This window comes from Streptomyces sp. NPDC006733 (assembly GCF_040636125.1).
Lineage (GTDB): Bacteria > Actinomycetota > Actinomycetes > Streptomycetales > Streptomycetaceae > Actinacidiphila.
On record NZ_JBEYJD010000007.1, the window covers coordinates 168317 to 214268 of the forward strand.

Here is a 45952-nt window from a genome sequence, read left to right on the forward strand (position 1 = left end):
GGGGCTTTCGAGAACGAGGACGCGTCCGCGTACACGGCTCCGGGGATCGCTGTAGCCGTCCACTGACGCCCCGCATGGCCCACGACTGCCCCGTCCGTCTGCTGCCCCCCGTGGCAGACGGACAGGGCTTTGCGCTGCTGTGACCAGCAACTCCGCGCTTAGTCTTGGGGCATGGACGAGACGACTCCGGACGACCGCCAGGTGAGACGTGTAAGAGTCCTGCTCGCCGAGGACCAGGGCATGATGCGGGGCGCGCTGGCGCTCCTCCTGGATCTGGAGGACGACATCGAGGTCGTCGCCCAGGTGGCGGCCGGCGACCTGATCGTCGAGGCGGCGCTCGCCGCCCGGCCGGACATCGCGCTGCTCGACATCGAACTCCCCGGGCGCAGCGGGCTCGACGCCGCCGCGGATCTGCGCGAGCAGCTGCCCTCCTGCCAGGTGCTGATACTCACCACGTTCGGCCGGCCGGGCTACCTGCGCCGGGCGATGGAGGCGGGCGCGGCCGGCTTCCTGGTCAAGGACGGACCGGTCGAGGAGCTGGCGGGCGCGATCCGCCGCGTCCTGGCCGGGGAGCGCGTCGTCGACCCGGCCCTCGCGGCGGCCGCCCTGAGCGCCGGGCCCAGCCCGCTCACCGGGCGGGAGCAGGACGTGCTCAACGCGGCCGCCGACGGAGCCACCGTCTCCGACATCGCGGGCAAACTCCACCTCTCGGAGTCCACCGTCCGCAACTACCTCTCCTCGGCCATCGGCAAGACCGGCACCCGCAACCGCATGGAGGCCGTCCGCTCGGCCCGCCAGAACGGCTGGCTGTAGCGGGACGGACGCCGGCAGGAACCGGTGGTCACGGACGCCGCAGCAGCGTGACGACCGCCGCGCCGCCCAGCCCGATGTTGTGGGCCAGGCCGACGCCCGCCCCCTCGACCTGCCGCGGTCCCGCCTCCCCCCGCAGCTGCCAGACCAGTTCTGCGGCCTGGGCGAGGCCGGTGGCACCGAGCGGGTGGCCCTTGGAGATCAGTCCGCCCGACGGGTTGACGACCCAGCGCCCGCCGTACGTGGTGGCGCCGTCGGCGACGAGCTTGCCGGACTCCCCCTCCCCGCACATGCCCAGCGCCTCGTACGTCAGCAGCTCGTTGATGGAGAAGCAGTCGTGGAGCTCGACGACGTCGACGTCCTCGATCCCGAGCCCGGACTGCTCGTAGACCGCGTGCGCCGCCGCCCGCGACATCGGCTTGCCCACCACGTCGATGCACGAGCCGGACGCGAAGCTCTCGCCGGTGTCGGTGGTCATCGCCTGCCCGATGATCTCCACGGCCCGGTCCCGCAGACCGTGCTCGCGCACGAAGCGCTCGGAGACCACCACCGCGGCGGCCGCGCCGTCCGAGGTCGGTGAGCACTGCAGCTTGGTCAGCGGGGCGTGGATGGTCCTGGCGGCCAGGATCTCCTCGACGCTCCAGACGTCCTGGAACTGGGCGTTGGGGTTGTTCGCCGAGTGGGCGTGGTTCTTCGCGCCGACCGCGGCCAGCTGCTCGGCCGTCGTGCCGTAGCGCTCCATGTGCTCGCGGGCGGCGTTGCCGAAGATCTGGGCGGTCGGCGGGGTCATCTCGAAGCCGTGCTTCGCGGCCATCACCCCGTAGTGCCGGGCGACCGGCGAGGTCGCGAAGTCGCCCCCGCTGGATCCGGCGCCCAGCGCGCCCTTGGCCATCTTCTCGAAGCCGAGCGCCAGCACGCAGTCGTTGAGACCGCCCGCCACGAACTGCCGGGCCATCATCAGCGCGGTGGAGCCCGTGGCGCAGTTGTTGTTGACGTTGTAGACCGGCACCCCGCTGAGCCCCAGCTCGTACACCGCCCGCTGGCCGGCCGTCGACGCCTGGTAGCAGTACCCGACGGGCACCTGCTCCACGAGGTCGTAGGCGATCCCGGCGTCGGCCAGCGCCGCGGTGCCGGCCTCCTTCGCCATGTCCCAGTACTGCCAGTCGCGGGTCTCGGGCTTCTCGAACTTCGTCATGCCGACGCCGACGACGAAGACCTTGCTGGTCATGCGCACTCCTTCAGGGGTTCAGCCGCGGTTTCAGTCACGGGGCAGGCCGAGGATCCGCTCGGCGACGACGTTGAGCTGCACCTGCGTCGTGCCGCCCGCGATGGTCAGGCAGCGCGCCATCAGGAATCCGTGCAGGGCGCGTTCGTCCGTGACGCCCTCCGGGCCGAGCAGTTCCAGCGCCAGTTCGGCGATGCGCTGCTGGTGTGGGGTCTGGACGAGCTTGCGCACCGAGGCGCCGGCGCCCGGCTCCAGGCCCGACACCTGCTGCAGCGTGGTCCGCAGCCCGATGCAGGCCAGCGCGTGCGCCTCCACGAGCAGCCCGCCGAGCCGGTCGCGCACCACCTCGTCGGCCGCGCCGGCCCGCTCGATCAGCGCCTCCAGGCCGGTGTCGAAGGCCACCTGGTCCGCCATGTGCACCCGCTCGTTGCCGAGCGTGTTGCGGGCGACCCGCCAGCCGCCGCCCACCTCCCCGACGACGGCGTCCGCCGGCAGCACGGCGTCGTCGAAGTACACCTCGTTGAAGAGCGAGTCGCCGGTGATCTCCCTCAGCGGCCGGATGTCGATGCCGGGCGTGTTCTTCATGTCCACCACGAAGTACGTCAGCCCCTGGTGCTTGGGCGCCGCCGGATCCGTCCTGGCCAGCAGGATCCCGAAGTCCGACCGCTGGGCGGCCGACGTCCACACCTTCTGCCCGTTGACCTTCCACCGGCCGTCCGGCAGCCGCTCCGCGCGGGTCCGCAGCGACGCCAGGTCGGACCCCGCGCCCGGCTCCGAGAACAGCTGGCACCACAGCGCCTCGCCGCGCAGCGTGCGCGGCACGTGGCGGTCGCGCTGCTCCTGGCTGCCGTGCGCGATCAGGGACGGCACCACCCAGGTGGCGATCCCCAGGTCGCTGACCTTCACCCCGGCCGCCCGCAGCTCCTGCTGCACCGCCAGCTGCTGCACGGGCCCGGCGCCCAGGCCGTACGGCTCCGGCAGGTACGGGGCCGCGTACCCGGTGGGGGCGAGCACCTTGCGGGCGGCGGCCGGATCGAGTCCGGCGGCCGTCGCCACCGCGCTGCGCGCCCGCTCCCGGTAGGCCTCCGCCTCCGGCGGCAGGTCGAGCCGCAGCTCCCGCCGGACGCCCTCGGCCGCCAGCCCGGCGACCCGCAGCCGGTGGGTGTGCCCCGCCCCGAGCAGCTGGCGCACGGCGGTCGCCCGCCGCAGGTACAGGTGCGCGTCGTGCTCCCAGGTGAAGCCGATGCCGCCGAGGATCTGGATGCAGTCCTTGGCGCAGCCGAAGGCCGCCTCGACGGCGGCGGCCGCCGCCATCGCGCTCGTCAGGGGCAGCACGTCGCGTGCGGCGTCCCAGGTCAGCGCCCGCGCCTGCTCGACGCGCACCAGCATGTCCGCGCAGGCGTGCTTCACCGCCTGGAACTGCCCGATGGGCCGCCCGAACTGCTCGCGCACCTTCGCGTACTCCGTCGCCGTGCGCAGCGCCCAGCCCGCGATCCCGCACGCCTCGGCGGCGAACAGCACCCGTGCCAGGTCCTCCACGGTCCCCGGCTCGATCCCCAGCACCCGCTCGGGCGGCACGGCGACGCGGTGCGCGACCACCTCGGCGGTGCGCCGCGTCGGATCGGCCCCCGGCCGCTCCCGCACGTCGAGCGCCGCCGCGTCCACCGCCATCCACACCGCTCCGGCGCGGAGCAGGATCAGGTCGGCCCGCGCCCCGCCGAGCACCGGTGGGGCGGTCCCGTCCAGGACGTGGCCGCCGCTGCCGGACGGCTCGGCCGTCATCGACCCCGCGCCCAGCGCGACGGCCGCGATCCGGCTGCCGTCGGCCAGCCCCGGCAGCAGTGCCTTGCCCTCGGCGGCCCGCGCCAGCACCGCCGCCGCCAGGGCGGTCGGCAGGAACGGGCCCGGCAGGCAGGCCGCCCCGAACTCCTCCAGCACGACGGCGAGGTCCGGCAGCCCCCCGCCGCCCCCGCCGAACTCCTCGGCCAGGTGCACCCCCGGCAGCCCCTGCGCGGCGGCCTCGCCCCACCACGCGGGCGCCCCGCGCTCCTCCGGAGCGTCCAGCGCAGCCCGTACGGCCGCGGGAGGAACGTTCCGGGCGACCCACCCGCGGGTGGCCGCCGCCAACTCCTGGTGCTCTTCGGTGATTCCGATGCCCATGCGGACGGATACTAGAACGTGTTCCAATCTGACGGAAGGTCAGGAATCACATCGGCTCCGGCACGGGCCGGCCCCCGCACGGGACCCGGGGCCCGGCCCGGGTGCCCCACCTGGCAGGATGCCCCAACGACCACCCCATGACGACGAAAGAAGGCGGCTCCATGGCCACCCTGGACCCCAGCCACCGAGCCGCGTTCGAGGCCGCCAAGGGATTCATGCCGCTCGACGAGGGGCTCGCCCTGCACGCCGCGGCGGCCGACGCCGCCGCGCGGCTTCCCGGCCTGCCGCTGCTGGAGGTGGGCACGTACTGCGGGCGCTCGACCATCCTGCTCGCCGCCGCCGCCCGCGCGGCCGGCACCGTGGCCGTCACCGTCGACCACCACCGCGGCAGCGAGGAGCAGCAGCCGGGCTGGGAGTACCACGACAAGGACCTCGTCGACCCCGAGGTCGGCCTGATGGACACCCTGCCGACCTTCCGCCGGACCCTGCGCGCGGCGGGCTTCGAGGACGACGTCATCGCCGTCGCCGGCCGCTCCCCCCAGGTCGCCGCGGTCTGGGGCCGGCCGCTGGCCCTGGTCTTCGTCGACGGCGGCCACACCGACGAGCACGCCACCGCGGACTACGAGGGCTGGGCCCCGCACGTGGCGCCGGACGGTGTGCTCGTGGTGCACGACGTGTTCCCGGACCCGGCGGACGGCGGCCAGGCGCCGTACCGGGTGTACCGGCGCGCGCTGGACTCCGGGGCGTTCGCGGAGGTCTCCGCGACCCGCTCGCTGCGGGTGCTGCGGCGCACGGGGGCCGGGATCTGAGACGCCGCCGCCGGTGGCCGATAGCATCGGAACCGTGTTCAGCGACGAGTCGAGGATGAGCGGCAGGACCGGCGCCGCGGTCGTTTCCGTGGCCGCGTTGGTGCCCACCTGCTTCGCGGGCTGGCTCGTGTACCAGTCGATGCACGGGCCGAGAGGCGACGACGGGGCCCAGCGCGTGCTGCCCCTGCCGTCCGCCTCGGCCCCGGCGAACCCGGACGACCGGACGAACGGCAAGGCCTCGTCGCCCGTCCCGCCGGGCAGCCCCGGCGCGGCACCGGGCTCGTCCCGGGCGGCGGACCGGGCCCCGACGGCGTCCGGTACGCCCGGAACGCCCGGAACGTCCCCGGCGGGCGGGACGTCCGCGGCCCCGGCGGCGCTCCTGCGGGGGAAGACCGTGGTCATCGACCCGGGCCACAACACGAACAACGTCAACCACACCGCCGAGATCAACCGGCTCGTCGACATCGGGACCACCCGCAAGGAATGCGACACGACCGGCACCTCCACCAACGGTGGCTACGCCGAAGCGTCGTTCAGCCTCGACGTGTCCCGGCGGGTGCGCGCCCTGCTCGCCGAGCGGGGCGCGAAGGTGCGGCTGACGCAGGACGGCGACCGTACGTTCGGGCCGTGCATCGACGAGCGGGCGCGGATCGGCAACGAGGCGCACGCGGACGCGGCCGTCTCCATCCACGGGGACGGTTCCGCGGCGGGGAATCGCGGATTCCACGTGATCACCCCCGAGGCCGTGCACGCGGGGATCGCCGACACCCGCCCGATCGTGGCGCCGTCCGGCCTGCTCGGCGCGGCGCTGAAGGCGCACTTCGCGTCCGCGTCGGGCACTACGCCCGCGAACTACCTGGCGGACGGCACGGGGCTGATGGCCCGCAGCGACCTCGGCGGGCTCAACCTCTCCACCGTCCCCAAAGTGCTCATCGAATGCGGCAACATGCGGGACGCGCAGGACGCGGCGAGGTTCACCGACCCGCAATGGCGGCAGCGGGCCGCGGAGGGCATCGCTGACGGTATTACGGCTTTCCTCCAGGGGAAGAGGTGACCAAGCGGTAGCCATTCGGCGCCGATTGCGCACCAGTTGCCGCACCCGGCTCACCCGGTGCGAACCGCGCCCTTACGATGGGGGACCATTCCCGCGCCTCGCCCCTGAACTGGTAGAGAGCGCTGCGCGTTCCGGCGACAGCGACGACGACCCCGAGACCGACAAAGGACCCTACGTGAACATCCGCTCCCTGTCCCGAGGAGACGGCGCGGTGATCGGAGCAGCGGTGCTGCTGCTGATCGCTTCGTTCCTTCCGTTCTTCTCCATCGACGCCGGCTCAGGAGACGAGACGGTCAGCACGTGGAGCGCGGCGCTCTTCCCGCTGCTCCCGACCGTGACCCTCGCCGCCCTGGCGTCGGCCGCACTGATCGTCCTCGGCAAGGCCCTGGTGCCCGCGGGCCGTCAGGTCGCCGGGCTGACCCTGGAGCAGTGGGGCACCGCCCTGGCGGTGTTCGTCGGCTGGTCCGCGCTCTGGTCGGTCTTCTCCACCGTCATCCCGGACATCGGCCACGGCAGCGACAACGACGGCATCAGCAAGGGTGCCGGCGCGTGGCTGACGCTCATCTTCGGTCTCGCCTTCGCGGTCCTCGCGGTGCTCTCGTCCCGCCTGCCCGCCCTGCAGGCCCCGCTCCTGGGTGCCCCGAAGCAGCCGCAGCCGTACGGCGGCGCCCCTTACGGCGCCCCGCAGCCGGGCCTGGGACAGCCGGGCCAGCCCGGTATGCCGCAGCCGGGCGGCTACGGCTACCCCGGTGCCCCGGCGCCCGACCCGTCGTTCGGCGGCCAGCAGCCCCAGCCGCACTCCTACGGCGGCCAGGCGCCCTCCCCGGCCCCGCAGTCCCAGCAGCCGGCGCAGAACCAGCCGCCGCAGTCCGGCGCGCAGGACTTCACGGCGTTCTGGTTCGCCGTGCCGGTGCCGCGCCCGCTCTTCGCGGAGGACGGCTCCCCCACCCCGATCGCCGAGCTGGCGCCGGGCACGTGGTACCTCGCCGTCGAGCAGCGCGGCGCGACGCTGATCGCCCAGACGCAGGACGGCCGCCGCGGCGTGCTGCAGGACTCCAGCGGTATCCAGCGCGGCTGACGCCGGCGGCGGCGCGGGACGACACCCCGCGCACCGATGAGCCCCCGCCCGGTGACCGGGCGGGGGCTCACGCCTTTCGCCGTCCGGGTCCGTGCCGTACAGTCCCGATCTGACGCATCGTCAGTTCATGTGGAGAGGCGGCGCCATGAGGCTCGGGCTGGCACTCGGCTACTGGGGGCGCGGCCCCCGTCCACAGGATGTGGAACTCGCGCGGGAGGCCGAACGCCTCGGCTACCACTCCGTGTGGACCGCCGAGGCATGGGGCTCCGACGCGTTCACGCCGCTGACGTGGATCGCCGCCCACACCTCGCGGATCATGCTGGGGACGGGCATCGCGCAGATGGCGGCCCGCTCCCCCACCGCCACCGCGATGCAGGCGCTCACCCTGGACCACCTGTCCGGCGGCCGGATGCTGCTGGGGCTCGGGCTGTCCGGGCCGCAGGTGGTCGAGGGCTGGTACGGGCGGCCGTTCCCGAAGAGCCCGCTGACCGCGACCCGCGAGTACGTCGACATCCTGCGGCAGGTCTTCCGGCGCGAGGGCCCGGTGGAGCTGGCCGGCCGCTTCCACAGCCACCCGTACTCCGGCGAGGACGGGACGGGCCTCGGCAAGGCGCTGAAGCCGATCACCCACCCGCTCCGCGCCGACCTGCCGATCCTGCTCGGCGCCGAGGGCCCGAAGAACATCGCCCAGACGACCCGCATCGCGGACGGCTGGATGCCCCTGTACTGGTCGCCGACGCGTACCGACGTCTACGAGCTGTCGCTGGCCGAGGCCCCGAAGGACTTCATGATCGCGCCCCTGGTCCGGGCGCGGGTGTGCGACGACGTGGCCGAGGGCCTGCTGCCGGTCAAGGCGATGCTCGGCTTCTACATCGGCGGGATGGGCGCCCAGGCGAAGAACTTCCACGCGGACCTGATGGCCCGGATGGGGTACGAGCAGGAGGCGCGGCACATCCAGCGGCTCTTCCTCGACGGGCGCCGGGAGGAGGCGGTGCTGGCCGTCCCGGACGCCTTCGCCGACGAGATCTCGCTGGTCGGGCCCCGCGAGCGGATCGCGGAACGGCTGGAGCTGTGGCGGTCGGGCCCGGTCACCGACCTGCTGGTGACCGCGCCCGACCCGGACACGCTGCGCGTCCTGGCGGAGCTGAACGCCTAGACCCCCGTACGGGGCCCCGGCACCAAGGGCCCCGTCGCCCGGGGCCCGGTACCGGGGCCCCGGCCTCAGCCGCCGAGTTCGCCCGCCGACGGGACCTGGTCCTTGACGTCGGCGCCGGCCTGCTTGCCCGCTTCCTTCACGTCGTCGATGGTCTTCTGGAACGTGCTGACCACGTCGTCCGTCGAATCGCCCTTCCGCAGCTTGGCCGGCAGGTCCTTGAGCGCCGCGATGCCGCCGGCCAGCGGGGCCATCAGCTTGGAGAGCGTCGGGTCGCCCTTGGCGTTGTCGGACGCGGCCTTCAGCCGGTTGTACGCGAAGGCCCCGGCCAGACCGCCCTTGATCAGGGCGAACGTCCGGCCGTCCGCGCCCTTCTTGAACGTCCCGGCGCGGGCCGGCTTGATGATCCACTGGTAGGTGGCACCCGCCGCGAGCCCGGCGTTGGCGACGAAGCGGGTCTTGGCGAGCTTCTGCTGCTCCACCGTGGTCGACGGCGTCGGGCCACTGGTGGACGAGCTCGTCGACTTGTCGTCGTTGCACGCCGTCGTCGCGGTGAGCATCGCGCAGCAGAGCAGCAGCGCGGTCAGCAGGCGGCGCAGGGGGATGCCGTTCGGCACGGTCGGACCTCCGGGGACGGACGGGCGCGGGAAGGGGCACACGTCCTCGCAGCATCACCCGGGGGGCACACCCCCGCCACTCGGGCCCCGCCGCCCGCCCGGCCCCCGGCCGCCCGCTCAGAAGGCCGTACGGGCCAGCCAGTGGTCGAGCAGTTCGCGGTCCCCGAGCACCTGGACGCGCTCGCTGTCCAGCGGCAGCCGCCGGTAGAAGGCGAGCAGCAGGTCGGTGAGGGGAGCCCGCAGCGCCACGTCGCCCTTGGCGTGCTCGCGCCGCCAGGTGACGGATTCCGGGCCGCGCTCGATCACCCATTCGGCGACCAGCCCCTCCGGGCTGTCGGTCGCGTGCAGGTGCAGGGTCTGCCCGTGGCCGCGCAGCTCCGCCAGCTCCGGGGTCTGCTCGACAGCGAGCGGATCGGTGACGATCTCCAGCCACTCGTCGATCGCGTCCGCGGCCAGCTCGGCCGGGGCCTGGTACTCGCTCCAGGTCGCCAGGGCCGCGTCCGCCCGGTGCACCAGCGTCTCCAGGACCATCCGGCGGGCCCAGAAGCCCGCCTGCTGCGGGCGCGCCCACGTCCACACCGGCAGTTCGGGGCCGGACTCGCGCAGCGTGGCCGCGAACCGCTCGGCGCCCTCGGCCAGCCAGCCGTCCAGCTTCTCGCCGGCGGGGGCCTCGTAGTCCGGCACCTGGCTCTCGGGCAGGTACTTCTCCGCGCGGGTGCCGACGATGGTCTCGGCCCAGCGGTGCGCCTGCCCGACGTGGGCCGCCAGTTCGTGCAGGGTCCAGCCCGGGCACGTCGGCACCTTGGCGCCGGGGTCGGAACCGCGCAGTGTGTCACGCAGCCGGGCGGTCTCCTCGACGATCGCCGTGCAGTACGCCTCGTGCTCCAACCAGGCCATGCGCCGCCATCCTCCCCTTACTTCACATCGAAAGGATTTTCCATCAGCAGTTTCAACCAGCGTAACGGGGCAATGCGAGGGGCATGTCCAGACGCTACCGAGGCAATCCCGCAGCCGCGATCATCCTGATCGTCGCAGATGTCGCGGCCCTGATACTGATCCTGTGGATACTGATGTATCTGCTGGACGCCAACAGGGCCAATGACCTGGTCAACTGGATCCACCATTCGGCGAATTGGCTCGCCGGCTGGTCCCTTGACCTGTTCACCATGGATTCGGACAACCTTCGCACCGTGCTGAACTACGGCCTGCCGGCCGTGGTTTACCTGGTCATCGGCCATGCCGTGGCCGGCCGCGTCAATCGGGCCTGACGCGGACAGCGCGAAGAGCAAAGAAGTGGAAAAGAACTGCCCCGGACACCGCCAGGGTCGGAACGACCCTGGCGGCACGGCACCGGAGGACGCCGGCTGGGCCGTGTCGGACATGACCTAGCAGCAGCCGGCTTCGTCCGGGGCCAGGCCTATCGGGAGCCGCTCTCCCCCGAATACCGCGGTGGTCGCCTCGTCCCCCCCGAGCGCGGCCACCGCGAGCAGCAGTGCGCCCGCCGTCCACGAAGTACGCTCCTCCGGCCAGACGGCGTCGTCGTCGAAGACGTAGCCCGTCCAGTACATCCCGTCGTCCCCGGTGCGCAGGTGCTGGATGTCGGCGAGGATCTCCACCGCGCGGTCGGACTCGCCCATCGCCCACAGGGCCAGGGCGAGTTCGGCACTCTCCCCGCCGGTGACCCACGGCCGGTCCGAGACGCAGCGGACGCCGAGGCCCGGCACCACGAACGTCTCCCAGTGCGCCTCGACGCGCTCCTTGGCCGCGGCACCGCGCAGCGCGGTGCCGAGCACCGGGTAGTACCAGTCCATGGAGAAGCGCCCCTTATCGAGGAAGCGCTCGGGGTGGTGCAGCACCGCGTGGCCGAGCAGACCCGTCGCCAGCTCCCAGTCCGGCTGCGGCTCCTCGCGGTACTCCGCGACGGCGAGCGCGCAGCGCAGCGCCTGGTAGATCGAGGACGAGCCGGTGAGCAGCGCCTCCTCGGGGAAGCCGCCGTCGTCGTCGCGCTTCCAGGCGATCGTCCCGTTGGGGAGCTGGAGCGCGAGCACGAACTCCACGGCGGCGTAGAGCGTCGGCCACAGGCGTTCCAGGAACGCGTCGTCGCCCGTGGACAGGTAGTGGTGCCAGATGCCGACGGCCACGTACGCGACGAAGTTGGTCTCGCGGGTCAGGTCGGTGGGCTCGCCCGCCGCCACCGCCGCCTCCTGGCCGGGCACGTCGGCCGCGTACGAGTAGGACGCGTACCAGGAGCCGTCGGCGTTCTGCCGCTCGGCCAGCCAGCGGTACGCGGCCTCCGCGCGGCTGTGCTCGCCCGCCGCGTCCAGCGCCATGGCGGCCTCGACGTGGTCCCACGGGTCGAGGTGACCGCCGGTGAACCACGGTATGGCGCCGTCCGCCCGCTGGATGGCGGCGATGCCGGCCACGGTCACCTCGGCCTGCTCCGCGGTGAGGACGCCGGGCAGGACGAGGTGTTCGGTGCGCCCCGGACTCGTCACGCGTCCACCCGCGCATCCGGCACGGGGGTGTGCGGCTTGGTGGCGTAGGCCACGAAGCTCTTGCCGATCAGCGGGTTGAGGGCCTGCTCGGCGACCTTGGTGGCCAGCGGCTTCTTCATGATGTCCCAGACCAGGAGCTTGTGGTACAGCTTCACCGGCAGGGCCTTGTCGTTGTCGACGCCGACCGCGCACTTGATCCACCAGTACGGGGAGTGCAGCCCGTGCGCGTGGTGGGTGCCGTAGGGGCGCAGGCCCGCCTCGCGCATCTTGCCGAGCAGTTCGTCACCCCGGTAGATCCGGATGTGGCCGCCCTCGACCTCGTGGTAGGCGTCGGAGAGCGCCCAGCAGATCTTCTCGGGTCCGTAGCGCGGCACGGTGATCGCGATCCGGCCGCCGGGCCGCAGCACGCGCACCATCTCGGCGAGCACCCCCTTGTCGTCCGGGATGTGCTCCATGACCTCGGAGATGATCACGACGTCGAAGCTGTCGTCGGGGAACGGCAGCTGCAGCGCGTCGCCCTCCATCGCCACGGCGGACGCGCCGGCCGGGGCCTCGCCCTCAGCCTTCATCGCCGCGAACCACTTGGCGACCTCGCGGATCTCGTCGCCGTTGCGGTCCAGGGCGACGACGTCGGCGCCGCGTCGGTAGCACTCGAAGGCGTGCCTCCCGGCGCCGCAGCCCAGGTCGAGGACCCGGTCGCCGGGGGCGAGCGGGAAACGGGAGAAGTCGACGGTCAGCACGGAGCCTCTGCTTTCGTCCGGTGGGTCGGGGCGGGGGCGGCGGACTGTGCGGCGATCGCCGCTCGGTAGTGCTCGGCCGTGCCGATGGCGGCCTGTTGCCAGGTGAAGCGGGCGAGGACGCGTTCGCGGCCGGCCGCGCCGAGGCGGCGGCGCAGGTCCGCGTCCCCGAGCAGTCGGCCGAGCGCGGCGGCGAGCGCGCCGGCGTCGCCGGGCGGTACGGCCAGACAGGTCTCGCCGTCGGTCCCGGCGACCTCGGGGATCGCACCTCCGGTGGTGGCGACCAGCGGGGTGCCGGTGGCCATCGCCTCGGCGGCGGGCAGCGAGAAGCCTTCGTAGAGCGAGGGGACGCAGGCGACCTCGGCGCCGCAAATGAGGTCGACGAGCTCGGCGTCGGTGATGCCCTTGACGAAGCTGATGGCGCCTTCCAGGCCGAACCGGGTGATGGCCGCGGCCACCGGCCCGTCCTCGGCGCGCCTGCCGACGACGACGAGGTGCGCGTCGGGGCGCTCCACGCGGACCTTGGCCAGCGCCTCGACGAGGTGGATCAGGCCCTTGAGCGGTACGTCGGCGCTGGAGGTGGTGACGATGCGGCCGGGGACCTCGGGCACCGAGGCGTCCGGCGCGAAGAGCCCGGTGTCGGCGCCGATGTGGACGACGTGGACGCGGTCCTGCCGCACCCCCAGGTCCTCCACGATCTCGGCGCGGGAGGAGCCGGAGACGGTCAGCACGGACGGCAGCCGGCGCGCGACGCGCTTCTGCATCTGTGTGAAGCCGTACCAGCGGCGCACGGACAGCCGGCGCTTCCAGTCGGGCGCCGCGGCCAGGTCGAGCCGCCGGTCGACGGTGATGGGGTGGTGGATCGTGGTGACCAGCGGGGTGCTCAGGCCGAGCAGCCCGTAGCCGAGCGTCTGGTTGTCGTGGACGACGTCGAACTCGCCGCGCCGGGCCGCCAGGTGCCGCCGGGCGCGCAGCGAGAACGTCAGCGGCTCCGGGAAGCCGCCGGTCCACATCGTGCCGACCTCGAGGGCGTCGATCCAGTCGCGGTACTCGCCGGGCCGGGGATTGCGGAACGGGTCGGGCTGCCGGTACAGGTCCAGGCTGGGCAGCTCGGTGAGGGTCACGCCCGCACCGACGGCGTCGAGCACCGGATAGGGCTGGGCGCCGATCACCTCGACGGTGTGGCCGAGCCGGGCGAGCTCACGGGAGAGATGGCGTACGTAGACGCCCTGGCCCCCGCAGAAGGGGTTCCCCTTGTAGGTGAGCAGCGCGATCCGTAGTGGCATGGCCTCAACGGTCACTCCCGGCCCCCTTCTCACTCACTTCCGCCGGAGCGTAACCGGTCGCGCTAATCTAGAACAAGTTTCAGACTCGAACGTTCAGAACCGAATCTACCGGCAGCGGCACGGCCCCGAATGAGGCGGACCAGGTGATTCGCACCACGACACCGGTCCTGCCATCATGCAACGCAGTGCCACGGTGACCGCGGATTACGGATGGAATGTCACGGAATGGGACATATGACAACAGAACCCAAGCCGCCGACTCCGTCGTCGCCCCTGCTGACCGAACGTCAGGAGGCTCGCCGCCGCCGCATCCTGCACGCCAGCGCGCAGCTCGCCTGCCGCGGCGGTTTCGACGCGGTGCAGATGCGCGAGGTCGCCGAGAACTCGGGCGTCGCCCTCGGCACGCTCTACCGCTACTTCCCCTCGAAGATCCACCTGCTGGTGGCCACCATGCAGGACCAGCTGGGGCAGATGCACGAGACGCTGCGCAAGCGCCCGCCGGTCACCGCCGAGCCGGCCGACCGGGTCGCCGAGACGCTGATGCGCGCCTTCCGCGCGATGCAGCGCGAACCGCACCTCGCCGACGCGATGGTGCGCGCCCTGACCTTCGCCGACCGCTCGGTGAGCCCCGAGGTCGACACCGTCTCCCGGCTCACCACCGCGATCATCCTGGACGCGATGGGCCTCGACGGGCCGCCCACCGCCGACCAGCTCTCCGCGGTCCGGGTGATCGAACACACGTGGCACTCGGCTCTGGTGACGTGGCTGTCGGGCCGCGCCTCCATCGCACAGGTGAAAATCGACATCGAGACCGTGTGCCGGCTGATCGACCTGACGGCGCCGGAGCGGAACGCGTGAGCGGAGCGCCCGGGCGGGCGGTCTCCCCCGCCCGCCGGGACCTGCCGTTACGGGCCAGTGGAATGTGCCGGAGGCAGCGCCGTACGGACCCTGTCGCACGCACATTCCCAGCGTGCGGGGGGCACACGCGCGCACCGAGTGCGCCCGTGTGCCTCGGCTTGGCCTGATTACGGGGCCATCCCTTCCGACATCGCGGGTACGAATGGCTTTGCTCACTAGGTCTGGTCCATCGGGTTCTGGAAGGGGCGCAATGTGATCCGGGTTTTACTGGTACATGACACTTGGCTGATGCGATCCGCACTCGCGGCACTGCTGGGCAGGGAACACGACATCGAAGTGGTGGCCACGCCATGGCGCAACGCACAGAGACGGGCGCGGTCGTTAGCGCCTCACGTGTGTGTCGTCGATGTCGAGTGTCCCGGCGCCAACACCGGGGACGTCTCGCAACTGACGGAGTTACAGGACCTCGTGGTCGGCCAGAAATGCGCGCTGCTGGTCCTGGCCACCGCGAGCCGACCGGGCCTGCTGCGCCGTGCGTCGCAGGCCCGTGCGCTGGGCTTCGTCAACAAGGACGCCCCGCCGGAGGAACTGGTCCGCGGGATCCGCAGAGTTGCCAGGGGGGAACGTTTCGTCGACACCTCGCTCGCCTTCGACTTCCTGCAGGCCGCGGACATCCCGCTGACGCCGCGCGAGTTGAGCGTGCTGTCACTCGCCGCCGAGGGCGCGTCCATCGGCGAGATCGCCCGCGTCCTGCACCTGTGCAACGGCACCGTGCGCAACTACATGGCCGCGATCACCCGCAAGACGGGCGCCCGCAACCGCGTCGACGCCATTCGAATATCCCGGGTGGCCGGCTGGCTCTGACCAGTTCCCCACCAGGTCCCGGTAGAGCGCGGACCGCTCCAGCAGTTCCTCGTGGCCCGCGCAGACCGTGTGCGTGCCGTCCATCACCAGCACCCGGTCGGCGCGGCGCGCCGAGCTGATGCGGTGCGCGATCACGATCAGCGCCCCGTCGCCCGGCCGCAGCGCGAAGGCCCGTTCCGCACGCGCCTCGGCCGCCGGGTCGAGGTAGCAGGTCGCCTCGTCGAGCAGCACCAGGGGCGCGGGCGACAGGTAGGCGCGGGTCAGCGCCAGCAGCTGCCGCTCCCCCTGGGACAGGGTGCCCGGCTCCGCGACGGCGTCCAGCCCGCCCATCCGGTCGAGCAGCTCCGCCATGCCGACGGCCTCGGCCGCCGCGCGCAGCCGGCCGTCGGGGACGGGCTCAGGCCCCGGGCACAGGTAGGAGAGGTTGTCCCGGACGGTTCCCGCGAAGACGTACGCCTCCTGCGGGATCAGCACCCGCAGTCCCGGCAGGTCGGTGGCCGGCAGCTCGCGCAGCGGCCGGCCACCGAGCTCGACGGCGCCCGCGGCCGGGCGCAGCAGCCCCGCGACGAGCCCGGCGAGGGTCGACTTGCCGATCCCGCTCGGCCCGACGACCGCCAGGTGGCAGCCGCGCGGCACCACCAGGTCCAGCTCCCGGACCACGGGCTCGGCCAGCTCCCCGTAGGCGAAGGTGACGCCGCGCAGCGCGACGGCGGGGGCGCCGGGCCGGGGCGCGGGCACCTTTTCCGCGGGTGTCCTCCGGGCTGGGGCCTTCTCGGCGGGGGCCTGCGGAACGGGTACCTCCCCGGCGGGCGCCTCGGCCCGCGGGACCAGGCGTCCGAGGACGACGACGAAGCGCGAGCCGGCCGTCCCCAGCCCCTGGGTCAGGCTCTGGAGGGCGGGCAGCAGCGACTGGGTGAGGTAGGCCAGGGCGCCGACCAGCGCGCCCGCCGTCACCCCCCGGTCCAGCAGCCACGGCGCCGAGGCGAGCAGCAGGACCACGGGCAGCCGGCCGCCGACGCCCAGCGCCAGCGCGCGCAGCACGCCCCAGCGGGCCAGCGCCCGGGACGCCCGGTACTCGGTCCCGATCCGTTCCTCGGCCTCCGCCGCCATCCGCTCCTCGGCGCCACAAGCGGCGATGTCGCGCAGGCCCGCGGCCATCGCGCCCACGCTCTCGGCCACGTCCTCGTTCGCGGTCAGGAAGGCCGCCTGCCGCCGGTTCATCGGACGCAGCGTGAGGCAGAAGAGGCCGAGCCCCACGAACAGCGGGGGCACGACCACGAGCAGCAGGACGGGAGCGAGCGAGAGCAGCCCGATGAGGGCGCCCGCGACGGTGAACAGGAAGGACCGCGACACCATCACCAGCCCGGCGAACGTGTCGCGGGCGATCTCGACCTGCTGGGTCAGCCGGGAGACGACCGCGGAGTCCGCGGCGTGCGGGTCCCGCACGGCGTCCGCCAGCCCCCGGCCCACCACCCGGCGCACCAGGCCGTCGCGCAGCGGCTCCACCAGGGCGGCGACCGCGCGGTAGACCCGGCCGGTCCCGAACGCCCCTGCCGCCACAGCCAGTGCGGCCAGTCCCAGCCACCCCAGACCCACCGCGGCGCGCCCCATGAGGAAGCCGTCGTCCAGGGCCCGCGCAAGGGCGAAACCGGTCAGAAACGTCTCGACGGCCTCCAGCACCGACCACCCGAGAAGCGCGGCCACCACCCGGGGCCGCCGCCGCAGGAAACGGATCCCCTCGCCCCACAGACCCGACCGTCGCCTCATGACTCCCCCTCCGCTTCCTCCGCCGGGTCCGGATCGGCCGGGGCGTGGAAGACCGCCCGGTACTCCGGCAGCCGCCACAATTCGTCGTGCGGGGCGACGGCCCGGATGCGGCCGCCGTCGAGCCACGCGACGAGGTCGGCGCGAGCCGCCGTGGAGGCGCGGTGCGCCACGATCAGCCGCGAGCGGTCGGCGGTGGGGCTCAGCAGCGCGGCCGTGACCTTGAACTCGGTGACCGTGTCGAGGCTGGACGTCGCGTCGTCCAGGATCAGCAGCCGCCCCGGATGGGCGAAGGCGCGGGCGAGCCCGAGCCGCTGCACCTCGCCGCCGGACAGGAAGGCGTCATCGCAGGGGGTGTCGTACTTCGCGGGCAGCAAATGGATGAACGAGTCGGCGCATGCGGTCTCCGCGGCCCCGCCGACCACCCCAGGTCCCGGCTCGGGGATGCCGAAGGCGATGGTGCCCCCGATGGTGCCGCCCAGCAGCGCGGGGCGCTCGAAGGCGTAGCCGACGGCGGCGCGCAGTTCGTCGTGCGACAGCGCGGAGAGCGCGACGCCGTCGAGCGCCACGGTCCCCCGGTCCGGGTCGGCGAGCCGCCCGGCGATCGCGGCCAGCACGGACTTGCCGGTGCCGGAACGTCCGACCAGGGCCACCGACGTGCCGCCGGGCAGCGTCAGGTCCAGCCCGTCCAGGACGGCGCGGCCGCCGCGCACGGCGGTGACCCCGCGCAGTTCGAGATGGCCCGTGCCGCCCTCCGGAAGGTGGTCGCGGCCGTACGCGGTCGCCGGCTCCGCGAGCACCTCGGCGAGCCGGCGGGCCGCGGTGCGGCTGCGGACCAGGCCGTTGACCTCGCCGACGGCCATGCCGAGCGCGGCGGCGAACATGGCGTAGCGCGAGGCCGCCAGCAGGTCCCCGACGCTCAGGTTCCCCTGAGCGACGCGGATGCCGGCGACGGCGAGTACGGCGACCTGCAGCAACGGGACGATGACGGCGGCCTGCGCGTTGGAACGGCCCTGGACGTGCCACATCCGCAGTCCCTGGCGGCGCAGTTCCGGCAGCGGCTCCAGGACCCGGGCGACCTCGTGTTCGGTGGTCGCGGCGGCGGCGATGGTGCGGGCCCCGGCGAGCGCCTCGACGAGCCGCCCCGCGATGTCACCCTGGACGGCCAGGTAGCGCGTGACGCTGTCGGTGGTGTGGCGGACGAACGCCCGCACGGTCAGGGCGAGGAGCGGCAGCCCGGCGGCGAACGCGACGGCGAGCCAGGGGTCGATGAGGGCGAGCGCGACGATGCCGCCGGCCGGGGTGATCACGGTGGCGAGCAGCGTGGCGAGCGCGGCCGGGGCGGTGCCCGCGTGGGCCGCGTTGCCGGTGAGCCGGGCGACCAGGTCGCCGGGTGGGAAGCGGGCGGTGGCGCGCGGTCCGGTGGCCAGCACGTGGCGCAGCAGCCGGCTGCGTACCCAGGCGGTGCCGCGGGCGTTGGTGACACCGGTGATCAGTTCGCTGCCGGTGTCGAGCAGGACGAGCACGCAGGTGAGGGCGGTGCTCAACAGGACCCAGTGCGTCACCTGCGGTCCGCTGTCCCGGGTCAGCAGCAGGTCCAGGGTCCGGCCGAGGGCGGCGGGCAGAGCCAGTCCGAGAACCGCGGAGGCGGTGGTGCACACGCAGAGGGCGGCACTGCGGCCCGCGCTGTGCCGGAGTGCCGCGCGCAGCAGACGGTCGGCTTCGGCGGCGACGGCCACCATGGATCCGGGGGCCTCGGTTGATGTGCCGGTGGTCCCGCTGGTCTCCGTACCGGTGGAGGGCGCCATGGAGTGGATGTCCTCACCTTGTGGGAACGGGGTACGGCCCCGGGCGGCGTGAGGCCGCCCGGGACCGTGTCCGTGCTCAGTTGCCTACTGGCGGTGCCAGTAGGTCAGAGGCAGAGGCCGACGCTGGCCTGGCTGGCGGAGCAGAGGAGCAGGCTCAGCGAGCTGACCTGGCCACCGCCGCCGCCACCGTTCTCCGGGGTGTCCATGCTCTGAAGGTCGAGAAGTGCCATGGTGTGTTCCTTTCCATCATGGGGACGGGGTTGTGTTTCCGGACCCGGTGAAGGGACCGTTCTGGGGCCGCTTGAGCGGCGGGAGGAACGGGAGGGCCGCGGGCTGTTCGCCCAGTGCCGCGCCGAGCGCGAGCAGGCAGCCGGCCGTTCCGGTGGTGAGGTCCATGGAGAGCCGCATCATCTGGTCGCCGGGGAAGGTGAGATGGCCCTGGTAGGGCATGGCGTACCAGTCGAGTGCGGAGATCTGGGCGGCGAGGCGGCCGGGGACCGCGTCGACCGGGGTCGTGGTGCGGGCAAGGTGGAGAATCATGCCGGCCCGTCCGTTGAACAGTCCGGGCTGCGCGTAGAAGCGCGACATCGCCGCGGGCAGGATCCCGGCACGGGCCCGTTCGAACGCCTCGTCGGGTCGGTGCGCGAGGTAGTCGTCGAGGACCATGCCGATGCCGACACTTCCCGCGCCCAGGTAGGGCATGGTGCGCCAGCCCTCGTCGACGACCAGGGTGCCCTCCCGGTCCTCGCGGCACTTGGCGAGGTCCTGGCGCAGTGCGGTCGCGGCGAGGTCGAGCAGCGCGGGCGCCCCGGTCTGCTCGTACAGGCGCAAGAAAAGCAGGGCGGAGCCGGTGGCGCCGCGCAGCAGCCCGGTGTGCGTGCCGGGCTCGCCGGACAGCCGGTCGGCGAGCAGTTGGGCGGCTTCCACGGCTTTCGCGCGCAGTCCGCTCTCGCCGGTGGTCCTGGACAGGGATTCGAGCGCCAGACCCACGCCGGCGAGACCGCCGTACAGATCCGGCACCAGGCGCTGCCAGCGTTCGTTCAGCACACGCTGGGCCAGGTCCAGGGCGCGGGCGGTGTGGCCGAGCCGGTCGAGGACGAACGCGGTGCCGAGCATGCCGTCGTAGAGGCCGAGCAGGGTGCCGGGCGGCGGCGGGTCGGTGCGGCGCAGCAGCCACTCCTCCCCCGCTTCGTACCGGTCGGCGCCGGTCTCGGCGAGGGCGTACAGGACACCGGCAGCGCCGTGCGCCAGGCCGATGCCACCGCCGTCGGTGAACTGGGCGACGTCCCCGGGGAATAGCCTGTCCTCGCGGTCCGGGGTCGCCGAGGCGAGGATCGCGGCGACCATCGAGTCCCTGCTGCTCGGCCAGTCGGCCGCCCGCACGGGTACGTAGGACGGCGTCCTGCCGCGGGTGGCGGGGCTGAGGCCGGTGATGGTCTCGACGGCCTGGTCCAGGAACTCCCGGGGCACCGGGAACTCCTCGGCGATCAGGTCGGCCAGGTGCGGAGCCTTGTCGCGGTCGATCACGAAGAGCGTCGTCATCGGCAGGAACAGCGCGAGGCGCAGGCACGCGAGCGCGTACCGGTCCACGTCGAAGCCCCTGCGGTCCGCCGGGGCGATGAAGCCGGGGTGGGCCAGGGCCTGACGGGTGTGCTCGTCGATGTGCGCGGCGGCCTCGAAGTCGAGCAGGCGCACCGAGCGTTCGTCCGGCCCGACCATGATGTTGAACATGTGCAGGTCGTTGAAGACGACGCCGCGGCTGTGCACGGCGGCGACGGCCTTCTCGACCCCGGCATGGATGCCCAGCGCCCAGTCGGTGTAGTCCGCGACGGCCGTCGGGTCCGGGTCTTTGGAGAGCAGCGGATGGCGCCGGGCGAAGAACGAGTTGAGGGTCTGGCCCTCCAGGAAGTCCATTACCAGGAAGCGGTGGTCGCCCAGCACGAACCAGTCGCGGACCTCGGGCGCGACGCCCAGACCCGACAGCCGTTCCAGGGCGGCCTTCTCACGCTCCAGCCGGGCGACGGCGTCGGCCCCGTCGGAAGCCAGCCCGGCGTGCGGCCTGGCCTCCTTGAGGACGACCTTCTCGCCGGTCCGCACGTCCTGCCCGGTGTAGACCCCGCCACCGTTGGAGAAGTGCAGCGCGCTCTCGATCCGGTACGGCAGGTCGTTGGTGGTCGTGGCGTTTCGGGCGTCCAGGTGCGGCTGCAGGAAGTCGGGCAACGTGACCCACGGCGGCACGTGGAAGGCCGGCCCCCGGCGGTCCGGTACGAGCACCCCGTCGGCATCCTCGATCGCGGTGACCAGCGAACCCGCGCCGTCGACGCAGTACCGCGGGGCGAACCCGCCGTAGCGCACGAAGAGCGGCCCCTGGTTCCAGCGCAGGTCGCTGAGGATGTACGGGCCGGCTTCGCCGGCCAACAGCTCCTCCAGCTCACGCAGGATGGTGTGCAGCTGCTCCTCGTCCGACGGGTAGATGGTCACGCACTTGCCGCTGCCCTCCCGCGGCGCGTACTTGGAGTTGCGCAGGTGCACGGCGGGCAGGCTGGGGACGAACTTGAACGGTATGTCGCGCGGGACGCAGTAGTCCCAGACCTTCGCGACGGTCTTCTCCGCGTTCTCCAGACACGCGGAGACATGGATCTTCCAGCCCTGCAGGGGCGCTCCGGTCCTGGGCGAACCGTCGGCGTCCACCGGCGTCAGGTGCAGCCAGTCGCCGGAGCGTCCGGTGCGCCAGCCGTCGGGGGCGGGGCGCTGGGCCGGCTCGAAGAGCGAAACGCCGGAGCCCGCGCCGGATGCGGAGCCGGCGGACAAGCGGTCAGGGGTCTCGTAGAAATACCTGTCGACGAGGCAAAAGACCTCGTACCGCTTGTCCATGGCTCTCCCCCTCCGGCCGCGAGGTCTTGAGATTTTCACGTGGCCGAAACGGGGAACAGTCGCGTCCGTAACGAAACACCCGTGCAGAACGCATATGTGCGTGATGCACGGGTGCCCGTATGGTGTACGGAAACCGCCCTGACCTGCGACGGAAGCGCCCCTGCGCAGTTCCCGCGCTATTCCTCGGGCGGGAAGACCGGCTCTCCTGTCATGAGCAGCGTGATGGAGATTGCCTCCACCGGGCAGTTCTCGGCCGCCTCCAGCAGCACTTCCGACGCGTCGGTCTCCGACGCGACCGGGTGGGACTGCCGGGCGCCGTCCAGGGCGAAGCCCTCGGGGGCCGAGTTGACGCACATGCCGGAGCCGATGCAGACCGAGCGGTCCACCTCGATGTGCCAGCGGTCGCCCATCAGCCCTCCGCCCCCGCCGCACCGGACGCCGCGGCGTCCGCCGCCTGGTAGCCGGCCGGGAGGTGGATCATCTTGTGCTCCAGGTACTCGCCGAAGCCCTCGGGGCCGAACTCCCGTCCCACGCCGGAGTTCTTGTAGCCGCCGAACGGGCCGAGCATGTCGAGGCTGAAGGTGTTCACCGAGTACGTGCCGGTGCGGACCTGGCGGGCGATGTCGATGCCGTGCTCGACGTCGGCGGTCCAGACGCTGCCGGAGAGCCCGAAGTCGGAGTCGTTGGCGATCCGCAGCGCCTCGGCCTCGTCCTCGTACGGGAGCAGGCAGATGACCGGCCCGAAGATCTCCTCCCGGGCGATCCGCATGGAGTTGGTGACGTCGCCGAAGAGCGTCGGCTCCACGTACCAGCCGGTATCCAGTCCGGCCGGCCGGCCGCCGCCGGTCAGCACCTTGGCGCCCTCCTCCTGACCGATCCCGATGAAGTCGAACGACCGCTGCTGCTGGCGCTTGGCGACCAGCGGCCCCACCTCGGTGGCCGGGTCCAGCGGGTCGCCGACGACCAGCGCGGACGCCGCCGCGGCGAAGCGCTCGGCGATCTCGTCGTAGCGCGAGCGCGGCGCCAGGATCCGGGTCTGGGCCACGCACGCCTGGCCGTTGTTCATCCAGGCGGCCGACGTGATGCCGGGGACGGCGGTCTCCAGGTCCGCGTCCGGGAGGATCACGGCGGCGGACTTGCCGCCCAGCTCCAGGGTGACGCGGGTGAGGTTGCGGGACGCGACCTCCATCACCCGCCGGCCGGCGCCGACCGAGCCGGTGAACGACACCTTGTCGACCCCGGGGTGGCCGACGAGGTACTCGCTGACCTCGCGGTCGGCCGGGACGATCGACAGCACGCCCTCCGGCAGCCCCGCCTCCCTGGTGATCTCGGCCAGCACGTACGCGTCGAGCGGGGTCTCCGGCGACGGCTTCAGCACGACCGTGCACCCGGTGAGTAGCGCGGGGGCGAGCTTGGCGGCGGCGGTGAACTGCGGGACGTTCCACGGCACGACGGCCGCGACGACCCCGACGGGCTCGCGGCGCACCAGGATCGGCCCGAGGACGCCGGCGCGGTGCTCCTCGTAGGGGAAGTCGCGGGCGACGGTGATCGCCGCGTCCCACACCATCATCGCGCCGAGCGACTGGGCGAGGATGCTCCAGGAGTAGGGGGAGCCGTTCTCCGAGCTGATGAGCCGGCCGATCTCGTCGTACCGGGCGGCGATGGCGTCCTTGATCCGGGTGACGACGGTGATCCGCTCGTCGAGGCTCATCCGCGGCCACGGTCCCTCGTCGAACGCCGTGCGGGCCGTGGCGACCGCGCGGTCCACGTCGGCGCGGGAGGCGTGCGGCACCCGGCCGATGACCTGCTCGGTGTGCGGGGAGATGACCTCGATGGTCTCGCTGCCGAGCGGGTCCACCAACTCCCCGCCGATGAACAGCTGTCCGTGTTCTATGAGGTCGGTCATTACTGGTGCCTCCTGCGGGTCGGCCCATACCTGACGCTGTTTCAGAACTGATACCAGTTCTAGTTATAGTGGGCAATGACTTCGTCGGCGAGAGGGGACCAGATGGTGCGCGTGACCGACCACGGCGGAGGGGTCTGGAGCATTCCGGTCCCGATCCCCGACAACCCCCTCGGCCACACGCTCGTCCATCTCCTGGACACCGACCGCGGACCCGTACTGATCGACACCGGCTGGGACGACCCGGACTCCTACGCCGCGCTGGAGGCCGGCCTCGTCGAGGCGGGGACCTCCGTCGCCGAGGTGCACGGGGTACTCATCACGCACCACCACCCCGACCACCACGGGCTCTCCGCGCAGGTCCGCGAGGCCTCCGGGGCCTGGGTCGCGATGCACGAGGCCGACGCGGCCGTGGTGCGGCGCACCCGGTCCGCCGCGCCGGCCCGCTGGCTGACGTACATGACGGCCAAGCTCGTCGCCGCCGGGGCGCCCGAGGAGCACCTCGCGCCGCTGCGCGCCGCCCGCGAGTCGGGGCGGATGTCGACCCTGCCGGGGCTGCGGCCCGCGCTGCCCGACCGCGACATCGTCCCCGGCGAGCTGGTGGACCTCGCCGGGCGGCGGCTGCGCGCCATCTGGACGCCGGGGCACACCCCCGGGCACGTCTGCCTGTTCCTGGAGGAGAGCCGGCGGCTGTTCTCCGGCGACCACCTGCTGCCGGGGATCTCCCCGCACATCGGGCTGTACGAGGACCCGGACGACGCGGTCGAGACCGATCCGCTCGGCGACTACCTCGCCTCCCTGGAGCGCATCGGCCGGCTCGACCCGGACGAGGTGCTGCCCGCCCACCAGTACGCGTTCACGGACGCGGCGGGCCGGGTGCGGGAGCTGCTCGACCACCACGAGGAGCGGCTGAGCGGGCTGCGCACGCTGATCACCGACGCGCCGCGCACCCCCTGGCAGCTCGCCGAGGTGATGGAGTGGAACCGCCCCTGGGAGCAGATCCCGTTCGGCTCCCGCAACATCGCCGTCTCCGAGGCCGAGGCGCACCTGCGGCGGCTGGTGAAGGCCGGCCGCGCCGAGGCCGTCCCCGGGTCCGACCCGGTCACCTACCAGGCGGTCTGAGGGAACGGGCGGGCACGGGCGGGCGGGCACGGGCGGGCCGGGACCGGCGGCGATACCCGCAGGGCATACGATGTTCTGGACAATTCCATCCACGTCCGAGCGGGGGAAGCCGGCGCGAATCCGGCACTGACCCGCAACCGTGAGCCGTCCCGTAGGGCAGGGTCGGCGAGTCGGAGTACCCGCGACGGACGGGAGCGGCTCCCGTCGAGGTAACGGAGCCGGAGCCCGGTGCCCCGCGCAGTCGCGCGGGCTCGCAGCGGTTGCGCCCGGCCACGCAACCGCTCAGCGAAAGGCATCAAACCCCTCATGAACCTCCGTCGCAGCGCCGCCGCGCTCGCCGCCGCCACCGTGCTCGGCATGGCCGCGGTGCCCGCAGCCTCCGCCGACACCCCGCTGCCGCCCGGTCTGTACGGCACCGGGGACCCGACGTACGACGGGGTCTGGCGGCAGTCCTACGCGCTGCTGGCGCTGGACACCGCCGGGGTGACCCCGGCCGACAGCGCCGTGGCCTGGCTGACCGGCCAGCAGTGCGCGGACGGCGGCTTCCCGTCCTACCGCGCGGACACTGCGAAGGCCTGCGACGCCAAGACGGAGGACACCAACGCGACGGGCATCGCCGTGCAGGCGCTCACGGCGCTGGGCGGCAAGGACGCAGTCGTCAAGAAGGCCACCGACTGGCTGGTGTCGGTGCGCAACAAGGACGGCGGCTGGTCGTACAACCCCGGCGGCGCCTCCGACCCGGACTCCACCGGTGTCGTGATCGGCGCGCTGGCGGCCGTGAAGCAGGACGTGAAGGCGGCGCAGGACAGCCTCAAGGCGTTCCAGTTCGGCTGCGACGCCAAGGCCGCCGACCGCGGCGCCTCCGGCTACCCGATGAACGGCAAGCTCTCCGTGAGCGCCAAGGCCACCGCCGACGCGGTGCGCGGCGCCCGCGGCGCGGGCTTCGTCGTCACCGCCCCGACCGCGAACACGGCCGCGAAGGCCCCGGACTGCGCGTCGCCCGACGCGTTCAAGTCCCTCGACGCGGCCGGCGCGGCCTCGGCCGGCGCCGCGTACCTGACGGCCCAGCTCACCGCGGGCGGCGGGCACCTGACCGCCGTCACCCCGGGCGCCGACAAGCCCACCCCGGACTACGGCACCACCGCGGACGCCGTGGTCGCGCTGGCCGCGGACCAGCAGCTCGACACCGCGAAGGCGTCGTACGACTGGCTCGCCAAGAACTCCGCGACGTGGTCGAAGTCGAACCCCGCCGCCCTGTCGCAGCTGGTCCTCGCGGCGCACGCGACGGGCAACGACCCGAAGAACGCCGCCGGCGCCGACCTCGTCCAGCAGCTCACCAACCTCGGCCCGAAGCCGGCCGCGGCGGCGAGCCCCTCCGCGTCCCCGTCGGACCAGGCGGAGAAGAAGGACGACAAGTCCGGCTCCGCGGCCACCTGGTGGATCGTCGGCGTCTTCTTCGTCGCGAGCATCGGCATCGGCTTCCTGATCAGCGGCCGCAAGAAGAAGCAGGGCTGATGGCGCGCAACCCGCTGCGGGCGCTCGCCGTCCTGCTGGCGCTCGGCGCGCTGCTCGCGGCCGCCGCCCTGCCCGCCGAGGCTGCCGCCTACCGCTACTGGTCGTTCTGGCAGCGCTCCGGCGACACCTGGACGTACGCGCAGACCGGCCCCGCTCTGGACCGGCCCGCCGACGGGTCCGTGGAGGGCTGGCGCTTCGCGGCCAGCGCCGAGGCGCAGGACGCGTCGAAGCCGCGGGACGTGCCCGGCGCCACCTCGTTCGGCGCGATCTGCGCGGGCACGCCGCCCAAGGGCGGCACCAAGCGCGTCGCCCTCGTCCTGGACTTCGGCACCGCCGCCGACGCGGGCGGCGCCACCACGCCGCCGGCGCCCCGCACCGCCTGCGCCCAGGTCCCCGGCGACGCGACGGGCGCCGACGCGCTCGCCGCCGTCGCCAAGCCGCTGCGCTACAACTCCGCCGGCATGGTCTGCGCCGTCGCGGGCTACCCCAGGACGGGCTGCGGGGAGCCGGTCTCCGGCACCTCCGGGTCCGCCGACGCGTCGAGCACGCCCGCGCCGCAGGCGTCGGGCGACTCCGGCGACGGCGGCGGCGGGGGCCCGTCGGTCGGTGTGTTCGCGGGCATCGCCGCCGTCCTCGCCCTCGGCGGGGCGGCCTTCTGGCAGGCCCGCCGCCGGCGCGGATGAACGCCGGGGCCCGCCGGGCCGCCACCGCCACCCGCTCCACCGCGCTGCACGCCGGGGCGTGGTGGGTGTGGGCGCTGGGGCTGGCGACGGCGGCGTCCCGGACCACCAACCCGCTGCTGCTCCTGCTGCTGGTCGCGGTCGCGGGGTACGTGGTCGCCGCCCGCCGCACGGACGCGCCCTGGGCCAGGTCCTACGGGGCGTTCCTGAAGCTGGGCCTGGTGGTGCTCGGCATCCGGCTGGTCTTCGCGACCCTGCTCGGCTCGCCGATCCCGGGCACCCACACGCTCTTCACGCTGCCCGAGGTCCCGCTGCCCGACTGGGCGCGCGGGGTCCGGCTGGGCGGCAGGGTGACCGCGGAGGGGCTGCTGTTCGCGCTGTACGACGGGATGAAGCTGGCCACCCTGCTGGTCTGCGTGGGCGCGGCCAACGCGCTCGCCAACCCGGCCCGGCTGCTCAAGTCGCTGCCGGCTGCCCTGTACGAGGCGGGCGTCGCGGTCGTCGTGGCCATGACGTTCGCCCCGAACCTCGTCACCGACGTGCAGCGGCTGCGCGCCGCCCGCCGGCTGCGCGGCCGCGAGGACCGCGGGGCGCGGTCGCTGCTGCAGGTCGGGCTGCCCGTCCTGGAGGGCGCGCTGGAGCGGTCGGTGGCGCTGGCCGCCGCGATGGACGCGCGCGGCTACGGCCGCTCGGCCGAGGTGCCGGCCGCGATCCGGCGGACGACGGCCGCGCTGACGCTGGGCGGGCTGCTCGGCGTGTGCGCGGGAACGTACGCGCTGCTGTCCGCGTCCGGCGCCGGGTACGGCGTGCCGGTGCTGCTGCTGGGGCTGGTCTCGGCGCTGGCGGGGCTGCGGCTCGGCGGCCGGCGGTCGGTCCGCAGCCGCTACCGGCCCGACCGCTGGGGCGCGCGGGCCTGGCTGGTGTCGGGCTCCGGGGTGGCGGTGGCGGCGCTGATGATCTGGGCGGCCTCGTACGACCCGGCGGCGCTGGACCCGCCGGCACTCCCGCCGGCCGCGCCCGCCCTGCCGCTGTGGCCGGCGCTGTCGATCCTGATCGGGCTGCTGCCGGCGTTCGTCGCTCCCCCGCCGCCCCTCCTGCCGAAGCCGTCGAAGCCGTCCAGCACGCCCAACACGCCCAACCGGCCCGACCCGCCGAACACACCGCACACGCCGCGCACGCCCGACCGGCCCGACCCGCCGACCCCGCCGAACCCGAAGGACGACCGCACGTGATCCGCTTCGAGCAGGTCTCCGTCCGGTACGACGACGCGGCGGAGCCCGCCGTCGCCGGAGTGGACCTCACCGTCCCCGAGGGCGAGCTGTGCCTGCTCGTCGGGCCGTCCGGAGTCGGCAAGTCGACTTTGCTGGGTGCCGTCTCCGGCCTGGTGCCGCACTTCACCGGCGGGGTCCTGTCCGGCCGCGTCACCGTCGCGGGCCGCGACACCCGGACCCACAAGCCGCGCGAACTGGCCGACGTCGTCGGCACGGTCGGCCAGGATCCGCTGTCGCACTTCGTCACCGACACCGTCGAGGACGAGCTCGCCTACGGCATGGAGTCGCTGGGCCTGGCGCCCGCCACCATGCGCCGCCGCGTCGAGGAGACCCTCGACCTGCTCGGCCTGGCCGAGCTGCGCGACCGGCCGATCGCCACGCTCTCCGGCGGCCAGCAGCAGCGCGTCGCCATCGGCTCGGTGCTCACCGTGCACCCCAGGGTGCTGGTGCTGGACGAGCCGACGTCCGCGCTGGACCCCGGCGCCGCCGAGGAGGTGCTGGCGGTGCTGCAGCGGCTGGTGCACGACCTGGGGACCACCGTGCTGATGGCCGAGCACCGGCTGGAGCGCGTCGTGCAGTACGCGGACCAGGTGATCCTGCTGCCCGCCCCCGGCGCCGCCCCGCTGCAGGGCGCGCCCGCCGACATCATGGCGCTCTCCCCCGTCCACCCGCCGGTGGTGGCGCTGGGCCGGCTCGCCGGCTGGTCGCCGCTGCCGCTGTCCGTGCGCGACGCCCGCCGCAAGGCCGGCCCGCTGCGGGAGCGGCTGGCGGACCGCACTCCCCCGGCCGCGCCCGCCGTTCCGGCCGCCGCGCCGGTGGCGGTGCTCGACCGGCTCTCCGTCCGCCGGGGCGGGACCGAGGCGCTGCGCCAGGTGTCGCTGACGGTCCGGCCGGGCGAGACCGTCGCGCTGATGGGCCGCAACGGCGCGGGCAAGTCGACCCTGCTCTCCACCCTCGTCGGCCTGCACCCGGCCGCCTCCGGCACGGTCACCGTCGGCGGTCTCGTCCCGTCGAGGACGCGGCCCGGCGAGCTGATCCGGCAGGTGGGGCTCGTGCCGCAGGAGCCGCGGGACCTGCTCTACGCGGACACCGTGGCCGGTGAGTGCGCGGCGGCCGACCAGGACGCGCACGCCGCGCCCGGCACCTGCCGCGCGCTGGTCGGCGCGCTGCTGCCGGGCGTCGACAACGCGACCCACCCCCGCGACCTGTCCGAGGGCCAGCGGCTCGCGCTGGCGCTCGCCGTCGTGCTGGCCGCGGCTCCGCCGCTGCTGCTGCTCGACGAGCCGACCCGCGGCCTGGACTACGCCGCCAAGGGCCGGCTGGTCGGGCTGCTGCGGGCGCTGGCGGCGGACGGCCACGCGATCGTGCTGGCCACCCACGACGTCGAGCTGGCCGCGGAACTCGCCCACCGGGTGGTGATCCTGGCCGACGGCGAGGTGGTCGCGGACGGCCCGACCGCCGAGGTCGTCGTCTCCTCCCCCGCCTTCGCCCCGCAGGTCTCCAAGATCCTCGCGCCACTGCCCTGGCTGACCGTCCCGCAGGTCGCCTCCGCCCTGGGGGAGCCGTCATGACGCCTCCCGCGCCCCGGCCGCGCGCCGACCGGCAGGTCCGTCCCGTCCGGCTGGGTCCGCGCTCGGTGGTCGCGCTGGCGCTGATCTCCGCGATCGGTGTCGCGCTGTTCGGCTGGCCGCTGCTCGCCGATCCCGGCACCGGGCTCGCGCACAGCCGGGACGCCCCCTGGCTCTTCGCCGCGCTGCTGCCGCTGCTGATCGCCGTGGTGATCGCGACGATCGCGGACGGCGGGATGGACGCCAAGTCCATCGCGATGCTCGGGGTGCTGGCCGCCGTCGGGGCGGCGCTGCGCCCGCTGGGCGCGGGCACGGCCGGCATCGAGCCGATGTTCTTCCTGATGGTGCTGTCGGGGCGGGTGCTGGGCCCGGGGTTCGGCTTCGTGCTGGGGGCCGTGTCGATGTTCGCGTCCGCGCTGCTGACCGGCGGCGTCGGCCCGTGGATGCCGTTCCAGATGCTCTCGATGGGGTGGGTCGCGATGGGCGCCGGGCTGCTGCCCGGCCCGCACACCCTGCGCGGGCGCGGCGAGCTGGCGCTGCTCGCGGTGTACGGGTCGGTCGCGTCCGTGCTCTACGGCACGGTCATGAACCTCCAGGGGTGGGCGACGATCGGCGGGATGTCGGCGAGCGTCAGTTACGTCCCGGGCGCCCCCGTGGGCGAGAACCTGGGCCGCTTCGCCGTCTACTGCCTGACCACGTCGCTGGGCTGGGACCTCCCCCGCGCGGCCCTGACCGCGATCCTCACGCTCACCCTCGGTGCCACGATCCTCAAGGCGCTGCGCCGCGCGACGCGCCGCGCGGCGTTCGACGTACCGGCGGCCTTCCGGACGCCGGACGGCTGAGGCGGCCGCCCGGCGGGCAGGAGACCGGGATCAGAGCCGCTGGATGATCGTGCCGGTGGCCAGCGCGCCGCCGGCGCACATCGTGATCAGGGCGAACTCCTTGTCCGTGCGCTCCAGCTCGTGCAGCGCCGTCACGATCAGCCGGGCGCCGGTCGAGCCGACCGGGTGGCCGAGGGCTATCGCGCCCCCGTTGACGTTGACCTTCTCCAGGTCCTGGTCGAAGACCTGCGCCCAGGAGAGCACGACGGACGCGAACGCCTCGTTGATCTCGATGACGTCGATGTCCTTGAGCGTCATCCCGGCCTTGCCGAGGACGGCCCGGGTCGCGTCGACCGGCCCGTCCAGGTGGAAGTGCGGGTCGGAGCCGACCAGCGCCTGGGCGACGATCCGGGCGCGCGGACGGAGCTTGAGCGCCCGCGCCATCCGCTTGGAGGCCCACATCACGGCCGCCGCCCCGTCGGATATCTGCGAGGAGTTGCCCGCGGTGTGCACGGCGGTCGGCATGACCGGCTTGAGCTTCGCCAGGCCCTCCATCGTGGTGTCCCGCAGCCCCTGGTCCCGGTCGACCAGCCGCCACATGCCCTGACCGGCCTGCTGCTCCTCCTCGTTGGTGGGGACCTGCACCGCGAAGGTCTCCCGCTTGTACCGCTCCTCCGCCCACGCGCGGGCGGCCCGCTCCTGGGACAGCAGGCCGAGCCGGTCGACGTTCTCCCGGGTCAGCCCGCGCCGCCGGGCGATGCGCTCGGCCGCCTCGAACTGGTTCGGGAGGTCGACGTTCCACTCGTCGGGGAAGGGCTTGCCGGGGCCGTGCTTGGAGCCGCTGCCGAGCGGCACCCGGGACATCGCCTCCACCCCGCAGCCGATACCGATGTCGATCACTCCGGCGGCCACCATGTTGGCGACCATGTGGTTGGCCTGTTGCGAGGAACCGCACTGGCAGTCCACGGTGGTGGCGGCGGTCTCGTACGGGAGCCCCATCGCCAGCCAGGCGTTGCGCGCGGGGTTCATGGACTGCTCGCCGGCGTGGGTGACGGTGCCGCCGACGACCTGTTCGACGGCGTCCGGCTGGATCCCGGTCCTGCCGAGCAGTTCGCGGTACGTCTCACCCAGCAGGTAGGCGGGGTGCAGAGCGGCGAGCGCGCCTCCGCGCTTGCCGATGGGCGTGCGTACAGCTTCGACGATGACGGGTTCAGCGGCCATGAATCTCGTCCTCTCCTCGACCGGTCGGCGTCCCGGCGCCTCCGGCAGAACTAGAACGCGTACTAGTTCCGTCTGCAGTCTTATTACCCATGGAGCGCGGCGCGCAAGACTCGTGCACGAGCCCGCACGGGCACGCACGACATCCACACGGTCATCCCCCTTGCCACTTGTGGAACTGGTTACTACCTTCGAGCCATATCTGATGGACCGTCAGACATGGAGTGGCCGATGCCCTGCCCAGCGCTTCCCGAAGGCTTCGACTTCACAGACCCGGACGTGTACGAGCAGCGGGTACCGCTCCCCGAACTCGCGCAGCTGCGCCAGACCGCCCCCGTGTGGTGGAACGAACAGCCCCACAACACCGCCGGGTTCGAGGACGACGGGTACTGGGTCGTCACCCGGCACGCCGACGTCAAGGAGGTCTCGCTCAACCCGGACGTCTACTCGTCGTTCCTCAACACGGCGGTCATCCGCTTCAACGAGCACATCACCCGCGAGCAGATCGAGATGCAGCGGCTGATCATGCTCAACATGGACCCGCCGGAGCTGACCCGCGTCCGGCAGATCGTCCAGCGGGGGTTCACCCCGCGCGCGATCCGGCAGATGGAGCAGACGCTGCGCGACCGCGCCCACCGCATCGTCGCCGAGGCGCGCGGCCGGCGGACCGGCAACTTCGTCACCGAGGTCGCCTCGGAGCTCCCGCTCCAGGCCATCGCCGAGCTGATCGGGGTGCCGCAGGACGACCGGAGCAAGCTCTTCGACTGGTCGAACAAGATGATCGCCTACGACGACCCCGAGCTGGCCATCACCGAGGAGGTGGGCGCCGAGTCGGCCATGGAGCTGATCTCGTACGCCATGAACCTCGCCGCCGCCCGCAAGGAGTGCCCGGTCAAGGACATCGTCAGCCGGCTCGTCGCCGCCGAGGACGAGGGCAACCTCAGCAACGACGAGTTCGGCTTCTTCGTCCTCGTGCTGTCCGTCGCCGGGAACGAGACGACGCGCAACGCCATCACCCACGGCATGCACGCCTTCCTCACCCACCCCGAGCAGTGGGAGCTCTACAAGCGGACGCGGCCGAGCACCGCCGCCGAGGAGATCGTCCGCTGGGCGACCCCCGTCACGTCCTTCCAGCGCACCGCCACCCGGGACACCGTGCTGGGCGGCCAGGAGATCAAGAAGGGCCAGCGGGTGGGCATGTTCTACGCCTCCGCCAACCACGACCCCGAGGTCTTCGACGACCCCGACCGCTTCGACATCACCCGGGACCCCAATCTGCACCTGGGGTTCGGCGGCGGCGGCCCGCACTACTGCATGGGCAAGAACCTGGCGATCATGGAGATCGACCTGATGTTCAACGCCATCGCCGACGCGATGCCCGACATCAAGCTGGTCGGCGACCCGCGCCGGCTGCGCTCCGCCTGGATCAACGGCGTCAAGGAGATGCAGGTCAGCTACGAGGGCTGAACGGCCCGGCCGAGCGGACCCCGGCCGGGCGTGCCGGGTAGGGCAGGATGAGGCCATGAGCATCGTGAAGATCAATGCCCTGACCGTGTCACCGGAGATGCGCGAGACGCTGGAGCAGCGGTTCGCGGCGCGCGCCGGCTCCGTCGAGAACTCCGACGGCTTCGAGTGGTTCGAACTGCTGCGCCCCGTCGAGGGCACCGACCAGTACCTGGTGTACACGCGGTGGCGCAGCGAGGAGGACTTCACGAACTGGATGGCCACCTCGATGCGCGGCCCCGGCGCGCACGGCGCGGGCGCCCAGGGCGCCGGCGGCGGTGCGGCCGGCGGTACGAGCGAGGGCGGAGCCGAGCGGCCCAAACCGGCCGCTTCCGACTCCGCCCTGTGGTCGTTCGAGGTCGTCCAGCAGACGGCCCCCAAGAGCTGACCCCGAGGGGCCGGCTCCGCTGTCGGCTCAGATCTCGAGGAGCTGCCGCGTCAGGTCGCGGTAGTGCGTCAGCGCCACGCGCAGGTCCTCCGTGTCGGCCTTGGCGTCGTCGTTCTGCCAGGTCGAACGGAGGGTGCTGCGGCGCTCCGCGAGCTTCTCGGTGAGCTGCTTGGCGGCCTGCTCGAGAACGGCGTCGGCCTCCTCGACGGACTTGCGCGGCTCGTCCACGAACGTGCCCATCGCGTGCTGCAGCCGCTCCTCCAGGGCGTCACCCGTACCCGAGGCGCCGCCGTGGCGGGCGCTGTGGGTGCCGGCGGCCTCGGCCACCCGGTGGCCGGCGCCCTCGCCGGTCCGCGCGGCCTCGGTGGTGCGGGTCGCGTCCGTGGCACGGGCGGCGTCGCCCGTACGGCCGGTGTCGGAGGTGCGGCCGGTGTCGGAGGTACGGGTGGCGTCACCGGTACGCGTCGTGTCCGCGGTGCGGGCGGCGTCGCCCGTACGGCCGATGTCCGTGGCGCGGGTGGCGTCGCCCGTGCGCGTCGTGTCGGTGGCGCGCGTGGCGTCACCGGTACGGGCGGTGTCACCGGTACGGCTGGTGGGGTCGGCTATGCGCTGGGCCTCGGCGGTGCGGCCGGCTTCGGTCGGACGGGCACCCTCTGCCGTACGGGCAGCGGCGGCCTCGTCCTTGCGTGGGTTCTCCGTGTGCGGCGTGCGGGACGCGTCGTCCGCGTTCTGGCCCGGGACCCGGCCGGCGGTGCCGGTCGTCGTGGCGGCCGTGCGGGCCTGGTCCTGACGGGCCTCGTCCTGGCGGGTACGGTCCTGGTTCGGGTTCTCGGTCATCGTCTCTGCGCTCCTGGGAGTTCGGTGATGGCTCATGGCTGACGGTTCACAGCCCGGCTGACGGCCCGGGTCCTGCGGTTGGCTCCTGCGGTGGCCGGTCAGGTGTTCCGACGGCCGAGCACGCCGGAGCGCGAACCGCTGCCGTGCTCCTTCTCCGTGACGTCCGCGTGCTCCGTGGGCTCCGCGTTCCGCTCCTCGACGCGGCCGGCGGCCTCGTCACGCCGCGTCGGCCCGTGCCCGCCGTCGGCGCCGATGAGCTCCTCGAACATCGAGCGGGCCCGGACGAGCGCCTCCCGCATCTCCTCGGTGGAGGTGCCGGCGTCACCCGACCGTCCGGCGATCTCGTGAGCGTCGCGGTAGCCCTGCAGGTGACGGGCGTGGTGCACGGACAGCGCGTCGAAGTGCTCGCCGGAGCGGGCGTCCGGGAAGCCCCGGTCACGGGACAGGTTCTCGATCAGCGCGTCGGCCTCGCCGAGCGCCTTCACGGGCGAGTCGATGAAGTGCTCCTGCACGCCGGCCCAGCGAGCCGTGTACTCCTCACGGGCCTGCGGCGACAGCGGCCGCAGCGTGATGTCCTTGTGCCGCTCCAGCCGTTCGGACAGTTCCTTCTCGGTGGCCTTCGTGTCGCCGTCATGGCGGCGCAGGACCCGGTCGTACTCGGGCCCGAAGCGGCGGTGCAGGTTCCTGCCGCCCAGCCCACCCGGCCGGAGCATCACGGTCGTGAGAGCGGCGGCCAGAACGATGACGACCACGACGATGGCGATAATGACGCCAGTGGACATGGGAATGCCTCCCGTTTCTACGGGTCGACGGACAGAGTGTGGTGCGTTGCCGGCTCATCGGTCGGCTTGCCCGAAAGCAGCCCCCCAAACGTCGAACACCCGTCCAGCCGGAGCTGGACGGGTGTTCTCCGCACGCCGCAGGGCGGGTGGTCCGGCGGGGTCCGAGGTGCCGGGCGCGACCGTCAGGCGGGCGTGCTGCCCGTCGCCGGACGGCCCTTCCCCAGGCGGTCGGTGTCGCCGCCGCACAGGTCCCCGCTGAGCTTGGTGAGCAGCGCCGCGAGGTCCGCGTGCCGCTCCGGGTCCCAGTCGCCGAGCAGTTCACCCAGCACGGTCCGCCGCGCCGCGCCGAGCTGCCCGGCCATCGTCCGTCCGGTGTCCGTGAGGACCAGCGGGTTGCCGTCCCGGACGGCCAGCCCGCGGGACTCGATCTCCACGGCCGCCTCCTCGATGACCTCGGCGGGCACGGTGGTGCGCCGGGCCAGTTCGACCGGGTCGGTCTCGCCGCCCTTCGCCATCCGCAACAGCAGCCAGCTGGAGGCGGGTTGGATGTCGAGGCCGGCCATCTTGGTGACCCGTACGTACAGGTCGCGGCGGGCCTCGCGACTGCCGAGCACCGACAGCCCGCGGGCGATCTCGTCCAGCGAGGACCGTTCCACCGGGTTGGTGCCCAGGGTCTCGCTGGCGTCGGGCACGGTGACGGAACCGCGCAGCGGCTGCTCCTTGAGGAACCACGCCAGCAGGAACGCGATCAGGGTGACCGGCACCGCCCACAGGAACACGGTGGTGATCGAGGCCGAGTACGCGTGCAGCACCGGCCCCAGGATCGACGGCGGCAGCGACTGCACGGCCCGCGGGTCGGAGGAGATCACCGACGGGTCGAAGCCGGCGGGCACGGGCTTGCCCGCGATGGCGGAGGCGATCTTCCCCTCCAACTGGTTGGAGAAGACCGTGCCGAAGATCGAGACGCCGAAGGAGGCGCCGATGGAGCGGAAGAACGTGGCGCCCGAGGTGGCGGCGCCCAGGTCCTCGTAGCCGACGGAGTTCTGCACGGCCAGGATCAGCACCTGCATGACCAGGCCGAGGCCGAGGCCGAAGACCAGGAAGTACAGGCTCATCACCCAGGTGCTGGTGAACTCGTCGAGCTGGTGCAGCAGGAGCAGGCCGATGACGGTGACACCGGTGCCGAGGATCGGGAAGACCTTGTAGTGGCCGGTGCGGCTGACGATCTGTCCGGACCCGGTGGAGGAGACCAGCAGGCCGATCACCATCGGGATCATGTGCACGCCGGACATCGTCGGCGAGAGCCCGTGGACGACCTGGAGGAACGTCGGCAGGTACGTCATCGCGCCGAACATCGCGAACCCGATGACGAAGGAGATCACCGACACCAGCCAGAAGGTGCGGATGCGGAACAGCCGCAGCGGCAGCACCGGCTCCACCGCCCGGCGCTCCACGACGATGAAGGCGGCCACCAGCAGCAGGCCGAGCACGGCCAGCCCGATGATCTTCGGCGAGCTCCAGGGCCAGGTCGTGCCGCCGAGCGAGGTCACCAGCACCAGGCTGGTCGCGGCGGCGGCGACCAGCGCCATGCCCAGGTAGTCGATGCGGTGCGTGGTGCGGCGCACCGGGATGTGCAGCACGGCCGCGATGACGGCGAGCGCGACGATCCCGATCGGCAGGTTGATGTAGAACACCCAGCGCCAGGAGAGCTGCTCGGTGAACACCCCGCCCAGCAGCGGCCCCAGCACGCTGCTCGCGCCGAACACCGCGCCGAACACGCCCTGGTAGCGGCCCCGGTCGCGGGGCGGCACGATGTCGCCGACGATCGCCATCGACAGCACCATCAGACCGCCGCCGCCCAGCCCCTGCAGGGCACGGAAGGCGATCAGCTGCGGCATGTTCTGCGCGATGCCGCACAGCGCGGAGCCGATCAGGAAGATCACGATGACGGTCTGGAAGAGCTTCTTCCGGCCGTACATGTCGCCGAGCTTGCCCCACAGCGGAGTGGCCGCCGTCGAGGCGAGCAGATACGCCGTCACGACCCAGGACAGGTGCTCGATCCCGCCGAGGTCGCTGACGATGGTCGGCAGGGCGGTGGACACGATCGTCTGGTCCAGCGCGGCCAGCAGCATGCCGAGCGCGAGCGCGCTGATGGCGAGGCGCACCGATCGCCGGTCGTGGGCCGAGAGGGCGGCCGGCGGGCCGGTCGGGGCCGTGGTGTCCTGCGCCATGCCGTGCTCCTCGCGTCGCGCCGGTTGATCGCGAATCAATATTCACACTATTCGCGCCGGTTTCGCGCTCTATGGGCCCCCGTCCGGGCCGGGCACACCTGGGCACCGCCTCGCGGCGGCGGCATAATCACTGCGTCTTGACGTATCCGAGGACCGTTCGTGGGAGGGGAGCCCGGTGGAGCCGGAGGGGGAACTGGGACGGGAACCGGGTGTGGCCACGGCCGCGGCCCGGTCGGCCGAACGGCAGATCGCCCTCGCGGCGACGGAGGGCTTCCACCCGCTGCGCGTTCGGCCGTACGTGGCGGAGCCCGGCACCGAGGGCGCCGAGTCGACGGTCAAACCGCTGATCGGGACGGCCGGGTCCACTCCGGCCGCCACCGACGTGGGCATGTTCCCGGCCGACGGCCTGGAGTACGCGGCGGACGACGCCGCCGGACCGCCGGCGGCGGACGGCTCCGGCCACCCGGCGCGGCACCCGCACGACTCCGGGCTGCTGCTGGACCGCAGCGGCGGCTCCGACTGGGACGACGTCGACGACTCCGGCCGGCAGCGCGGCGGCCGGCGCCGCCGTCCGCGCCGGCGGGGACGCGGGCTGGTCGTCGCGGCCGCCACCGTGGCCGCCACCGCGATGGCCGCCGGTGCGGTCGCCGTCGCCAACCAGCTGCTCAGCTCGCCGGACCGGCCCGAGCGGGCCCTGCCGGACAACACCAGCAGCGTCCCGGACGTGGTCCTGCCGACCGCTGACGCGACGGCCGCCGCCGCGCCGACGACCGCCCGCGGCAAGGCCCCCGCGGCCTCCCCGACGGCGACCCACCGCGCGCCGTCCACCCCGGTGACGACGCCCGCGGCCACCGTCCCCCCGCCGTCGGCGGCCCCGACCACGCCGCCGGTGGCGACGGGCGACCCGGTGGTCCCCGGCCCCGACGGGAACCCGGGCACCGCCACACCCTCCGCCCCCGTCACCCACCCGACGATCACCGTCCCCGCGCTGCGGCTGGGCGACAGCGGCCCGGCGGTCAGGGACCTCCAGCAGCGGCTGCGCCGGGCCTACGTCTACATGGGCGGTGTGGACGGCACCTTCGACTCGGACGTCAAGGACGCGGTGGCGATGTTCCAGTTCTGGAACGCGATCACCAGCGATCCCGAGGGCGTCTACGGGCCGGCGACGCGCACCGCACTGGAGCGGCAGACCTCCTGGTAGCCGCGTCTGCGAGGATCGTCCCGTGGTGATGGAGGAATTCGGGGCCGACCAGTTCCAGCTCGTCCTGCTGCGGCGGATGGCGGACCACCGGCCCGAGCTGGTCGAGGAGGCGCTCCGCACGCTGGGCGCGTCCCGCGCGGAGCTGCGCGAGGCGAACCGGCGCTGGCAGGCGGGGCTGCACGGACGGCACTCCCCCGGCGGCGAGCGCCGCTACCGCGCGGTGCTCGGGCCGCCGCAGAGCACGGCGGTCCGCCGTATCGGCGACCTGAGCTGCGAGGCCCTGCTGTGGCCGGTGCCGCTCTGGCCCGAGCTGCGCTTCGAGGTGCTGTGCGCGCCCGGCGGGCGGGCGGTGTGGAACGAGTGGCTGGTCCGCGCGCCCGGCGCGCCCTCCCCGGTCCTCGACGGTCCGGACGACCTCGTCCCGTGGTCCTGCACCGTCGACGAGGTCGCGCGCGCGTTCCGCCCGGTGACGCCCCTGGAAGGCAGCGCCCCCACGCGCTGGCGCCTCGCCTTCGGCGACGCGGCGGCCGGCACCCGCCGCACCGCCCACTTCACCTGGGGCCTGCTCCAGTACGTCGAGGAGGCGTAGGACGGCCCGGCCGCCACTTCCAACAGAGTCAGCCGATGTGGACCAGCAGGCCGCCGTCCGCGGTGGTCTCCACCCGCACCTGCTCCAGCGAGTCGACGTGGGCGGTGGGCGCGTGGACGGCGGCCCGGGGGCCGACGCCGACGACGCGCATCCCGGCGGCCTTCGCCGCGGCGATGCCGACCTCGGCGTCCTCGAACACGATGCAGTCCTCGGGGGCGAAGCCCAGCTCGGCGGCGCCCTTGAGGAAGCCCTCCGGGTCCGGCTTGCTCGCGCTCACCCGCTCCGCGGTCACCATGACCTCCGGTATCGGCAGTGCGGCGGCGCCCATCCTGGCGCGGGCCAGTGCCTCGTCCGCGGACGTCACCAGGGCGTGCGGTCGGCCGGCGAGCGAAGCCAGGAAGGCGGGCGCGCCCGCGACGGGCACGACGCCGTCGAGGTCCGCGGTCTCCTCGGCGAGCATCCGCCGGTTGTCCGCGAAGTTCTCCTCCAGCGGGCGGTCCGGCAGCAGCACCGCCATGGTGGCGTGGCCCTGCCGCCCGTGCACGACCTTCAGCACGGCCTTCGGGTCGAGGCCCTGCGCCGCGGCCCAGCGGGTCCAGCAGCGCTCCACCACGGCGTCGGAGTTCACCAGGGTGCCGTCCATGTCGAGGAGAAGCGCGCGGGCGGGCAGGACGGACGGCATAGGTGCTCCTTAGAAGTACTCAGTGGCCCCGCCCGCCGGTCAGGGGAAACGGGCGGAGCCACTTTGTTTCTCCACGATACAAAACAGGGACCCGTTTTGGCCAGTGGGCCTCCGACCGGAGGCACACCAGCCGGACACCGGAGGCGCGCTAGCCGGTGATCGCCTCGTAGAGGCTGAAGACGGCGAGCAGCACCATCACGCCGGCGGCGACCTTCGTGATCAGCGCCAGCGGCACCCGCTTCATCAGCAGGCGCCCGCCGAAGATCCCCAGCCCGGCCACCGCCCACAGCGCGAGGACCGCGCCGACGCCGACGGACACCGGATCGTCGTAGCGGGCCGCGAGGTTGGCGGTCATGATCTGCGTCAGGTCGCCGAACTCCGCGACCAGGATGAGCATGAAGCCGGTGCCCGCGACCTTCCAGAAGCTCTGGTCGGCGGGTTCCGGCACGTCCTCCTCGTCGCCGTCCTTCTGGAACAGCAGCATGGCCGCGCCCGCGAGGAAGAGCAGTCCGACGACGCCCTGCACCCAGCGGTGCGGGAGCAGCGTCAGGACGCTGCCCGCCGCGATGGCGAGGCTGACATGGACGACGAACGCGGCGGCGACGCCGCAGAAGACGTACGAGGCGCGGTAGCGCGTGCCGAGCATGAGGCCGGCGAGCGCGGTCTTGTCCGGCAGTTCTGCCAGGAAGACGACGCCGAAGACGACGGCTGCGACGGTGAAGCTGAACACGGGGCGGATCCTCATCGGTCGGGCTGCCGCACCGAGAGCGCCGGTAAAAGGGGTCGCTTCGGCACGGCAGCGTCAAGATAGAACGCTGCGGCCGAAGGTCTCGCTGGCCCGGTGGGAAACCCACCGTGCCTCCGGGCGCCGGCTCAGGATCTGAGCAGTATGTCGACGGTCCGGCGAAGAGCTACTCCCCTTCTGCGCCACCTAGTCTACGGGACGGGTCAGCCGGCCCCGGGCCACCAGCTCCAGCACGGACGAGACCGCGACCGCCTGCACCGCCAGCAGCGCGACCAGCACGAAGAGCTGGACGGCCGCCGCCATCACCGGCGAGGCCCCGCCGAGCAGCATGCCGACGAAGGCGCCCGGCAGCGTGACCAGTCCCACGGTCCGCGTCTGGTCGAGCCCCGGCACCAGCGCGCCCGAGGCGGCGGGCCTGGCGATCTCCAGCCGGGCGTCGCGGTCCTCGAACCCCAGCGCCATGGCGGCCTCCACCTCGCCGTGCCGCCCGCGCAGCTCCTCCAGCGCCCGCCGCCCGGCGAGGACCGTCGCGGTGAGCGCACCGCCGATCAGGATGCCCGCGACGGGGATCAGCGCGATGCCGTCGAGGGGCACCAGGCCGGTCAGCACCAGGAGCGCGACGACCGGCAGCGCGCTGACGCCGATCGGCACGGCCGCCCACCGGCGGCTGCGGTCGGTGGTGATCCGGCGCCCCGCGGTCCACACCGCGACCGCGTACATGACGCCGACGAAGGCGAGCAGCGCCGGCAGGTAGCGGACGACCCAGCCGATGACGAGCGACACGACCGCGAGCTGCAGCGCCGCGCGCAGCCCCGCGACGGCGATCCCGCGCGCGTAGTTCTCCCGCTCGTCGGCGAGGTGGGCGTACGCGGCGACGCCGGTGGCCGCCACGAGCAGGACGGCCAGCACGACGCCGAGCGTGCGGTTGACGGGCAGCAGCGAGGAGCCGCCGGCGTACGTCAGGGCCGGACGGGTGACGCGGGCACCGACACCGCCGAAGGACGTGGTGGCGGCGGTCACGACGGTGAGCACGGGGCCACTGTAGGCGGGTACCGGCGGAACCCACCGCAATTGACGGCGCGCCACCTCTCGACATGACGTGCTCATGTCGCCAACCTGTAACCTGCCGCACCTCGGCGGGACATGTGGCCCCGGCACGCTTACCGGGGCCGCCGCCCTCGCCGGGGTCCGGTCGGACACGCCCGCAACCACCCCCACCCCACAGGGAGTTCGCATGTCCCGGATACGCAGTGTCTACGCGCGTCGACGCGTGAGCGTGCTGACCTCGTTCGCCGCCATCGCCGCGGCACTCGGTCTGCTCGTCGCCCCCACCAGCGCCCAGGCGGCTTCCCCCACGCCGCCCAGCGCCGCGACCGCCCGTACCGAACTGGCCGCACTGACCGTGCGCGCCGAGGGATCGTCCACCGGCTACAGCCGCGACAAGTTCCCGCACTGGATCACCCAGAGCGGCTCCTGCAACACCCGGGAGGTCGTCCTCAAGCGCGACGGCACAGGCGTCGTCCAGGACTCCTCCTGCGCCGCCACCAGCGGCCGCTGGTACTCCCCGTACGACGGCGCCACCTGGACCGCCGCCTCCGACGTCGACATCGACCACATGGTCCCGCTCGCCCAGGCCTGGCGCTCCGGCGCCTCCAGCTGGACCACCGCCCAGCGGCAGGCGTTCGCCAACGACCTGACCCACGCGCAGCTGCTCGCCGTCACCGACAACGTCAACCAGGCCAAGGGCGACAAGGACCCGGCCCAGTGGCTGCCGCCGCTGGCCTCGTACCACTGCACCTACGCCCGGATGTGGGTCTGGGTGAAGTACTCGTACGCGCTCACCGTCGACTCCGCGGAGAAGAGCGCGCTGAGCTCCATCCTCAACGGCTGCTGATGGCCTGACCGTCAACTCCCGCCTCCCTTCCGGCGTCCGTACCCTGGGGTCGTCGGAAGGGAGGCAGGTCACCTTGGCCGAGCTGCGTTTGGGACCACTGCTGCGGTACGTGGGCGAGGACAGCGCGACCGTGTGGATCGAGGCGGACCGCCCGTGCGAGGCGGTCGTGTCCTGCGACGGCGACGGCGCCGGGGCCTCGCGGACCTGGCAGGTCGCCGGCCACCACTACGCGCTGATCACCGTCACCGGGCTGCGGCCGGGCGCCGGGACCCCGTACGCCGTGCACCTCGACGGCCGGCAGGTGTGGCCGCTGCCCGACTCCCCGTACCCGCCCAGCACGATCCGCACCGCCGCGGGCGGCAGCGCCCCGCTCCGCGTCGCCTTCGGCTCCTGCCGGTGGGCGGCACCCGCCCACCACTCCCGCGATCCGGTCGGCCCCGACGCACTCGACACCCTCGCCCAGGAGATCGTGCGCGACGGCGACGCCCGCCCCGACGTGCTGCTGCTGCTCGGCGACCAGGTCTACGCCGACGAGACCTCCAAGGCCACCCGCCGCTGGCTCGCGCGCCGCCGCGACCTCAAGGACCCGCCCTGGGACCAGGTCGCGGACTACGAGGAGTACACCCACCTCTACTACGAGTCCTGGCTCGACCCCGCGGTGCGCTGGCTGCTGTCCACCACCCCCAGCTGCATGATCTTCGACGACCACGACGTGATCGACGACTGGAACACCTCGCAGGCGTGGCTGAAGGAGATCCGCGGCACGGCCTGGTGGCAGGAGCGCATCCTCGGCGGGCTGATGTCGTACTGGGTCCACCAGCACCTGGGCAACCTGTCACCGGAGGAGCTGGCCGCCGACGAGCTGTTCGCCACCGTCCGGGCCGCCGCCGACGGCACCGAGGCGGTGCGCGCCTTCGCCACCCGCGCCGACGCCGACGCGAGGTCGGTGCGCTGGAGCTACCGGCGCGACTTCGGGCGGGTCCGGCTGCTGATGGTGGACTCCCGGGCCGCCCGCGTCCTGGAGGAGGACCGGCGCTCGATGCTCGACGAGGACGAATGGCGCTGGCTGCGCGAGCAGGCGCTGTCCGACGGCTCCTACGACCACCTCCTGGTCGGCACGTCGCTGCCCTGGCTGCTGCCGCACGCCGTGCACGCCGCCGAGGAGTGGGACGCGGCGCTGTGCCGGGGCGAGCGGGGGGCGCGCTGGGCGGAGCGCGGCGAGAAGCTGCGCCAGGCGGCCGACCTGGAGCACTGGGCGGCGTTCCGCACCTCGTTCGACGCGCTCGCCGAGCTGTTCGCCGAGGTGGGCAGCGGACCGGCGGCGCCCGCGACCGTCTGCGTGCTGTCCGGCGACGTGCACCACGCGTACATCGCCGAGGCCCACTGGCCGCACCCGGTGGCCAGCCGGGTCCTCCAGCTCACCTGCTCGCCGCTCCACAACAGCGTCCCGGCGGCGATACGGCTGGGCTTCCGCCTCGGCTGGAGCCGGCCCGGCCGCTGGATCGGCCGGGCCCTCGCGCGGCACGGCCGGCTGCCCGCGTCCGTCATCCGCTGGACGCGCCTGGGCGGCCCCTGGTTCGGCAACCAGCTGATGACCCTGACCCTGCGCGGCCGGCTGCTCGACCTCCGGGTGGCCGGCCCCAAGGGCACGTTCACGCCGTCGACACTCCGGCGGAAGTGAGCGGTGCGATACGTTGTCCGCCGGCTCGCGGCGGAGCGGCGGCGCCCAGCGCCATCAGCCGCTTCTCCGCCCGTGCCGCAGCGGTTGTCCGGGATATTCCCCACCCCGTGTCTACAACATCACGTACCCCTCACCCGTACCGGGCACCCCCTCTGGCGTACGCTGTACGGCTGGGAGCGGATGTAGATCCGCCCATACGCCAACAGGCAATACGTCGGACGGGGAGGCACGGTGCTCGAGGGTCTGGGCTCCTTGTTCGACTGGCCATGGATCTACGTACTCGTGGCACTGTCCGTGCTGCTGGACGTGTTCGTACCGATCCTGCCCAGTGGGGTGCTGGTGATCAGCGCCGCGACCGCCGGTACCACCGGCGCGGGCGGCGACCTGCTCGACGTGTTCGCGCTCCTGGTGTGCGCGGCCCTCGCCTCCTGCCTCGGCGACATCGCCGCCTACCGGCTGGCCTGGCGCGGCGGCGACTGGTTCGACCGCCGCATGGCGCAGTCCCGCAGGCTCTCCACCGCCCAGGAACGCCTGGGCGAGGTGCTGACCAGGGGCGGCGGCTCGCTCGTCGTGCTCGCCCGCTTCGCCCCGGCCGGGCGTTCCGTGGTGAGCCTGGGCGCGGGCGTGGCGCACCGCCGGCCCAAGGAGTTCCTGCCCTGGTCGGCCGTGGCCGGTGTGGCCTGGGCGACGTACAGCGTAGGTCTGGGCTACCTCGGCGGCGAATGGCTGGGCGCGAGCTGGCTCGGCACCGTCATGTCGCTGATCGCCCTGGTCGGTACGGGCGCCATCGCCGCGTACGTGTTCCGCCGCGGCCGCCGGACCGCGATGGCCGCGGCCCTGGCCACCGTGCCGCTGGCGATCCCGCCGCAGCCCGCGGCGGCCGACCGCGCGACGGTCGTCGAAGCGCTGTAGGGCACTGCCCAGCGGTTCGGCCAAAAGTTCTATTATCTCAACTCTCGCGTTTTCGGGATTCAGTCTCACTCGATCCAGCGATAGCCAGCGCTGCGGGTGACGAAAAAGAATGGGCGCATTCCTCATCCCTTGACGCGAAGGACATACGCATGTCGGTTGACGCGGGCCAGGACGCCGCTCTCAGCACGCCGAGCGCTCCGGACAACAACTCGGCGCATACGAGCCTCGATACGGCTGCTGCCCGGAATCTGGCGACCACGACCAAGTCCGCGCCGCAGATGGCGGGGATCTCCTCGCGGTGGCTGCTGCGCATGCTGCCCTGGGTCGAGGTCACCGCGGGCACCTACCGGGTCAACCGCCGGCTGACCTACACCGCCGGCGACGGCAAGGTCACCTTCGTCAAGACCGGCTCCCAGGTCCGCGTCATCCCCTCCCAGCTCGGCGAGTTGGGCCTGCTGCGCTCCTACGGTGACGAGGCCGTGCTGACCGCGCTCGCCGACCGCTTCACGCAACGCGAGTTCGCCCCCGGCGAGCTGCTCGCCGAAGCCGGCCACCCCGTCGACACGCTGTTCCTGCTCGCCCACGGCAAGGTCGAGCAGCTCGGCGAAGGCGAGTTCGGCGAGCAGAACCGTCTCGGCGTCCTGGCCGACGGCGCGCACTTCGGCGAGCAGGGGCTGCTCAACCCCGACAGCTCCTGGGAGTTCACCGCCCGCGCGGCGACCACCACCACGGTGCTGGCGCTGTCCCGGCAGGACTTCCAGTCCCTGGCCGACCAGTCCCCCACCCTGCGCGCCCACGTCGAGGCCTACCGCGCCAT

42 protein-coding genes, 1 pseudogene and 1 riboswitch (1 of these 44 only partly in view) are annotated in these 45952 nt (G+C 73.2%); of the genes and pseudogenes, 23 read left to right on the plus strand and 20 right to left on the minus strand.

Annotation, left to right across the window (positions count from 1 at the left end; translation table 11 throughout):
• Together ABZ721_RS09235 and ABZ721_RS09240 are read left to right on the plus strand one after the other, a co-directional pair.
• A protein-coding gene (locus ABZ721_RS09235; RefSeq protein ID WP_358787978.1) for a hypothetical protein crosses the window boundary here: on the plus strand, window positions 1–66 show its 3' end. Its footprint begins 234 nt before the window's first position; the window shows 66 of its 300 coding nt (coding positions 235–300); its start codon lies beyond the left edge, outside the window; the stop codon is at window positions 64–66.
• A gap of 105 nt (window positions 67–171) precedes the next feature.
• Window positions 172–813: a response regulator transcription factor gene (locus ABZ721_RS09240; protein ID WP_358787979.1), complete on the plus strand. Its 642-nt coding sequence runs from the start codon at window positions 172–174 to the stop codon at window positions 811–813.
• Between the two features lie 28 nt (window positions 814–841).
• Here the strand turns inward: ABZ721_RS09240 and ABZ721_RS09245 are convergent, their stop codons facing one another.
• Complete coding sequence (locus ABZ721_RS09245; RefSeq protein WP_358787980.1) at window positions 842–2038, minus strand: lipid-transfer protein; 1197 nt, start codon at window positions 2036–2038, stop codon at window positions 842–844.
• Between the two features lie 30 nt (window positions 2039–2068).
• Window positions 2069–4195 (minus strand): acyl-CoA dehydrogenase, encoded by a 2127-nt coding sequence (locus ABZ721_RS09250; protein WP_358787981.1) that lies wholly within the window; start codon window positions 4193–4195, stop codon window positions 2069–2071.
• Window positions 4196–4332: 137 nt separating this feature from the next.
• Between ABZ721_RS09250 and ABZ721_RS09255 the strand changes: the two genes are divergently transcribed.
• The 4 genes from ABZ721_RS09255 to ABZ721_RS09270 all read left to right on the plus strand — a co-directional run bounded on the left by ABZ721_RS09255 (window position 4333) and on the right by ABZ721_RS09270 (window position 8292).
• Window positions 4333–5004: a class I SAM-dependent methyltransferase gene (locus tag ABZ721_RS09255; RefSeq protein WP_358787982.1), complete on the plus strand. Its 672-nt coding sequence runs from the start codon at window positions 4333–4335 to the stop codon at window positions 5002–5004.
• Window positions 5005–5059: 55 nt separating this feature from the next.
• Window positions 5060–6058 (plus strand): N-acetylmuramoyl-L-alanine amidase, encoded by a 999-nt coding sequence (locus tag ABZ721_RS09260; RefSeq protein WP_358788022.1) that lies wholly within the window; start codon window positions 5060–5062, stop codon window positions 6056–6058.
• A 175-nt stretch (window positions 6059–6233) separates the two neighbouring features.
• Complete coding sequence (locus ABZ721_RS09265) at window positions 6234–7136, plus strand: hypothetical protein (protein WP_358787983.1); 903 nt, start codon at window positions 6234–6236, stop codon at window positions 7134–7136.
• Window positions 7137–7281: 145 nt separating this feature from the next.
• On the plus strand, window positions 7282–8292 hold the full coding sequence (locus ABZ721_RS09270; RefSeq protein ID WP_358787984.1) for an LLM class F420-dependent oxidoreductase: 1011 nt from the start codon (window positions 7282–7284) through the stop codon (window positions 8290–8292).
• Window positions 8293–8357: 65 nt separating this feature from the next.
• Here ABZ721_RS09270 and ABZ721_RS09275 read toward each other — a convergent pair whose 3' ends face one another.
• Together ABZ721_RS09275 and ABZ721_RS09280 are read right to left on the minus strand one after the other, a co-directional pair.
• The gene (locus ABZ721_RS09275; protein WP_358787985.1) at window positions 8358–8906 is read right to left on the minus strand and encodes a hypothetical protein; all 549 of its coding nucleotides are present in this window, start codon (window positions 8904–8906) and stop codon (window positions 8358–8360) included.
• Between the two features lie 117 nt (window positions 8907–9023).
• Window positions 9024–9803: a maleylpyruvate isomerase family mycothiol-dependent enzyme gene (locus ABZ721_RS09280; protein ID WP_358787986.1), complete on the minus strand. Its 780-nt coding sequence runs from the start codon at window positions 9801–9803 to the stop codon at window positions 9024–9026.
• Between the two features lie 83 nt (window positions 9804–9886).
• Between ABZ721_RS09280 and ABZ721_RS09285 the strand changes: the two genes are divergently transcribed.
• Window positions 9887–10174: a hypothetical protein gene (locus ABZ721_RS09285; protein WP_358787987.1), complete on the plus strand. Its 288-nt coding sequence runs from the start codon at window positions 9887–9889 to the stop codon at window positions 10172–10174.
• Between the two features lie 117 nt (window positions 10175–10291).
• On the opposite strand, the gene ABZ721_RS09290 is transcribed toward ABZ721_RS09285, so the two are convergent.
• Genes ABZ721_RS09290 through ABZ721_RS09300 form a run of 3 tightly spaced genes read right to left on the minus strand, consistent with a single transcriptional unit; the run spans window position 10292 to window position 13424 of the window.
• The gene (locus tag ABZ721_RS09290; RefSeq protein ID WP_358787988.1) at window positions 10292–11401 is read right to left on the minus strand and encodes a prenyltransferase; all 1110 of its coding nucleotides are present in this window, start codon (window positions 11399–11401) and stop codon (window positions 10292–10294) included.
• Window positions 11398–12141, minus strand: a complete 744-nt coding sequence (locus ABZ721_RS09295; RefSeq protein WP_358787989.1) for a class I SAM-dependent methyltransferase — start codon at window positions 12139–12141, stop codon at window positions 11398–11400. The genes ABZ721_RS09290 and ABZ721_RS09295 overlap by 4 nt, the downstream gene beginning before the upstream one ends.
• Complete coding sequence (locus tag ABZ721_RS09300) at window positions 12135–13424, minus strand: glycosyltransferase family 4 protein (RefSeq protein WP_358787990.1); 1290 nt, start codon at window positions 13422–13424, stop codon at window positions 12135–12137. The genes ABZ721_RS09295 and ABZ721_RS09300 overlap by 7 nt, the downstream gene beginning before the upstream one ends.
• A 234-nt stretch (window positions 13425–13658) precedes the next feature.
• On the opposite strand from ABZ721_RS09300, the gene ABZ721_RS09305 reads away from it, so the two are divergent.
• Window positions 13659–14282: a TetR family transcriptional regulator gene (locus tag ABZ721_RS09305; RefSeq protein WP_358787991.1), complete on the plus strand. Its 624-nt coding sequence runs from the start codon at window positions 13659–13661 to the stop codon at window positions 14280–14282.
• 288 nt (window positions 14283–14570) lie between these two features.
• Window positions 14571–15146, plus strand: coding sequence for a response regulator transcription factor (locus ABZ721_RS09310; RefSeq protein ID WP_358787992.1), 576 nt, complete (start codon window positions 14571–14573; stop codon window positions 15144–15146).
• Between the two features lie 222 nt (window positions 15147–15368).
• Here ABZ721_RS09310 and ABZ721_RS09315 read toward each other — a convergent pair.
• From ABZ721_RS09315 to ABZ721_RS09340, 6 genes and pseudogenes are all read right to left on the minus strand, one after another.
• Window positions 15369–16913 (minus strand): annotated as a pseudogene (locus ABZ721_RS09315) (ABC transporter ATP-binding protein); the annotation flags it as partial.
• Window positions 16910–18652: an ABC transporter ATP-binding protein gene (locus ABZ721_RS09320; protein WP_358788023.1), complete on the minus strand. Its 1743-nt coding sequence runs from the start codon at window positions 18650–18652 to the stop codon at window positions 16910–16912. The gene ABZ721_RS09320 and the pseudogene ABZ721_RS09315, both read right to left, overlap by 4 nt.
• Window positions 18653–18822: 170 nt before the next feature.
• On the minus strand, window positions 18823–18948 hold the full coding sequence (locus ABZ721_RS09325; RefSeq protein WP_358787993.1) for a SapB/AmfS family lanthipeptide: 126 nt from the start codon (window positions 18946–18948) through the stop codon (window positions 18823–18825).
• A 16-nt stretch (window positions 18949–18964) separates the two neighbouring features.
• Window positions 18965–21592 (minus strand): class III lanthionine synthetase LanKC, encoded by a 2628-nt coding sequence (lanKC, locus tag ABZ721_RS09330; protein WP_358787994.1) that lies wholly within the window; start codon window positions 21590–21592, stop codon window positions 18965–18967.
• A 176-nt stretch (window positions 21593–21768) separates the two neighbouring features.
• Entirely contained in the window at window positions 21769–22002 is a 234-nt protein-coding gene (locus ABZ721_RS09335; RefSeq protein WP_358787995.1) for a ferredoxin, read from the minus strand.
• Complete coding sequence (locus ABZ721_RS09340; protein WP_358787996.1) at window positions 22002–23498, minus strand: aldehyde dehydrogenase; 1497 nt, start codon at window positions 23496–23498, stop codon at window positions 22002–22004. The genes ABZ721_RS09335 and ABZ721_RS09340 overlap by 1 nt, the downstream gene beginning before the upstream one ends.
• Window positions 23499–23600: 102 nt before the next feature.
• Between ABZ721_RS09340 and ABZ721_RS09345 the strand changes: the two genes are divergently transcribed.
• The 6 genes from ABZ721_RS09345 to ABZ721_RS09370 all read left to right on the plus strand — a co-directional run bounded on the left by ABZ721_RS09345 (window position 23601) and on the right by ABZ721_RS09370 (window position 30493).
• Entirely contained in the window at window positions 23601–24617 is a 1017-nt protein-coding gene (locus tag ABZ721_RS09345; RefSeq protein ID WP_358787997.1) for an MBL fold metallo-hydrolase, read from the plus strand.
• A gap of 74 nt (window positions 24618–24691) precedes the next feature.
• Window positions 24692–24819: riboswitch (cobalamin riboswitch) on the plus strand.
• 104 nt (window positions 24820–24923) lie between these two features.
• Window positions 24924–26132, plus strand: coding sequence for a prenyltransferase/squalene oxidase repeat-containing protein (locus ABZ721_RS09350; RefSeq protein ID WP_358787998.1), 1209 nt, complete (start codon window positions 24924–24926; stop codon window positions 26130–26132).
• A complete protein-coding gene (locus tag ABZ721_RS09355) occupies window positions 26132–26815 on the plus strand; it encodes an SCO2322 family protein (protein ID WP_358787999.1) in 684 nt (227 codons plus the stop codon). Before ABZ721_RS09350 ends, ABZ721_RS09355 begins: the two co-directional genes overlap by 1 nt.
• A complete protein-coding gene (locus ABZ721_RS09360) occupies window positions 26812–28044 on the plus strand; it encodes a CbiQ family ECF transporter T component (RefSeq protein WP_358788000.1) in 1233 nt (410 codons plus the stop codon). Before ABZ721_RS09355 ends, ABZ721_RS09360 begins: the two co-directional genes overlap by 4 nt.
• Entirely contained in the window at window positions 28041–29654 is a 1614-nt protein-coding gene (locus tag ABZ721_RS09365; RefSeq protein WP_358788001.1) for an ATP-binding cassette domain-containing protein, read from the plus strand. The genes ABZ721_RS09360 and ABZ721_RS09365 overlap by 4 nt, the downstream gene beginning before the upstream one ends.
• A complete protein-coding gene (locus ABZ721_RS09370) occupies window positions 29651–30493 on the plus strand; it encodes an ECF transporter S component (protein WP_358788002.1) in 843 nt (280 codons plus the stop codon). Before ABZ721_RS09365 ends, ABZ721_RS09370 begins: the two co-directional genes overlap by 4 nt.
• 30 nt (window positions 30494–30523) lie before the next feature.
• Here the strand turns inward: ABZ721_RS09370 and ABZ721_RS09375 are convergent, their stop codons facing one another.
• Window positions 30524–31693, minus strand: coding sequence for a steroid 3-ketoacyl-CoA thiolase (locus tag ABZ721_RS09375; RefSeq protein ID WP_358788003.1), 1170 nt, complete (start codon window positions 31691–31693; stop codon window positions 30524–30526).
• A 228-nt stretch (window positions 31694–31921) separates the two neighbouring features.
• Here ABZ721_RS09375 and ABZ721_RS09380 point away from each other — a divergent pair, with 228 nt between their 5' ends.
• Both ABZ721_RS09380 and ABZ721_RS09385 read left to right on the plus strand, forming a co-directional pair.
• Complete coding sequence (locus ABZ721_RS09380; RefSeq protein WP_358788004.1) at window positions 31922–33157, plus strand: cytochrome P450; 1236 nt, start codon at window positions 31922–31924, stop codon at window positions 33155–33157.
• Between the two features lie 55 nt (window positions 33158–33212).
• A complete protein-coding gene (locus ABZ721_RS09385) occupies window positions 33213–33581 on the plus strand; it encodes an antibiotic biosynthesis monooxygenase (protein ID WP_358788005.1) in 369 nt (122 codons plus the stop codon).
• 27 nt (window positions 33582–33608) lie between these two features.
• On the opposite strand, the gene ABZ721_RS09390 is transcribed toward ABZ721_RS09385, so the two are convergent.
• From ABZ721_RS09390 to ABZ721_RS09400, 3 genes are all read right to left on the minus strand, one after another.
• Entirely contained in the window at window positions 33609–34418 is an 810-nt protein-coding gene (locus ABZ721_RS09390) for a hypothetical protein (RefSeq protein ID WP_358788006.1), read from the minus strand.
• A 98-nt stretch (window positions 34419–34516) separates the two neighbouring features.
• Window positions 34517–35200 (minus strand): hypothetical protein, encoded by a 684-nt coding sequence (locus tag ABZ721_RS09395; protein ID WP_358788007.1) that lies wholly within the window; start codon window positions 35198–35200, stop codon window positions 34517–34519.
• 182 nt (window positions 35201–35382) lie between these two features.
• The gene (locus tag ABZ721_RS09400) at window positions 35383–37431 is read right to left on the minus strand and encodes an MDR family MFS transporter (RefSeq protein ID WP_358788008.1); all 2049 of its coding nucleotides are present in this window, start codon (window positions 37429–37431) and stop codon (window positions 35383–35385) included.
• A 211-nt stretch (window positions 37432–37642) separates the two neighbouring features.
• Here ABZ721_RS09400 and ABZ721_RS09405 point away from each other — a divergent pair, with 211 nt between their 5' ends.
• Complete coding sequence (locus ABZ721_RS09405; RefSeq protein WP_358788009.1) at window positions 37643–38632, plus strand: peptidoglycan-binding domain-containing protein; 990 nt, start codon at window positions 37643–37645, stop codon at window positions 38630–38632.
• Window positions 38633–38660: 28 nt separating this feature from the next.
• Window positions 38661–39221, plus strand: a complete 561-nt coding sequence (locus ABZ721_RS09410) for a hypothetical protein (protein WP_358788024.1) — start codon at window positions 38661–38663, stop codon at window positions 39219–39221.
• Between the two features lie 28 nt (window positions 39222–39249).
• Here the strand turns inward: ABZ721_RS09410 and ABZ721_RS09415 are convergent, their stop codons facing one another.
• The 3 genes from ABZ721_RS09415 to ABZ721_RS09425 all read right to left on the minus strand — a co-directional run bounded on the left by ABZ721_RS09415 (window position 39250) and on the right by ABZ721_RS09425 (window position 41587).
• Entirely contained in the window at window positions 39250–39903 is a 654-nt protein-coding gene (locus tag ABZ721_RS09415) for an HAD-IA family hydrolase (protein ID WP_358788010.1), read from the minus strand.
• Between the two features lie 148 nt (window positions 39904–40051).
• Window positions 40052–40633 (minus strand): TMEM165/GDT1 family protein, encoded by a 582-nt coding sequence (locus tag ABZ721_RS09420; protein WP_358788011.1) that lies wholly within the window; start codon window positions 40631–40633, stop codon window positions 40052–40054.
• A 201-nt stretch (window positions 40634–40834) separates the two neighbouring features.
• Window positions 40835–41587: an ABC transporter permease gene (locus ABZ721_RS09425; RefSeq protein WP_358788025.1), complete on the minus strand. Its 753-nt coding sequence runs from the start codon at window positions 41585–41587 to the stop codon at window positions 40835–40837.
• A gap of 304 nt (window positions 41588–41891) precedes the next feature.
• Between ABZ721_RS09425 and ABZ721_RS09430 the strand changes: the two genes are divergently transcribed.
• The 4 genes from ABZ721_RS09430 to ABZ721_RS09445 form a co-directional block, all read left to right on the plus strand.
• On the plus strand, window positions 41892–42542 hold the full coding sequence (locus tag ABZ721_RS09430; RefSeq protein WP_358788026.1) for an HNH endonuclease family protein: 651 nt from the start codon (window positions 41892–41894) through the stop codon (window positions 42540–42542).
• A 73-nt stretch (window positions 42543–42615) separates the two neighbouring features.
• A complete protein-coding gene (locus ABZ721_RS09435; protein ID WP_358788012.1) occupies window positions 42616–44223 on the plus strand; it encodes an alkaline phosphatase D family protein in 1608 nt (535 codons plus the stop codon).
• A 231-nt stretch (window positions 44224–44454) separates the two neighbouring features.
• The gene (locus tag ABZ721_RS09440; RefSeq protein ID WP_358788013.1) at window positions 44455–45135 is read left to right on the plus strand and encodes a VTT domain-containing protein; all 681 of its coding nucleotides are present in this window, start codon (window positions 44455–44457) and stop codon (window positions 45133–45135) included.
• A gap of 149 nt (window positions 45136–45284) precedes the next feature.
• Window positions 45285–45952: cyclic nucleotide-binding domain-containing protein (locus tag ABZ721_RS09445; protein WP_358788014.1), on the plus strand; the 668-nt coding region annotated here is incomplete at its 3' end.

Bases quoted from the DNA above. Each gene is read 5' to 3' on its own strand.
- ABZ721_RS09410 (WP_358788024.1), top strand. From the start codon at position 38,661: ATGGAGGAATTCGGGGCCGACCAGTTCCAGCTCGTCCTGCTGCGGCGG.
- ABZ721_RS09300 (WP_358787990.1), bottom strand. From the start codon at position 13,424: ATGCCACTACGGATCGCGCTGCTCACCTACAAGGGGAACCCCTTCTGC.
- ABZ721_RS09415 (WP_358788010.1), bottom strand. From the start codon at position 39,903: ATGCCGTCCGTCCTGCCCGCCCGCGCGCTTCTCCTCGACATGGACGGC.
- ABZ721_RS09320 (WP_358788023.1), bottom strand. From the start codon at position 18,652: ATGGTGGCCGTCGCCGCCGAAGCCGACCGTCTGCTGCGCGCGGCACTC.
- ABZ721_RS09380 (WP_358788004.1), top strand. From the start codon at position 31,922: ATGCCCTGCCCAGCGCTTCCCGAAGGCTTCGACTTCACAGACCCGGAC.
- ABZ721_RS09240 (WP_358787979.1), top strand. From the start codon at position 172: ATGGACGAGACGACTCCGGACGACCGCCAGGTGAGACGTGTAAGAGTC.
- ABZ721_RS09350 (WP_358787998.1), top strand. From the start codon at position 24,924: ATGAACCTCCGTCGCAGCGCCGCCGCGCTCGCCGCCGCCACCGTGCTC.
- ABZ721_RS09360 (WP_358788000.1), top strand. From the start codon at position 26,812: ATGAACGCCGGGGCCCGCCGGGCCGCCACCGCCACCCGCTCCACCGCG.
- ABZ721_RS09355 (WP_358787999.1), top strand. From the start codon at position 26,132: ATGGCGCGCAACCCGCTGCGGGCGCTCGCCGTCCTGCTGGCGCTCGGC.
- ABZ721_RS09400 (WP_358788008.1), bottom strand. From the start codon at position 37,431: ATGGCGCAGGACACCACGGCCCCGACCGGCCCGCCGGCCGCCCTCTCG.
- ABZ721_RS09260 (WP_358788022.1), top strand. From the start codon at position 5,060: ATGAGCGGCAGGACCGGCGCCGCGGTCGTTTCCGTGGCCGCGTTGGTG.
- ABZ721_RS09390 (WP_358788006.1), bottom strand. From the start codon at position 34,418: ATGACCGAGAACCCGAACCAGGACCGTACCCGCCAGGACGAGGCCCGT.
- ABZ721_RS09255 (WP_358787982.1), top strand. From the start codon at position 4,333: ATGACGACGAAAGAAGGCGGCTCCATGGCCACCCTGGACCCCAGCCAC.
- ABZ721_RS09345 (WP_358787997.1), top strand. From the start codon at position 23,601: ATGGTGCGCGTGACCGACCACGGCGGAGGGGTCTGGAGCATTCCGGTC.
- ABZ721_RS09270 (WP_358787984.1), top strand. From the start codon at position 7,282: ATGAGGCTCGGGCTGGCACTCGGCTACTGGGGGCGCGGCCCCCGTCCA.
- ABZ721_RS09325 (WP_358787993.1), bottom strand. From the start codon at position 18,948: ATGGCACTTCTCGACCTTCAGAGCATGGACACCCCGGAGAACGGTGGC.
- ABZ721_RS09245 (WP_358787980.1), bottom strand. From the start codon at position 2,038: ATGACCAGCAAGGTCTTCGTCGTCGGCGTCGGCATGACGAAGTTCGAG.
- ABZ721_RS09285 (WP_358787987.1), top strand. From the start codon at position 9,887: ATGTCCAGACGCTACCGAGGCAATCCCGCAGCCGCGATCATCCTGATC.
- ABZ721_RS09370 (WP_358788002.1), top strand. From the start codon at position 29,651: ATGACGCCTCCCGCGCCCCGGCCGCGCGCCGACCGGCAGGTCCGTCCC.
- ABZ721_RS09280 (WP_358787986.1), bottom strand. From the start codon at position 9,803: ATGGCCTGGTTGGAGCACGAGGCGTACTGCACGGCGATCGTCGAGGAG.
- ABZ721_RS09395 (WP_358788007.1), bottom strand. From the start codon at position 35,200: ATGTCCACTGGCGTCATTATCGCCATCGTCGTGGTCGTCATCGTTCTG.
- ABZ721_RS09340 (WP_358787996.1), bottom strand. From the start codon at position 23,498: ATGACCGACCTCATAGAACACGGACAGCTGTTCATCGGCGGGGAGTTG.
- ABZ721_RS09250 (WP_358787981.1), bottom strand. From the start codon at position 4,195: ATGGGCATCGGAATCACCGAAGAGCACCAGGAGTTGGCGGCGGCCACC.
- ABZ721_RS09375 (WP_358788003.1), bottom strand. From the start codon at position 31,693: ATGGCCGCTGAACCCGTCATCGTCGAAGCTGTACGCACGCCCATCGGC.
- ABZ721_RS09305 (WP_358787991.1), top strand. From the start codon at position 13,659: ATGACAACAGAACCCAAGCCGCCGACTCCGTCGTCGCCCCTGCTGACC.
- lanKC (WP_358787994.1), bottom strand. From the start codon at position 21,592: ATGGACAAGCGGTACGAGGTCTTTTGCCTCGTCGACAGGTATTTCTAC.
- ABZ721_RS09335 (WP_358787995.1), bottom strand. From the start codon at position 22,002: ATGGGCGACCGCTGGCACATCGAGGTGGACCGCTCGGTCTGCATCGGC.
- ABZ721_RS09310 (WP_358787992.1), top strand. From the start codon at position 14,571: ATGCGATCCGCACTCGCGGCACTGCTGGGCAGGGAACACGACATCGAA.
- ABZ721_RS09385 (WP_358788005.1), top strand. From the start codon at position 33,213: ATGAGCATCGTGAAGATCAATGCCCTGACCGTGTCACCGGAGATGCGC.